The sequence below is a fragment of the Nocardia sp. NPDC058176 genome (assembly GCF_042883805.1).
Lineage (GTDB): Bacteria > Actinomycetota > Actinomycetes > Mycobacteriales > Mycobacteriaceae > Nocardia.
On the sequence record NZ_JBHVVA010000006.1, the window covers coordinates 281,525 to 339,195 of the forward strand.

General features: G+C 70.2%; 50 protein-coding genes (2 of these 50 running past the window's edge). 35 read left to right on the forward strand and 15 right to left on the reverse strand.

Features of this window, described 5'->3' with window-relative positions:
* From rsmH to ftsZ, 12 genes are all read left to right on the forward strand, one after another.
* Window positions 1-13: the 3' end of a 16S rRNA (cytosine(1402)-N(4))-methyltransferase RsmH gene (gene rsmH / locus ACFVVM_RS27855; RefSeq protein ID WP_387624152.1), read on the forward strand. The gene continues 986 nt to the left of window position 1, outside the view; 13 of the gene's 999 nt are visible here — the last part of the coding sequence; the start codon falls outside the window, past its left edge; its stop codon occupies window positions 11-13.
* Window positions 10-1,017 carry a hypothetical protein gene (locus tag ACFVVM_RS27860; RefSeq protein ID WP_387624154.1) on the forward strand — a complete coding sequence of 336 codons (1,008 nt, stop codon included), beginning with the start codon at window positions 10-12 and terminating at the stop codon, window positions 1,015-1,017. The genes rsmH and ACFVVM_RS27860 overlap by 4 nt, the downstream gene beginning before the upstream one ends.
* Window positions 1,014-2,897 (forward strand): peptidoglycan D,D-transpeptidase FtsI family protein, encoded by a 1,884-nt coding sequence (locus tag ACFVVM_RS27865; RefSeq protein WP_387624157.1) that lies wholly within the window; start codon window positions 1,014-1,016, stop codon window positions 2,895-2,897. Before ACFVVM_RS27860 ends, ACFVVM_RS27865 begins: the two co-directional genes overlap by 4 nt.
* A gap of 103 nt (window positions 2,898-3,000) precedes the next feature.
* Window positions 3,001-4,593, forward strand: a complete 1,593-nt coding sequence (locus tag ACFVVM_RS27870; RefSeq protein ID WP_387624160.1) for a UDP-N-acetylmuramoyl-L-alanyl-D-glutamate--2,6-diaminopimelate ligase — start codon at window positions 3,001-3,003, stop codon at window positions 4,591-4,593.
* Window positions 4,590-6,083 carry a UDP-N-acetylmuramoyl-tripeptide--D-alanyl-D-alanine ligase gene (murF, locus tag ACFVVM_RS27875; RefSeq protein WP_387624162.1) on the forward strand — a complete coding sequence of 498 codons (1,494 nt, stop codon included), beginning with the start codon at window positions 4,590-4,592 and terminating at the stop codon, window positions 6,081-6,083. Before ACFVVM_RS27870 ends, murF begins: the two co-directional genes overlap by 4 nt.
* Window positions 6,080-7,156, forward strand: coding sequence for a phospho-N-acetylmuramoyl-pentapeptide-transferase (mraY, locus tag ACFVVM_RS27880; protein WP_387624165.1), 1,077 nt, complete (start codon window positions 6,080-6,082; stop codon window positions 7,154-7,156). The genes murF and mraY overlap by 4 nt, the downstream gene beginning before the upstream one ends.
* Window positions 7,157-7,206: 50 nt before the next feature.
* Entirely contained in the window at window positions 7,207-8,643 is a 1,437-nt protein-coding gene (murD, locus tag ACFVVM_RS27885) for a UDP-N-acetylmuramoyl-L-alanine--D-glutamate ligase (protein ID WP_387624354.1), read from the forward strand.
* The gene (gene ftsW / locus ACFVVM_RS27890) at window positions 8,640-10,058 is read left to right on the forward strand and encodes a putative lipid II flippase FtsW (RefSeq protein ID WP_387624168.1); all 1,419 of its coding nucleotides are present in this window, start codon (window positions 8,640-8,642) and stop codon (window positions 10,056-10,058) included. Before murD ends, ftsW begins: the two co-directional genes overlap by 4 nt.
* The gene (gene murG, locus ACFVVM_RS27895; protein ID WP_387624171.1) at window positions 10,055-11,170 is read left to right on the forward strand and encodes an undecaprenyldiphospho-muramoylpentapeptide beta-N-acetylglucosaminyltransferase; all 1,116 of its coding nucleotides are present in this window, start codon (window positions 10,055-10,057) and stop codon (window positions 11,168-11,170) included. The genes ftsW and murG overlap by 4 nt, the downstream gene beginning before the upstream one ends.
* Window positions 11,167-12,690 (forward strand): UDP-N-acetylmuramate--L-alanine ligase, encoded by a 1,524-nt coding sequence (gene murC / locus ACFVVM_RS27900; RefSeq protein ID WP_387624174.1) that lies wholly within the window; start codon window positions 11,167-11,169, stop codon window positions 12,688-12,690. Before murG ends, murC begins: the two co-directional genes overlap by 4 nt.
* Before the next feature lie 8 nt (window positions 12,691-12,698).
* Window positions 12,699-13,376, forward strand: coding sequence for a cell division protein FtsQ/DivIB (locus tag ACFVVM_RS27905; RefSeq protein WP_387624357.1), 678 nt, complete (start codon window positions 12,699-12,701; stop codon window positions 13,374-13,376).
* Between the two features lie 131 nt (window positions 13,377-13,507).
* Window positions 13,508-14,761, forward strand: coding sequence for a cell division protein FtsZ (gene ftsZ / locus ACFVVM_RS27910; protein ID WP_302874997.1), 1,254 nt, complete (start codon window positions 13,508-13,510; stop codon window positions 14,759-14,761).
* Between the two features lie 60 nt (window positions 14,762-14,821).
* On the opposite strand, the gene ACFVVM_RS27915 is transcribed toward ftsZ, so the two are convergent.
* Window positions 14,822-15,367: a hypothetical protein gene (locus ACFVVM_RS27915; RefSeq protein WP_387624176.1), complete on the reverse strand. Its 546-nt coding sequence runs from the start codon at window positions 15,365-15,367 to the stop codon at window positions 14,822-14,824.
* A gap of 171 nt (window positions 15,368-15,538) precedes the next feature.
* Here ACFVVM_RS27915 and ACFVVM_RS27920 point away from each other — a divergent pair, with 171 nt between their 5' ends.
* The 9 genes from ACFVVM_RS27920 (at window position 15,539) to ACFVVM_RS27960 (ending at window position 26,767) form a co-directional block, all read left to right on the forward strand.
* Window positions 15,539-18,586 carry an AAA family ATPase gene (locus tag ACFVVM_RS27920; RefSeq protein WP_387624178.1) on the forward strand — a complete coding sequence of 1,016 codons (3,048 nt, stop codon included), beginning with the start codon at window positions 15,539-15,541 and terminating at the stop codon, window positions 18,584-18,586.
* A gap of 58 nt (window positions 18,587-18,644) precedes the next feature.
* Entirely contained in the window at window positions 18,645-19,376 is a 732-nt protein-coding gene (pgeF, locus tag ACFVVM_RS27925) for a peptidoglycan editing factor PgeF (RefSeq protein ID WP_387624180.1), read from the forward strand.
* A gap of 37 nt (window positions 19,377-19,413) precedes the next feature.
* Window positions 19,414-20,154 (forward strand): YggS family pyridoxal phosphate-dependent enzyme, encoded by a 741-nt coding sequence (locus tag ACFVVM_RS27930; RefSeq protein ID WP_387624182.1) that lies wholly within the window; start codon window positions 19,414-19,416, stop codon window positions 20,152-20,154.
* Window positions 20,155-20,341: 187 nt separating this feature from the next.
* A complete protein-coding gene (locus ACFVVM_RS27935) occupies window positions 20,342-21,094 on the forward strand; it encodes a cell division protein SepF (protein ID WP_387624184.1) in 753 nt (250 codons plus the stop codon).
* 89 nt (window positions 21,095-21,183) lie between these two features.
* A complete protein-coding gene (locus ACFVVM_RS27940; protein WP_302875002.1) occupies window positions 21,184-21,486 on the forward strand; it encodes a YggT family protein in 303 nt (100 codons plus the stop codon).
* A 60-nt stretch (window positions 21,487-21,546) separates the two neighbouring features.
* Window positions 21,547-22,410 carry a DivIVA domain-containing protein gene (locus ACFVVM_RS27945; protein WP_387624187.1) on the forward strand — a complete coding sequence of 288 codons (864 nt, stop codon included), beginning with the start codon at window positions 21,547-21,549 and terminating at the stop codon, window positions 22,408-22,410.
* A gap of 91 nt (window positions 22,411-22,501) precedes the next feature.
* Window positions 22,502-22,705, forward strand: a complete 204-nt coding sequence (locus tag ACFVVM_RS27950) for a hypothetical protein (RefSeq protein WP_387624189.1) — start codon at window positions 22,502-22,504, stop codon at window positions 22,703-22,705.
* Window positions 22,706-22,991: 286 nt separating this feature from the next.
* The gene (ileS, locus tag ACFVVM_RS27955) at window positions 22,992-26,126 is read left to right on the forward strand and encodes an isoleucine--tRNA ligase (RefSeq protein ID WP_387624192.1); all 3,135 of its coding nucleotides are present in this window, start codon (window positions 22,992-22,994) and stop codon (window positions 26,124-26,126) included.
* Between the two features lie 275 nt (window positions 26,127-26,401).
* On the forward strand, window positions 26,402-26,767 hold the full coding sequence (locus tag ACFVVM_RS27960; RefSeq protein ID WP_387624194.1) for a hypothetical protein: 366 nt from the start codon (window positions 26,402-26,404) through the stop codon (window positions 26,765-26,767).
* Between the two features lie 57 nt (window positions 26,768-26,824).
* Here ACFVVM_RS27960 and ACFVVM_RS27965 read toward each other — a convergent pair whose 3' ends face one another.
* Window positions 26,825-27,388 (reverse strand): helix-turn-helix domain-containing protein, encoded by a 564-nt coding sequence (locus tag ACFVVM_RS27965; protein WP_387624197.1) that lies wholly within the window; start codon window positions 27,386-27,388, stop codon window positions 26,825-26,827.
* Between the two features lie 163 nt (window positions 27,389-27,551).
* On the opposite strand from ACFVVM_RS27965, the gene ACFVVM_RS27970 reads away from it, so the two are divergent.
* The 4 genes from ACFVVM_RS27970 to ACFVVM_RS27985 all read left to right on the forward strand — a co-directional run bounded on the left by ACFVVM_RS27970 (window position 27,552) and on the right by ACFVVM_RS27985 (window position 30,342).
* Window positions 27,552-28,616 carry an isopenicillin N synthase family dioxygenase gene (locus tag ACFVVM_RS27970; RefSeq protein WP_387624200.1) on the forward strand — a complete coding sequence of 355 codons (1,065 nt, stop codon included), beginning with the start codon at window positions 27,552-27,554 and terminating at the stop codon, window positions 28,614-28,616.
* On the forward strand, window positions 28,613-29,371 hold the full coding sequence (locus ACFVVM_RS27975) for an alpha/beta fold hydrolase (protein ID WP_387624202.1): 759 nt from the start codon (window positions 28,613-28,615) through the stop codon (window positions 29,369-29,371). Before ACFVVM_RS27970 ends, ACFVVM_RS27975 begins: the two co-directional genes overlap by 4 nt.
* A 2-nt stretch (window positions 29,372-29,373) precedes the next feature.
* On the forward strand, window positions 29,374-29,511 hold the full coding sequence (locus tag ACFVVM_RS27980) for a hypothetical protein (protein WP_387624204.1): 138 nt from the start codon (window positions 29,374-29,376) through the stop codon (window positions 29,509-29,511).
* Window positions 29,512-29,811: 300 nt separating this feature from the next.
* Entirely contained in the window at window positions 29,812-30,342 is a 531-nt protein-coding gene (locus ACFVVM_RS27985; protein WP_387624207.1) for an NlpC/P60 family protein, read from the forward strand.
* A gap of 4 nt (window positions 30,343-30,346) precedes the next feature.
* Here the strand turns inward: ACFVVM_RS27985 and ACFVVM_RS27990 are convergent, their stop codons facing one another.
* Entirely contained in the window at window positions 30,347-31,222 is an 876-nt protein-coding gene (locus ACFVVM_RS27990; protein WP_387624210.1) for a UTP--glucose-1-phosphate uridylyltransferase, read from the reverse strand.
* 169 nt (window positions 31,223-31,391) lie between these two features.
* On the opposite strand from ACFVVM_RS27990, the gene ACFVVM_RS27995 reads away from it, so the two are divergent.
* From ACFVVM_RS27995 to ACFVVM_RS28005, 3 genes are all read left to right on the forward strand, one after another.
* Window positions 31,392-32,705 carry a DNA polymerase IV gene (locus tag ACFVVM_RS27995; RefSeq protein WP_387624359.1) on the forward strand — a complete coding sequence of 438 codons (1,314 nt, stop codon included), beginning with the start codon at window positions 31,392-31,394 and terminating at the stop codon, window positions 32,703-32,705.
* A 59-nt stretch (window positions 32,706-32,764) separates the two neighbouring features.
* Entirely contained in the window at window positions 32,765-33,265 is a 501-nt protein-coding gene (locus tag ACFVVM_RS28000) for a hypothetical protein (RefSeq protein ID WP_387624213.1), read from the forward strand.
* 120 nt (window positions 33,266-33,385) lie between these two features.
* Window positions 33,386-36,631, forward strand: a complete 3,246-nt coding sequence (locus ACFVVM_RS28005; RefSeq protein ID WP_387624216.1) for an arabinosyltransferase domain-containing protein — start codon at window positions 33,386-33,388, stop codon at window positions 36,629-36,631.
* A 347-nt stretch (window positions 36,632-36,978) separates the two neighbouring features.
* Here the strand turns inward: ACFVVM_RS28005 and ACFVVM_RS28010 are convergent, their stop codons facing one another.
* Entirely contained in the window at window positions 36,979-37,899 is a 921-nt protein-coding gene (locus ACFVVM_RS28010) for an ADP-ribosylglycohydrolase family protein (RefSeq protein ID WP_387624219.1), read from the reverse strand.
* A gap of 263 nt (window positions 37,900-38,162) precedes the next feature.
* A complete protein-coding gene (gene rarD, locus ACFVVM_RS28015) occupies window positions 38,163-39,071 on the reverse strand; it encodes an EamA family transporter RarD (protein WP_387624222.1) in 909 nt (302 codons plus the stop codon).
* Between the two features lie 35 nt (window positions 39,072-39,106).
* Between rarD and ACFVVM_RS28020 the strand changes: the two genes are divergently transcribed.
* Window positions 39,107-41,530 carry a cation-translocating P-type ATPase gene (locus ACFVVM_RS28020; RefSeq protein ID WP_387624224.1) on the forward strand — a complete coding sequence of 808 codons (2,424 nt, stop codon included), beginning with the start codon at window positions 39,107-39,109 and terminating at the stop codon, window positions 41,528-41,530.
* An 80-nt stretch (window positions 41,531-41,610) separates the two neighbouring features.
* Complete coding sequence (locus ACFVVM_RS28025) at window positions 41,611-42,429, forward strand: PhzF family phenazine biosynthesis protein (RefSeq protein WP_387624226.1); 819 nt, start codon at window positions 41,611-41,613, stop codon at window positions 42,427-42,429.
* On the opposite strand, the gene ACFVVM_RS28030 is transcribed toward ACFVVM_RS28025, so the two are convergent.
* Entirely contained in the window at window positions 42,396-44,483 is a 2,088-nt protein-coding gene (locus ACFVVM_RS28030) for an MMPL family transporter (protein WP_387624229.1), read from the reverse strand. The genes ACFVVM_RS28025 and ACFVVM_RS28030 overlap by 34 nt on opposite strands.
* A gap of 112 nt (window positions 44,484-44,595) precedes the next feature.
* Between ACFVVM_RS28030 and ACFVVM_RS28035 the strand changes: the two genes are divergently transcribed.
* Both ACFVVM_RS28035 and ACFVVM_RS28040 read left to right on the forward strand, forming a co-directional pair.
* Window positions 44,596-45,783: a sensor histidine kinase gene (locus tag ACFVVM_RS28035; protein ID WP_387624232.1), complete on the forward strand. Its 1,188-nt coding sequence runs from the start codon at window positions 44,596-44,598 to the stop codon at window positions 45,781-45,783.
* Window positions 45,780-46,460 carry a response regulator gene (locus ACFVVM_RS28040; protein ID WP_387624235.1) on the forward strand — a complete coding sequence of 227 codons (681 nt, stop codon included), beginning with the start codon at window positions 45,780-45,782 and terminating at the stop codon, window positions 46,458-46,460. The genes ACFVVM_RS28035 and ACFVVM_RS28040 overlap by 4 nt, the downstream gene beginning before the upstream one ends.
* Before the next feature lie 101 nt (window positions 46,461-46,561).
* Here ACFVVM_RS28040 and ACFVVM_RS28045 read toward each other — a convergent pair whose 3' ends face one another.
* From ACFVVM_RS28045 to lspA, 3 genes are read right to left on the reverse strand one after another with little or no spacing between them, the layout of a single operon-like run.
* Window positions 46,562-47,371, reverse strand: a complete 810-nt coding sequence (locus tag ACFVVM_RS28045) for a hypothetical protein (RefSeq protein ID WP_387624238.1) — start codon at window positions 47,369-47,371, stop codon at window positions 46,562-46,564.
* Window positions 47,364-48,290, reverse strand: coding sequence for an RluA family pseudouridine synthase (locus ACFVVM_RS28050; RefSeq protein WP_387624241.1), 927 nt, complete (start codon window positions 48,288-48,290; stop codon window positions 47,364-47,366). The genes ACFVVM_RS28045 and ACFVVM_RS28050 overlap by 8 nt, the downstream gene beginning before the upstream one ends.
* Entirely contained in the window at window positions 48,287-48,829 is a 543-nt protein-coding gene (gene lspA, locus ACFVVM_RS28055; RefSeq protein WP_387624361.1) for a signal peptidase II, read from the reverse strand. The genes ACFVVM_RS28050 and lspA overlap by 4 nt, the downstream gene beginning before the upstream one ends.
* A 163-nt stretch (window positions 48,830-48,992) precedes the next feature.
* Between lspA and ACFVVM_RS28060 the strand changes: the two genes are divergently transcribed.
* Together ACFVVM_RS28060 and ACFVVM_RS28065 are read left to right on the forward strand one after the other, a co-directional pair.
* Window positions 48,993-49,946, forward strand: a complete 954-nt coding sequence (locus tag ACFVVM_RS28060) for a hypothetical protein (protein WP_387624244.1) — start codon at window positions 48,993-48,995, stop codon at window positions 49,944-49,946.
* Window positions 49,946-50,644, forward strand: a complete 699-nt coding sequence (locus tag ACFVVM_RS28065; protein ID WP_387624246.1) for a hypothetical protein — start codon at window positions 49,946-49,948, stop codon at window positions 50,642-50,644. The genes ACFVVM_RS28060 and ACFVVM_RS28065 overlap by 1 nt, the downstream gene beginning before the upstream one ends.
* A gap of 108 nt (window positions 50,645-50,752) precedes the next feature.
* Here ACFVVM_RS28065 and ACFVVM_RS28070 read toward each other — a convergent pair whose 3' ends face one another.
* A complete protein-coding gene (locus ACFVVM_RS28070) occupies window positions 50,753-51,613 on the reverse strand; it encodes a TIGR03619 family F420-dependent LLM class oxidoreductase (protein WP_387624249.1) in 861 nt (286 codons plus the stop codon).
* A 141-nt stretch (window positions 51,614-51,754) separates the two neighbouring features.
* Between ACFVVM_RS28070 and ACFVVM_RS28075 the strand changes: the two genes are divergently transcribed.
* Window positions 51,755-52,219, forward strand: coding sequence for a VOC family protein (locus tag ACFVVM_RS28075; protein ID WP_387624251.1), 465 nt, complete (start codon window positions 51,755-51,757; stop codon window positions 52,217-52,219).
* 5 nt (window positions 52,220-52,224) lie between these two features.
* Here ACFVVM_RS28075 and ACFVVM_RS28080 read toward each other — a convergent pair whose 3' ends face one another.
* From ACFVVM_RS28080 to ACFVVM_RS28100, 5 genes are all read right to left on the reverse strand, one after another.
* Window positions 52,225-52,857: an LON peptidase substrate-binding domain-containing protein gene (locus ACFVVM_RS28080; RefSeq protein WP_387624254.1), complete on the reverse strand. Its 633-nt coding sequence runs from the start codon at window positions 52,855-52,857 to the stop codon at window positions 52,225-52,227.
* A 23-nt stretch (window positions 52,858-52,880) separates the two neighbouring features.
* Entirely contained in the window at window positions 52,881-54,824 is a 1,944-nt protein-coding gene (gene acs, locus ACFVVM_RS28085; protein ID WP_387624257.1) for an acetate--CoA ligase, read from the reverse strand.
* A 74-nt stretch (window positions 54,825-54,898) separates the two neighbouring features.
* Window positions 54,899-56,524 carry a cation acetate symporter gene (locus ACFVVM_RS28090; RefSeq protein WP_387624260.1) on the reverse strand — a complete coding sequence of 542 codons (1,626 nt, stop codon included), beginning with the start codon at window positions 56,522-56,524 and terminating at the stop codon, window positions 54,899-54,901.
* The gene (locus tag ACFVVM_RS28095) at window positions 56,521-56,877 is read right to left on the reverse strand and encodes a DUF485 domain-containing protein (protein WP_387624263.1); all 357 of its coding nucleotides are present in this window, start codon (window positions 56,875-56,877) and stop codon (window positions 56,521-56,523) included. The genes ACFVVM_RS28090 and ACFVVM_RS28095 overlap by 4 nt, the downstream gene beginning before the upstream one ends.
* Before the next feature lie 151 nt (window positions 56,878-57,028).
* Window positions 57,029-57,671, reverse strand: partial view of a cation acetate symporter gene (locus ACFVVM_RS28100; RefSeq protein ID WP_387624266.1) — the 3' portion only. Its footprint extends 1,112 nt past the window's final position; only the last 643 of its 1,755 coding nucleotides appear in the window; the start codon falls outside the window, past its right edge — the gene reads right to left on this strand; the stop codon is at window positions 57,029-57,031.

Consider the following 57,671-nt stretch of genomic DNA (forward strand, 5'->3'; position numbering starts at 1 on the left):
GGGGACACGATGAGCGTGCGGACGAGCACTGTCGCCGTGCCGGGGCGTACGGCCCGTCGCGTGGAGGCAGCCGAACGGGTGAAGTCCGGTGCCGCCCAGCGGGCCTACGCGCGCAAGCGCACCAGGCAGCAGCTGCTCGACGGCATCGAGCTGCCCGAGCGGGCCTCGACGATGGCCGGGCGGATCCCGTTCGTCACCGCCATCATCGGTCTGCTCGGTTGCGGCCTCGCCCTGACCCTGCTGCTCACCACCCGCGCCGCCGAGGACAGCTACCTGCTCGGTGACGCCAGGGCGGTCAACCGCAAGCTCGCCGACGAGCGGGCCGCGCTGCAGCGCGAGGTCGCCGCCGCCGACTCGGCACCCGAATTGGCCGCGCGCGCCCGCGAACTCGGCATGATCCCGGCCACCGACCCGGCCCGGCTGGTCATCGGCCCCAACGGCGAGGTCACCGTCATCGGCACCCCGACGCCCGCCCAGGGCGCGCCGGTGCCGCCGCTCAACGGCCCGCCGACCACCACGCCCAGCGGTCCGGCGCCCGCCCACCAGCAGGCCCAGGGCGAACGGGTGGTGCCGGTGCAGCCGGGCGCCCCGATCGCGAGCCCGGCCGCCCCGAGCCCCACCCCGCCGAACGTGCTCGCCGCACCGGTCGTCCCCGGCGGTGGCGCGAATCAGGCACCGGCGCCCGTCGTTTCGCCGCAGCCCGAGCCGGGCGAGGCATCGGCGCCGAACGGTGCGCAGACACCGGGCGAGGAACCCACACCCGTCGAAGGCGAGACACCGCAGGCACCGCTCGCTCCGGCGACAGTGCCCGATCGGGTCGAGGTCGGCGCTCCGACGGACGGCGACACCTTCGCGCCCGCCTCGGCCGAAGGCCCCGCCCTCGCCCCGGTGACGGCGCCCGCACCGGCCGACACGCCGCCACACGCACCGGGTGTCGTGCCGGGACGGCCGACTCCCGCCGCCGCGCCGCCGAGCGAGCAACCGCACATCGTCGATCCGGAGGGCGAACTCCGATGAGGAAGAGCGGGCCCGCGTCGCAGCAGCGACGCGGGCCGGTGTCGTCGAGGGCCCGTCGATCGCGGTCGCTCTCGCCGGACCGGCCGATCCGGTTGCGCCTCGGCGTCGGCCGGGTCACCATGCTGGCCGCCCTCGCCGTGGTGGCCCTGCAGCTGCTCTACATCCAGAGCCTGGCCGCGCCGACGCTCTCGGCGCAGGCCGCCTCCCAGCGCATGTACAAGGAGACCGAGGCCGCCGTGCGCGGTCCGATCACCGACCGGCACGGTAACCGGCTGGCCTTCACCATCACCGCGAAAGCCTTGACGTTCCAACCGGTTCGGGTGCGCCAGCAGCTGGCCGACGCCAAGGAGACCAAGCCGAGCGCGCCCGATCCCGAGCAGCGGCTCAAGGACATCGCGAAGTTCGTGCACGAGAAGCTCGGCCCGGAGGCGCCCAAGGAAGCGGAGCTGCTCGACAAGCTGCGCAGCGACAAGACCTTCACCTACCTCGCCCGCAATGTCGATCCGCGGGTCGCCTCGGAGATCGTCACCAAGTATCCGGAGGTCGGCGCCGAACGCCAGGACCTGCGCGAATACCCCGGTGGCGCACTGGCGGCCAATGTGGTCGGCGCGACCGGCTGGGACGGGCACGGCCAGATCGGCCTGGAATCGGCGCTGGACTCGGTGCTGGCCGGTACCGACGGCTCGCGCACCTACGACCGCGGCTCCGACGGCGCGGTGATCCCCGGCAGCCACCGCGACCAGCAGCCCGCGGTGAACGGCTACGGCGTGGAACTGACCCTCGACGAGGACCTGCAGTACTACGTCCAGCAGCAGGTGCAGCAGGCCAAGCAGCTCTCCGGCGCGTCCTCGGCCTCGGCGGTCGTACTCGACGCCAAGACCGGTCAGGTGCTGGCCATGGCCAACGACAACACCTTCAATCCCGCACTGGGACCCCAGCACTGGGCCTCGGCGAACATGAGCAACCCCGCGGTCTCCGAGCCCTTCGAACCCGGCTCGGTGAACAAGATCGTCACCGCGGCCGCCGCCATCGAATACGGGCTCACCCACCCCGACGAGGTGCTGCAGGTGCCCGGCTCGATCCGGATGTCGGGGGTCACCGTCAACGACGCGTGGGCCCACGACGTCGCGCCGTACACGACCACCGGCATCTTCGGAAAGTCCTCCAACGTCGGCACGCTCATGCTCGCCCAGCGGGTGGGCGAGGACCGCTTCGCCGACATGGTCGACCGGTTCGGCCTCGGCAAGCGCACCGGCATCGGCCTGCCCGGCGAGAGCCCGGGCCAGGTGCCCGCCCGCGACCAGTGGTCCGGCGGCACCTTCGCCAACCTGCCCATCGGCCAGGGCCTTTCGATGACGACGCTGCAGATGACCGGCATGTACCAGGCCATCGCCAACGACGGCCTGCGCATCCCGCCGCGCATCGTCAAGGCCAGGATCGCCCCCGACGGCACCCGCACCGAGGAACTGCAACCCGACGGCGTACGGGTGGTGAGCCCGCAGACCGCCGAGACCCTGCGCACCGTGTTCCAGGCGACCGTGCAGCGCGATCCCATGGGGGTCCAGATGGGCACCGGCGCGCCCGCCGCGATCGAGGGCTACCAGGTGGCGGGCAAGACCGGCACCGCGCAGAAGGTCGACCCCGCGTGCCGGTGCTATTCGACCTCGTCGTTCTACATCACCTTCGCCGGATTGGCGCCCGCCGACAACCCCCGCTACGTGATCGGCATGATGCTCGACGCGCCGGTCCGCAGCTCCGACGGCACCGGTGGCGGCTCGGTCGCGCCGCTGTTCCACAGCATCGCCTCCTGGGCCCTGCAGCGCGACCGTGTGCCGCCCTCGCCGGAGCCGCGACCGCTCGTGCTGGAGGCCGGGCTCTGACACTGCGCCTTGGCGCAACCCGCGTTGCCCATCCGACACCGCGCGTCGGTAACCTGACTGCTCGTCTCGCCCACGCGCTCGATCACTCTCAGAGAGGAGCCCTGTGCCCGCGCAGTCCAGCCCGCACGCGCTCCGGCCGACCACGCCGCCGTCGATGCCGCTGCAGGCCCTGCTGGACCTCACCGGCGCCACCGTCGTGACCGCCGGATCCACCCAGGTGGTCGTCACCGGGATCGAGCAGCGCTCGAACGCGGTGCTGCCCGGTGACCTGTTCGCCGCGCTGCCCGGCGCGGCCGCCCACGGTGCCCGCTACGCCGCCGACGCGATCGCCGCGGGCGCGGTGGCGGTGTTCACCGATGCCGCGGGCGCCGAGCTGATCGGCGAGGTCGCGGTGCCCGTGCTGGTGCGCGAGCGACCGCGCGCCGTGCTCGGTGAGCTCTCGGCCGAGATCTACGGCCACCCCAGCGACCGGTTGCGGATCATCGGCATCACCGGCACCGCGGGCAAGACCACCACCTCCTACCTGGTGGAGGCGGGTCTGGTCGCGGCCGGGCTGTCCACCGGGCTGATCGGCACCATCGAGACCCGCATCGGCGGGCAGCGGGTGCCCAGCGCGCTCACCACGCCCGAGGCGCCGCAGTTGCACGCGATGTTCGCCGCGATGGTCGAGCAGGGCGTGCAGGCGGTCGTGATGGAGGTCTCCAGTCACGCGCTCGCCCTCGGCCGGGTCGACGGCGTGCGCTTCGCGGTGGGCGCGTTCACCAACCTCTCGCAGGACCACCTGGACTTCCACGCCGACTTCGAGGACTACTTCGGCGCCAAACGGAAACTGTTCGACGCCGATTCGCCGGTCGCGGCGCGCACCGCGGTCGTCTGCGTCGACGACGAGTGGGGCACCCGCCTGGCCGGTGACCTGGCCGCGCCGATCACCGTCTCCACCGTCGGCGCCGCCACCTGGCAGGTCGCCGGCGCGGTGCACACCGCGGGCGCCGAGCAGGAGTTCACCGCTGCCGGGCCCGACGGCGAGCTGCCCGTGCGGCTGCGGCTGCCCGGCCGCTACAACGTGGCCAACGCGCTGCTCGCGGTGGCGACCTGCGCGGCGGCCGGGGTCGACCCCGCGGTCGTCGCGCCCGCGCTGGCCACCGTCGACGTGCCGGGCCGGATGGAGCGGGTCGAATGCGGCCAGGACTTCCTGGTGCTGGTCGACTATGCGCACAAGCCCGCCGCGATCGAATCGGTCGTGGCCACCCTGCGCGGGCACCTCGCCGAGGCCGGACACGGCAGGCTCGCCGTGGTCCTCGGTGCGGGTGGTGACCGTGACTCGGGCAAGCGACCACTGATGGGCGCGGCGGCGGTCCGGGGCGCTGACCTGGTGATCGTCACCGACGACAACCCGCGCACCGAGGAACCGGCGGCCATCAGGGCTGCCGTGCTCGCCGGTGCGCGCGAAGTCCCGGCCACCGACCGCGGCGAGATCCGCGAGGTCGGCGACCGGGCCTTCGCCATCGCCGACGCGCTCGCCTGGGCGCGGACGGGTGACGTGGTGCTCATCGCGGGCAAGGGCCACGAGGTGGGCCAGGAGATCCAGGGCGTCAAGTACCCCTTCGACGACCGCGCGGCGGTCGCCGCGGCACTGGAGGCCCTGCGGGCCGGACCCACCGCGCAGACGGACTCGGAGGATTTGACGGTTTCATGATCGAGATGACACTGCGGGAGATCGCGGACGTTGTCGGCGGTGAGCTGCACGACGCACCCGACCCCCAGGCACTGGTGACCGGCTCGGTGGAATTCGATTCGCGCCGAATCGGTCCCGGCGATCTGTTCCTCGCGCTGCCCGGCGCCAACTCCGACGGACACGACTACGCGGCGACCGCGGTCGCCGCCGGGGCGGTCGCGGTGCTCGCGGCCCGCCCGGTCGGCGTGCCCGCCATCGTCGTCGCCCCCGAACGCGGTTCGGTACCGGCGAGTTCGGTGGCGCTGACCAGCGACGCCGATGGTTCCGGCGCGGCCGTGCTGGCCGCACTGGCCGAGCTGGCGCGGGTGAGCACCGAACGGCTGGCGCAGCGGACCGGCCTGACCGTCGTCGGGGTCACCGGGTCCTCCGGCAAGACCTCGACCAAGGACCTGCTCGCGGCGGTGCTCGCCCCGCTGGGCCCGGTCGTCGCGCCGCCCGGCTCGTTCAACAACGAACTCGGTCACCCGTGGACCGCCCTGCGCGCGGGCCTGGACACCAAGTTCCTCGCCCTCGAACTGTCCGCCCGCGGCCCCGGCCACATCGCCGCGCTGGCCCGGATCGCGCCGCCGCGCATCGGTGTCGTGCTCAATGTCGGCACCGCCCATCTCGGTGAGTTCGGCAGCCGCGAGGCCATCGCCGCCACCAAGGGCGAGCTGGTCGAAGCGCTGCCCGTCGAGGGTCTGGCCGTGCTCAACGCCGACGATCCGAATGTCGCGGCCATGGCCTCGCGGACGAAGGCCCGCGTCGTGCTGGTCGGCCGCTCCGGTGACGCCGATGTGCGCGCCACCGACGTCCAGACCGACGACCAGGCCCGCGCCCGGTTCACCCTGCACGCGGGCGGGGAGTCGGTGCCGGTGCAGCTGGCCGTGCACGGCGAGCACCAGGTCGGCAACGCGCTGTCCGCGGCCGCCGTCGCGCTCGAGTGCGGCGCCGACCTCGCGACCATCGCCCAGGCGCTCGCGGGTGCCACCGCGGCCTCGGTCCGCCGCATGGACGTGCGCACCACCGCCGACGGTGTCACCGTCATCAACGACTCCTACAACGCCAATCCCGATTCGGTGCGGGCGGCGCTCAAAGCGCTGGTCACCCTGGCCAAGGCGGGCGAAGAACCCCGCCGCAGCTGGGCCGTGCTCGGCGAGATGGGCGAACTCGGCGCAGAATCGGTGATCGAACACGACGCGATCGGACGGCTGGCGGTACGCCTCGATGTCGACCGGTTGATCGTGGTCGGCACCGGACGCCCGTCCCGGGGCATGCACCAGGGCGCGGTGATGGAAGGCTCATGGGGCGAGGAATCGATCCTCGTTCCCGATATCGACGCGGCGATCGCGCTGCTCGACGACGAGATCGCCGCGGGCGATGTGGTACTGGTCAAGGCGTCGAAGGCGGTGGGCCTGTGGGCCGTCGCCGAGCACCTGACCAGGGCAGGGGAAGGTAGCACAGCTCGATGAGGCAGATCTTGTTCGCCGCGGGGATCGCGTTGGCGGTGTCGATCCTGTTGACGCCGTTCCTGATCCGCGTGTTCGCCAAGCAGGGCTTCGGCCAGGAGATCCGGGTCGACGGCCCGGCCAGTCACCAGGCCAAGCGTGGCACGCCGACCATGGGTGGCGTCGCCATCCTGATCGGTATGTGGGCCGGTTATCTCGGCTCGCACCTGATCGGCATCGGCTACGACGCCGAGGGCCCGACGGCCTCGGGTCTGCTGGTGCTCGGATTGACCACCGCGCTCGGTGTGGTCGGGTTCCTCGACGACTTCATCAAATTGCGCAAGCAGCGCAATCTCGGTCTGTCGGCGGCGGGCAAGTACATCGGTCAGATCAGCGCCGCGGTGATCTTCGCGGTGCTCGTGCTGCAGTTCCGCGCCGAGAACGGGTTGACCCCCGGCAGCAAGCACATCTCGTACGTGCGCGACTGGTCGACGGTCTCGATGGGCGCGCTGGTGTTCGTCATCATGGTGTGCCTGCTCGTGGTGGCCTGGTCCAACGCGGTCAACCTGACCGACGGACTCGACGGCCTGGCCGCGGGATCGATGAGCCTGGTGCTCGGCGCCTACGTGATCATCACGTTCTGGCAGTACGACAAGGCGTGCTCCACCGACCCCGGTCCCGGCTGCTACAACGTGCGCGACCCGCTCGACCTCGCCCTCGTGTGCGCGGCGGCGGCCGCGGCGTGCATCGGCTTCCTGTGGTGGAACGCGGCCCCGGCCAAGATCTTCATGGGTGACACCGGTTCGCTGGCGCTGGGCGGCCTGCTGGCCGGGCTGTCCATCACCACCCGCACCGAGCTGCTGATGGTCGTCATCGGCGCGCTGTTCGTCGCCGAGGCGGCCTCGGTGGTGCTGCAGGTCGTGGTCTTCCGCACCACCCGCAACCGGTTGTTCAAGATGGCGCCGTTCCATCACCACTTCGAGTTGAGCAAGTGGGCCGAGACGACGGTGATCATCAGGTTCTGGATCCTGGCCGGCATCGCCGCCGCCGTGGGTCTCGGCCTGTTCTACAGCGAATATCTTTCCCAGGTCGGGTGAGGACGGACATGGTCGAACACTCACCCCGCGCACTGCGCTCCCCGGGCCCGATGCTCGAATTCCTGCGTGGCCGTGACGTTCTCGTCGCCGGCTGGGGCGTCTCCGGGCGCTCGCTGATCGAGCCGCTGCGCGATATCGGCGCCCACCCCGTCGTCACCGACGGCGGCGCCAAGGCGCTGGCCGAGGCCGCCGAACTGGGCCTCGAGGTCGCCACCAGCATCGAACTCGAACACACCGACCTGAGCCGGTTCGCCCTGGTCATCACCAGCCCCGGCTGGCGGCCGGACTCGCCGGTGCTGGTCTCGGCGGTCACCGAGGGCATCCCGGTCTGGGGCGATGTCGAATTCGCCTGGTGGGTCGACCAGGCCAGGATCTACGGTCCGGTCCGCAAGTGGCTGGTGATCACCGGCACCAACGGCAAGACCACCACCACCAACATGACCCACTCGATCCTGCGCGCCGCCGGTATCTCCAGCGTGGCCTGCGGCAACATCGGCCTGCCCATCCTGGACGCGCTGCGCCGCAACCCCGGTCCGCAGGTGCTCGCCGTCGAGCTGTCCTCGTTCCAGTTGCACTGGGCGCCCTCGGTGCGTCCGGAGGCGGGCGTGGTGCTCAATGTCGCCGAGGACCACCTGGACTGGCACGGCGGCCTCGACGCCTACGCCGCCGCCAAGGCGCGCGCGCTGACCGGTCGCGTCGGCGTCGTCGGCCTCGACGATCCGGTCGCCGGATCGCTGGCCCGCAAGGCCAAGGCGCGCCGCACCGTCGGCTTCCGGATCGGCGTGCCCGCCGACGGCGAACTCGGCGTGGTCGACGGCAAACTCCTGGACCGCGCGTTCACCAAGGCCGCGATCCTCGCCGAGACCGGCGACATCAGCCCGCCGGGCCCGGCCGGGATCGCCGACGCGCTGGCCGCTTCGGCACTGACCAGGGCGATCGACGTGGCGCCGCAGTTCGTCAAGGAGGGTCTGGCCGAGCACAAGGTCGGTCCGCATCGCACCGCGTTCGTGCGCGAACTGGGCGGGGTCGAGTTCATCGACGACTCCAAGGCCACCAACCCGCACGCCGCGCGCGCCGCGATCATGGCGCATCCGCAGGTGGTGTGGCTGGCCGGCGGACTGCTCAAGGGCGCCAGCATCGACGACCTGATCGAAGAGATCGGTGACCGGCTGGTCGGCGCGGTCCTGTTCGGGGCCGACGCGCCGGTGATCGCCGCCGCATTGGCGCGACACGCACCCGAAGTCCCGGTCATCGAGCTGGATGCGGGAGACGATGCAGACATGCAGTCGTCGAGATCCCAGCGAGCCGAAGCGGTCATGGGCCGCGCGGTGCGCGCGGCGGCGGGGCTGGCGCGCGCGGGCGACACCGTCCTGCTCGCCCCGGCGGCCGCCTCCCTGGACATGTACGACGACTACACCCACCGCGGACGCTGCTTCGTGGACGCGGTGACGGCACTGGAAGATGGTGACATCGGGCGGGAACTATGACCGAGACGCGGCGAACAGGGTGGGCGGGGGAGCGCTTCGGCGCCTGGTTGGCTCGTCCGCTCGCGTCCTTTCACCTGATCGTCACCATCGCCACGCTGCTCACCGTGCTCGGTCTGGTGATGGTGCTCTCGGCCTCCAGCGTCGAGGCGTATGCCGGGGGCGGGTCGGCGTACTCGCTGTTCATCCAGCAGGCGATGTTCGCCGCGCTGGGCGCGGTGGGTTTCTATGTGGCGCTGCGGTTGCCGCTGCGCCTGTTGCGGCAGTGGTCGTTCCCGATCTTCACCCTCTCGGTGCTGGCGCTGGTGCTGGTGCTGATCCCCGGCATCGGCTCGGAGGTCGGCGGCGCGCGGCGCTGGTTCGACGTGGGCCCGATCTCGATCCAGCCGTCCGAAGTGGTGAAGGTGACCCTGGTGGTCTGGGGCGCGCATCTGCTCGCCTCGCGCCGCGGTGGCCAGCTCAAGGACATCTTGGTGCCGCTGGTGCCCGCCGGGCTGCTGGTGTGCCTGCTGGTGGTGCTCGAACCCAACCTGTCGACCACGATCGCGCTCGGCATCGTGCTGATGGCGCTGCTGTGGTTCGGCGGGCTGCCGGTGCGGTTGTTCGTCAGCATCATGGTGACCGGCCTGGTCGCCGCCGCGATCCTCGCGGTGTCGGCGGGGTATCGCTCCGACCGGGTGCGCGCGTTCTTCAACCCCGGTGACGACCCGCAGGGTGCCAACTATCAGGCGCGCCAGGCCAAGTACTCCCTCGCCGACGGTGGTCTGCTCGGGCGCGGCCTGGGCCAGAGCCGGGCCAAGTGGAGCTATCTGCCCAACTCGCACAACGACTTCATCTTCGCCATCATCGGCGAGGAGCTCGGCTTCCTCGGCTGCATGATGGTGCTGGCGCTGTTCGCGCTGTTCGTCTACGCGGGGATCCGGATCGCGCTGCGGTCGGTCGACCCGTTCCTGCGGCTGCTCGTCGCCACCGCCACCACCTGGATCACCGCGCAGGCGCTGATCAACATCGGCTATGTCGTGGGGCTGCTGCCGGTGACCGGCCTGCAGCTGCCGCTGGTCTCGGCCGGTGGCTCCTCGCTGGCCATCACGCTGTTCATGTTCGGCATCATCGCCAGCGCCGCCCGGCACGAACCCGAGGCGGTCTCGGCGTTGCAAGCCGGTCAGGACGGCCGGTTCAGCCGACTGCTCCGCCTCCCGGTGCCCGAGGTCTACAGCCCGGCCAGGGCCGACGCGCCACGCAAGGCCGCGCCCCGCGCCAGGGCCGAACGGCCACGTCAGGCACCCCGCCGCCAGCCGCCGCCCGAGCGCCGTCGACGCGCGTCGGAGAGCCGCGGCACGAGTTCGCTACGGTCGACCCGAGCATGGGAACCGACCTATCCGATGCCACACGCTAAAGAACGAGGTAGATCCAAGTGAGTAACCCGCGATCCGGGTTGTCGGTGATCGTCGCAGGCGGGGGCACCGCAGGCCACATCGAACCCGCGCTGGCGGTCGCCGACGCGCTGCGCAGACTCGACGACTCGATCCGGGTGACCGCCTTGGGCACCGAACGCGGGCTCGAGACGAAGCTGGTGCCGGAGCGGGGCTATCCGCTCGAACTGATCCCGCCGGTGCCGTTGCCGCGCAAGCCCTCCGCCGATCTGCTGCGCCTGCCCGGCCGGGTGCGCGCCTCGGTGAAGGCGACCAGGGCCGTGATCGACGAGGTGAACGCCGATGTGATCATCGGTTTCGGTGGCTACGTCGCGCTGCCCGCCTATCTCGCCGCCCGCGGTGGGCTGTTCGGGCGCAAGCGCCGGGTGCCGGTCATCGTGCACGAGGCCAATGCGAAGGCGGGCATCGCCAACAAGGTCGGGGCCAAGCTCGCGGCCAAGGTGCTTGCCGCCGTGCCCGACTCGGGCCTGGCCGGCGCCGAGGTCGTCGGGATACCGGTGCGCGCCTCGATCACCGAACTCGACCGTCCCGCCTTGCGCGCGCAGGCCCGCAGCCACTTCGGGCTGCCCGCCGAGGGCCCGGTCCTGTTGGTGTTCGGCGGATCCCAGGGGGCGCGCAGCCTCAACGAAGCCGTCTCCGGCGCCGCGCCCCAACTGGCCGCCGCCGGGATCTCGGTGCTGCACGCGCACGGTCCGAAGAACAGTGTCGAGGTGAGCACCGCGGGCGCGGCCGCGCCGTATGTCGCGGTGCCGTATCTGTCGCGGATGGATCTGGCCTACGCCGCCGCCGACGCGGTGGTGTGCCGATCGGGCGCGATGACGGTGGCCGAGGTGTCGGCGGTCGGCCTGCCCGCGTTCTACGTGCCGCTGCCGCACGGCAACGGCGAGCAGGAATTCAATGCCAGGCCGGTGGTGTCGCAGGGAGGTGGCAGAATTGTCGCCGACGCCGATCTGACCCCGAAATATGTGATCGAAGAGGTGATTCCGCTGCTGCTCGACCCCGCTCGACTCGCCGAGATGAGCCGCGCCGCGGCCGGCGCTGGCCATCGCGACGCCGCCGACACGGTGGCCAGGATCGTCGCCGAGGTCGCCCGATGAGCGGTCAGCCGCCGGAGACGAACGCGATCGGCGCCGATGTCGGCGCGGGCCTGCCGCCCGAGCTCGAACGCGTGCACATGGTCGGCATCGGCGGGGCCGGGATGTCGGGCATCGCCCGGATCCTGCTCGCCCGCGGCGGCGCGGTCTCGGGCTCCGATGCCCGCGAGAGCCGCGGCGTGCTGTCGCTGCGCGCCCGCGGTGCCCAGGTGCGGATCGGTCACGCCGCCGAGGCGCTCGATCTGCTGCCCGGCGGCCCGACGGTCGTCGTCACCACCTATGCGGCCATTCCGAAGACCAATCCCGAACTGGTCGAGGCGAATCGCCGCGACATCCCGGTGCTGCTGCGTCCGACCGTGCTCGCGGCGCTGATGCGCGGCCACAAGACCCTGCTGGTCTCGGGCACCCACGGCAAGACCTCGACCACCTCGATGCTGATCGTCTCGCTGCAGCACTGCGGCGCCGATCCCTCCTTCGCGGTCGGCGGCGAGCTCAACGAGGCGGGCACCAACGCCCACCACGGCAGCGGTGACATCTTCGTCGCCGAGGCCGACGAGTCCGACGGCTCACTGCTGCAATACGACCCGGACGTCGCCGTGGTCACCAACATCGAATCCGATCACCTGGACTTCTTCGGTACCGACGAGGCCTACGTGCAGGTCTTCGACGACTTCGCCGATCGCCTCGCCCCCGGCGGCCTGCTGGTCGTGTGCCTGGACGATCCCGGCTCCCTGGCGCTGGCCCACCGGGTCGCCCCGCGCCTGCGCGAGCGTGGCGTCGAGGTACTCGGATACGGCTCCGGTGAGCTGCGCGAATCCCCGGTGCCGGTCGGTGCCCGGCTGCTCGGCTGGGAGCCCCGCGATGTGGGCGGCATCATCGAATTCCAGCTCGGCGGGGAGACCACCCCGCGCACGGTGCGCCTGTCGGTCCCGGGCAGGCACATGGCGCTCAACGCGCTGGCCGCGCTGCTGGCCGCCCGCGCGACCGGTGCCGACATCGACGAGATCGTGCAGGGCCTGGAGGGATTCGGCGGCGTGCACCGCCGGTTCCAGTTCACCGGCCGGGAGAACGGCGTGCGCGTCTTCGACGACTACGCCCACCATCCCACCGAGGTGCGCGCCGTGCTCGAGGCGGCCGCCCAGCTGGTCGCCCAGGAGGCCCGCGACGGCGCGCGCACCCGGCGCGGGCAGGTGATCGTGGTGTTCCAGCCGCATCTCTACAGCCGCACCGCCACCTTCGCCGCCGAGTTCGGCACCGCGCTGAGCCTGGCCGACGAGGTCGTCGTGCTGGATGTGTACGGCGCCCGCGAGGACCCGCTGCCCGGCGTCAACGGCGCGCTGGTGGCCCAGTCGGTGACCAAACCCGTGCATTACCAACCGGATATGTCCAAGGTCGGCAGGCAGGTCGCCGCCCTGGCCCAGCCCGGTGACGTGGTGATCACCATGGGCGCAGGCGATGTCACCATGCTCGGCACCCAGATCCTCGACGGCCTGCGCGCCCGGCCCCAGCAGAGCGGCCGGTGAGATTGCCGATGCCCGCCGCGCGCGGGTGGCACGGCTACCGGCTCTGGACGGTGGTCGGGGTACTCGTGCTGACCGTGGTCGCGGTGCTCGCCTGGTTCACCCCGGCGCTGTCGGTACGGACCGTGCACATCGAGGGCGTGTCCTCGGTGCCGGAGCAGGACGTCCGGGTCCTGCTCGAAATCCCGGACGGCCGTTCGATGTTGCGTATCGACACCACCGAGATCGCCCAGCGTGTCGCCGCGATCCCGAAGGTGCGTTCGGTGCGGGTGCAGCGCAAGTTCCCCTCCACCGTCGCGGTGACGGTGGTGGAGCGAACCCCGGTGGTGTACTTCGAATCACCGGACGGCGCGCACCTGATCGACGCCGACAGCGTCGAATTCGCGATCGAGCCCGCGGCGCCGATCGGGGTGCCGGAACTGGTCACCGATGAGCACTTCACCGGCCCCGAAGCGGCCAGGGCGGCGGTGGATGTGCTGGTCACGTTGCCGCCCGCGCTGTCGGTGCAGGTGGGCGAGGTTGTCGCGCGGTCGAATTCGGACGTCTCGCTGAACCTTCGCGACGGTAGGAAGGTAGTGTGGGGCGGCACGGGCGACGGCGAGCGCAAAGCCGCCGTCGTAATGCCGCTGCTCACCAGGGAAGGCACCGTGTTCGACGTTTCGAGTCCGAATCTGGTCACGGTAAAGTGAGCGAAACGTCGGCGCGCCTGCGCCGGGATCGCGGTGACTGCGAATAGCGTTCCGCAGCAGTCGGATACTTGACATAACGCCAACCCTATGGTTGAGGTTGAGGGTTTTGGATCGAAGGAAGGCGAGAGCCCATGACGCCCCCGCACAACTACCTTGCAGTGATCAAGGTCGTCGGTATCGGCGGCGGCGGCGTGAACGCCGTCAACCGGATGATCGAACAGGGACTCAAGGGAGTCGAGTTCATCGCGGTCAATACCGACGCGCAGGCCCTGCTCATGAGCGATGCCGACGTCAAGCTCGATGTCGGCCGTGAACTCACCCGAGGTCTGGGTGCCGGAGCCGATCCGGAGGTCGGTCGCAAAGCGGCCGAAGACCACAAGGACGAGATCGAAGAGGTGCTCAAGGGCGCCGACATGGTCTTCGTCACCGCGGGCGAGGGCGGTGGTACCGGAACCGGTGGCGCCCCTGTCGTCGCCAGCATCGCCCGCAAGCTGGGCGCGCTGACCATAGGTGTCGTGACCCGGCCGTTCTCCTTCGAGGGCAAGCGGCGTGGGAACCAGGCCGAAGTGGGGATCAACCTGCTTCGCGAGTCGTGCGACACCCTGATCGTCATCCCCAACGACCGGCTGCTGCAGCTCGGCGACGCGGCCGTGAGCCTCATGGACGCGTTCCGTTCCGCCGACGAGGTGCTGCTCAACGGTGTCCAGGGCATCACCGACCTGATCACCACCCCGGGTCTGATCAACGTCGACTTCGCCGACGTCAAGAGCGTGATGTCCGGTGCCGGTTCGGCATTGATGGGCATCGGCTCGGCACGCGGTGAGGGTCGTTCGGTGAAGGCGGCCGAGACGGCGATCAACTCGCCGCTGCTGGAAGCCTCCATGGACGGCGCGCACGGCGTGCTGCTCTCGATCGCGGGCGGTTCCGATCTCGGTCTGTTCGAGATCAACGAGGCGGCCTCGCTGGTGCAGGAGGCGGCTCACATCGAGGCCAACATCATCTTCGGTACGGTCATCGACGATTCGCTCGGCGATGAAGTCCGGGTCACCGTGATCGCCGCCGGTTTCGACGGTGGCGGTCCGGCGCGGCGGACGTTCGAACCGAATGTCAGCGCGCGCAGCGGATCCAACCCGATCGGCTCCGGCCGGGCGGGCGAGGTCGGCCAGGCGCGCACCGAGGCACCTGCCAGGCCCACCGAACCCGCCACCAGTGGCGTGTCGAGTGGTCGTGCGGCGGCGCCGAACTACCGCGACACCGAGCGGTACCGGGAGTCCGAGCGTCAGCGGGTCACCGAGGCGGCGATGAACCGGGTCAACAACCCCGATCAGCGCGACGACGGTGACGATGACGACGACATCGAGGTCCCGATCTTCATGCGTCGATAGCCCCCGAACACCAGAAGCGCCCGAACTCCACGGAGTTCGGGCGCTTCTCGTCTGTCCGCCTCAGGTCGTGGCGCTGCCGAGGCAGAACGTGGTCGCGGGCTCGGCGAGCAGCAGCACCTGGTCGGCGTCCTCGCCGCACAGCTGCTCGTCGACCTGGCCGTCGACGCGCGAGACGACCTTGAAGCTGGCGTTGTCGGCGGTGCACGGCACGTGCTTGTAGCCGGTCATCATGCCCTCGTTGTAACAGCTGTCCTGCTTGAAGTTCGGTGCCAGGCACAGGAAGGCGACGGTGCCGCCGCTGCCCCAGGTCTCCTCGTAGGAGGTGTAGTCCTCGTGGCACTCGGTCTTGGTGTCGAAGACCTGCACGACCTTGTAGACGGCGGTCTCGCTCGCGCAGTCGGCGGGCTCGGTCTCGGAGTTGATCATCGACGCGGAGATCACGTTGATGCAGTCACCGACCTTCGCGCGGGCGGTCTCGGATTTGCCCGCGTCCTTGGCCACCTCGGTGACCTTGTCGACGGCGGAGCAGCCGGCGGCACCGAGCGCGGCGACCGCCAGCAGTGCGATCGCGAACCGCGAAACCATTCCCTTGCCGGTGAACGTCATGCGAACCTCTTTCTGAAGAACCTCACCCCGGATATCGGCGGCGATCGGCCCCGATCACCCAACCGCACCGCCGCCCGGCGAGCATCCGGGAAACCACGGCATTCCCGGTCGCGCGCTACGCTCACACCGGCCGTCCGCGGCCGATGTGCCGCAGTGAGGTGTGGAGGGCCGGTGATCGAACGCGCATTCGTGGGCCGCGCCGCCGAACTGGCCGCGCTGACCACGGCCTTCGCCGACGCCGACGCCCCCTGGTTGTTCCTGGTCGAAGGCCCGGCCGGAATCGGCAAGTCCCGCTTGATCGCCCACTTCGCCCGGGCCGTACGGTGCCGGGTCGTGCTGGTCACCGGCACCGAAGACGCCCAGGCGCACCCCCGCTACCTCGTCGACGACATCGTCGAGCAGCTCACGGACGACTCCAGCCCAGCGGATCCTGACATCGATGTGCGCCCGGCCGCATCGTCCGATGATGTCGCGCTGACGGCGGGTGTTGCGTCGTCGGATGTCGAGGCGGTCTCCGCCGGGGCGATGTCCGCCATGGACCACGCGGCGTCGATGGCGGACTCGGCGGGTTCCACTGTCGTCGCGCCCGGTGGCGCGGTGGCAGGCCGTGGTAGCGAAGGGCGCAGCGCTCTGGGCACCGACGCCGACCTCGCGCGGTGGGCGCGCCGCGCGCTCGGCCGGGTGGAGACTTTGCTCGTCGTCGACGATGTGCAGTGGGCCGATCCCGAATCGGTTCGGGTGCTGACCTTTCTGATCCGGAACCGTCCGCCGGGCGGATTCCGGCTGCTGCTGGCGTTCCGGGACGGCGGCTGTCCGGCCGCGATCACCCGGCTGTTGCGGGCGCCGCAGGTCGCGGCGGTGCGGGTGCGGGTGCCGCCGTTCACCGAATCCGATGTCGCCGAGTTGCTGCCGGGGGAGCGGCCGCGGCGGCGGGCGCGGTTGCTCAGCGCGTCGCAGGGGAATCCGCTGTATCTCTCGCTACTGGCGGAGCTGCCCGAAGTGGAGCTGGATCGTGCGCTGTGCGGGGAGAACCCGGACCCGGCGTGCGAGGACTACGCGGGGCTGGACCGGACGATCCGGGCCGAGCTCGCCCAGCTGCCCGAGTCCGAGCGGCTGGTCGCGCAGGCCGCCGCCGTCTGCGGTGTGCCACCCGACCTCGAGCTGCTGTGCGCGACAGCGGATCTGCCCGTGCAGACGGTGGCCGAGGCAGTGGATGGCCTGGTCCGGCGGGGGATTGCCGGGGTTGGCCTGCCTGCGGCGACCGTGCCCGGGGCGGTGGATGGCTTGGCCGGGCGAGGGAGTGCCGGGGTGGGCGATGGTGCGGTGAGTTTCGCGCATCCGCTGGTTCGCACCGCGGCCTACCGGTTGGCCGGGCACGGGTGGCGGGCCATGGCTCACCGGCGCGCGGCGCTGGCCTTGCGCGCCCGCGACGCGCCGATGCCGGTGCGCGCGAGGCATCTCGAGCACGCCTTGCTCGGCCCGGACGAGACAGGGGGCACGGAGTTGCGGCGGGCCGCCGAGCAGGTGCTCGCCGACGCGCCCGCGGTGAGCGCGCGCTGGCTCACGATCGCCCAGCGCATCGCGCCCGCCGTCGCCGATCCACTCGCCGACGCCCTGGCGCTGGGCCGGGCCCTGCTGCTGTCCGGTGCGGCCGAGCAGGCAGGGGTGGTGCTCGCCCCGGTCACCGCGGCCGGCCCGCATCAACTGGAGGCGCTGCTGCTCGCCGCACGTTGTGCCCGCATGCTCGCCCGCGTCGACCAGGCCAGGGCGCTGCTGGCCACCGCCGCGACCCTGCCCCGCCGACCCGGCGACGGTCCGGTGCAGCTCGAACTCGCCATTCTCGAGCTGCAGGACCACCAGGACGCCGAGGGCCAGGCCCGGCTGCGCGCCCTGTTCGACTCCGACGCGGTCGACGACCCCGCCGTGCGCGCCGCGGCCACCACCCTGCGCTGTCTCGGCCTGGTCGCCGACGGCCAACTCGCGGCCGCCACCGACCTCTACCGCGACTGCGCCCGGGCCTTCGACCTGCTCACCGACACCGACCTGCGCGAAGTCGTGCACGCCGTCCCCGCCCTCGGCTGGTGCGCCTATTTCCTCGACCACGACGCCGAGGGCCTGGCACACCTCGACCGCGGGATCGAGGTGAGCCGCCGCTTCGGGCGCAGCTATGCCATGGCCGAACTGCACACCGTGCGCGCCTACTCCCTCGCCAAACTCGGCCGCCTCACCGACGCGATCACCGCCGCCGACGACGCCACCGACGCCGCGACCACCTTCCACTACCCCGACCTGCTCTCCTTCGCGGCCGCCGTCAAACTCCGCACCCTGCAGTTCACCGCCGACGACACCGCGATCACCGCCCAGTGGCACACCGTCGCCGCCCTCCCGCGCCCCGCCATGCGCTGGTGGCGCCAGGTCGTCGAAACCACCCTGACCGAAACCGCCCGCCCCCTCGGCCTCCCCGCCCCACCTCCCCACCTCCCACCCACCACCCGCCCCGGCCCCCTCCACCCCACCCACCTCGCCCGAGCCGCCCACGCCGCCATCACCACCGGCGACCTCCCCACCGCCGCCACCCTCATCACCCGAGCCGAAGCCGCCTGCCACCTCCCCTTCCCGGCCGCCTCCGCGTCCACCGGTGCCGCGTCGGCCGCTGACCGCGCCGGCTCGGCCTCCGGCGAGAGTTCGAGCATCGAGCGTGGTCAGGGCCTCGGCAGCCAGGTCGGGGTGGCGGCGCTGGCGCGGGCCGAGTACTCGGTGGCCATCGGTGACCTCGCGGTGGCGGCCACCGCCGCCGATGCCGCGATCGCGGCGTTCGCCCGCGCCGGAATGGTGGTCAGCGGTGCGCAGGCGGAACTGCTGGCGGGTGTGATCGCGGGACGGCGCGGCGATTTCGGCCTGGCGACCAGCCGATTCGCCTCGGCGCGCGCGGTGTTCGCCGCGGCAGGCGCGCATCGGCTGCTCGCCGAGACGACCACGGCGCAGCGCAGGCTCGCGGGTGGCCAGCGGGTCGGGGCACCGGCCGCGCTGACCCGGCGCGAACGGGAGGTCGCCGACCTCGCCGCGCAGGGTCACTCGAACCGGGACATCGCCGCCCACCTGTATCTGAGCCCGCGCACGGTCGAGGACCACCTGAGCCGGGTCCTGCGCAAGCTCGGGCTGACCGGTCGCGCGGGCATCGCCCGCAAGCTCGACGAACTGGACCGCGTCCCGGGTTGACCGACGTCACCGTGTGCTGGGGAGTCCGTAGGACCGTGACCGCACTACCCTCGGACCCATGACTGCCGCAGCTCAGACCGTGACCGTCCGCCGGGTGACCACGACCCGTGCCGGTGGCTTCTCCGCTCCGCCCTACGACTCGTTCAACCTGGGCGATCACGTCGGTGACGATCCGGAAGCCGTGCGCCGCAACAGGATCCGCCTGGCCGAGGGCATCGGCCTGACTCCCGACCGCCTGGTGTGGATGGAACAGGTACACGGCCGCGCCGTGGAGATCGTCGACGGGCCCCGCTCCGAGCCGGTCCCGGTGACCGATGCCCTGGTCACGACCGTGCCCGGCCTGGCACTGGTGGTGCTCTCGGCCGACTGTGTGCCGATCCTGCTCTCCGATGACGAGGCGGGCGTCATCGCGGCCGTGCACGCCGGTCGCGTCGGCGCGCGGATCGGCATCGTGCCCCGGGTGCTCGACGCGATGGTCTCGGCGGGCGCGCGGATCGACCGGATCGGCGCCTTCCTCGGCCCGGCCGCCTCCGGCCGCCAGTACGAGGTCCCCGCCGCCATGCGCGCCGACGTCGAAGCCCACCTGCCCGGCAGCGCCACCACCACCGTCCGCAAGACCCCCGGCCTCGACCTGCGCGCCGGGATCAGCAGGCAGCTCACCGAGGCTGGCATCGGCGGGATCGCCCTCGATCCGCGCTGCACCATCGAGGACAAGACCCTGTTCAGTCACCGCCGCGGCGCCCCGACCGGCCGCATCGCCGGAGTCATCTGGATGGACCCGACCGCATGACCGCACACGACCTGCGCGCCGGCCGAAGGATCGCCGCGTGAATCCGACCGCCGACCAGCAGACCGGCACCCGCACCGCGGAGCTGTCCGCCCGTCTCGACGGCCTGCTCACCCGCATCGACGCCGCCGTCACCGCCGCGGGCCGCCCGCCCGGCTCGGTCCGCCTGCTCCCGGTGACCAAGTTCTTCCCCGCCACCGACGTCGCGATCCTGCACGGCCTCGGCAGGCGCGAGTTCGGCGAGTCCCGTGAGCAGGAGGCCTCGGCCAAGGTGGCCGAGCTCGGCTACGACGACGTCGAATGGCACATGATCGGTCGTCTGCAACGCAACAAGGCCCGCGCCGTGGCGCGGTGGGCGCACACCGTGCACTCGGTCGACAGCGAACGCCTGGCAATCGCGCTGGACCGGGCCGCGCAGGACGCACTGGCAGCCGGCGAGCGTACCGCGCCGCTGCGGGTCCTGCTGCAGGTCAGCCTGGATACCGATCCCGGACGCGGGGGTGTCGCACCGGCCGATCTGCTCGCCCTCGCCGACCTGGTGGCGAAGGCGCCGGGCCTGCATCTGGCCGGTCTGATGGCGATTCCGCCCCTTGACACCGACACTGATGCGTCCTTTGCGAATCTTGCGACTTTGCACACTTCGCTGCTCGACCAACACGCCGATGCGACCGAACTTTCTGCAGGTATGTCGGGTGATTTGGAGAATGCGGTCGAACACGGTTCGACCTGTGTGCGTGTCGGAACCGCCTTGATGGGCGCGCGACCGATAACCTCGGCGTAGCAAAGAAACCTCATCAGTCACATTCGACACATACGATTGGCCGACGAGGCGCTGAGCAAGAACTTCAACACCCGGCCGCCACCGGGGCCCGAAGGAAGGTCGACCATATGAGCGAGCGGAGCGAGCGAGACATCGGCTCAGCCACCTGCGTGGTCATACCGGAGCAGAGCGACAGCGAGGTGGAAGCATGAGTACGTTGCACAAGTTCAAGGCGTACTTCGGCATGGTTCCGCTCGACGAGTACGAAGACGATTACGTCGACGATCACGCCCCCCGTGGCGCCGAGGAGCGTGTGGGCCGCGCTCGTCCGCGCAGCTACGACCGCTACGCCGAGGATCGCTACGGCGCCGAGCGTTTCGAGGACGAGGCCGACGACTACCCCCAGCCCGCCTACAAGTCGGCCTACCAGGCGCGTCGCGACGATTACGTCGGCGATGCCTACGCCGACGATCGCTACGAGGCGCCCCGGCGCCCGACCAGGATCGAGACGGCCCCTTCGTCGGGCCGGTTCAGGGCGGGCGGTGTCGCACCCGGAATGCGCGGCTCCACCCGCGGTGCGCTCGCGGTCGATCCCGACGCCGAGGAACGCCGGATCGAGGAGCGCTTGCGCCCCGAGCCGGCGCCCGCGCGGCGGCCAGGGATCTTCGAGGACGGAGGTCCCTTGTCCAAGATCACCACGCTGCGTCCGCGCGACTACGGCGAGGCCAGGATCATCGGTGAGCGTTTCCGGGAGGGCAACCCGGTGATCATGGACCTGGTCGACCTGAGCAATGCCGACGCCAAGCGGCTGGTCGATTTCGCGGCCGGGCTGGCGTTCGCGCTGCGCGGTTCGTTCGACAAGGTGGCGACGAAGGTGTTCCTGCTCTCACCCGCCGATGTCGACGTATCGGCGGAAGAGCGTCGCCGGATCGCCGAAAACGGCTTCTACAACCAGAAATAGTGTCGAGTACCGCAATGCCATGATGGCCGCCCGCGCACCGCGCGGCGCGGCCATTTTGCACACTGCCGATTTTGCGGCAGAGTGAAGACGTGGCCCTGTTCGCGGTTCTGTACCTCGTGCTTTTCGTCTTCTGGCTGTTGTTGATCAGTCGGGTGATCGTCGAGTTCATTCGCAGTTTCGCGCGTGACTGGCGTCCGACCGGTGTGGTGGTGATCCTGCTGGAAGTCATCTTCACGGTGACCGACCCGCCGGTGAAACTCCTGAGGCGGTTGATACCTCCTGTGAATCTCGGGGGTATCCGGCTCGATCTGTCGATTATGGTCCTGCTCTTCGTCGTCTTCATCCTGATGTCGATCGTGGGTAGGCTCGGGCAGCCCGTGACCTCCGTGTGACATACTGAATCGAGAAGACCGCTTGCTAGTTCTCCAAAAGACGCGTGAAGGGATCCTTCGATGCCGCTGACTCCCGCCGATGTGCATAACGTCGCGTTCAGCAAACCGCCGATCGGTAAGCGCGGCTACAACGAGGACGAGGTCGATGCCTTCCTGGATCTCGTCGAGCAGGAGCTCTCGCGCCTGATCGAGGAGAACGCCGACCTGCGTCAGCGGGTCGCCGAGCTCGACACCGAGCTGGCCGACGCCAAGAAAAATCGTGGATCCGCCCCGGTCAACGCCGTGAAGGCGCCTGTGCAACAGGCACCTCCGCCCGCGCCTGAACCGATAGCGCCGCCGGTTCCGGTGGCGCCGCCCGCGCCGATGCCCGCCGCCGCGCCGGTCCGGGACAACTCCGGCCCGGACGCGAACATGCAGGCCGCGAAGGTGCTCACCCTGGCGCAGGAGATGGCCGACCGGCTCACCACCGACGCCAAGACCGAGGCCGAGGGCCTGCTGTCGAACGCGCGGGCAAACTCCGAGCGACTGGTCGGTGACGCCCGTACCCGCTCGGAGGCGATGATCTCCGACGCGCGCCAGAAGTCCGACGCGATGCTCGCCGACGCGCAGAACCGCTCCGACACCCAGATCCGGCAGGCCAAGGACAAGGCCGAGGCGCTCACCGCCGACGCCGAGCGTCAGCACGCCGAGATCATGGCCACCATCACCCAGCAGCGCACGGTGCTCGAGAGCCGCATCGAGCAGCTCAAGACCTTCGAGCGCGAGTACCGGGTGCGGCTGAAGTCCTACCTGGAATCGCAGCTGGAAGAGCTGGAGAACCGCGGCTCCGCGGTCCCGGTCGACGGCGGCGAGTTCGCCGGTGAGACCAATGGCTCGGCCAACAGCCTGGCTCCCGCTTCGTCGTTCGCCAAGGGCGGCAAGTAGGCCGTTCCGGGCGCGTGGCCTTCGATGCCACGCGACCCGGGCCTCGGACCAGGTAATATAGTCGGGCCGTTCGGTTGGCTTGGGAGTCACCATGCTCGTCTTGACGCTCGTCCTCGCTGCGGTCGGATTCGGACTACTGGTCGCCGCACTCGCCACCGGGTCGGTGCTGTGGGCCTGGGGATGCATCCTGGTGTGCATCATCGGGGCGGTTCTGCTGCTCGTCAGCGCACTGGCCATCCGCAATCCCGACAGCGACGATGCTCGGCCACCGGGCCGACACGCCCGGCGGGACTGAGCGCGGGCGCGGGAATATCCGGTGGACGGCCCCGGCTAGAATCGAAGAACACACGGCACTGATCCGGCCATCACCGGGGAGCCTTCGGAAGAACGGCGTGTTCGCGCGCTCAGTAGAACCGAACGGGTGAGCCCGTCACAGCTCACACAACGAGAGGCTCGTGCCCTCCTCATGGGGAGTGGTTCGGGCAAACGGGGTGGTACCGCGGTACGGCGCACCGGCGCCGCCATCGTCCCCGTGCCCAGGATTCGCGCGAACAGCGCGGCGGCACGAGGAGCACTCCGCGATGGCGGACGAGACAACCACCGGCGGCGCCTACCCCCGAGTCGATTTCGGTGCGGGATCGGGCGCCACCTTCCCCCAGCTCGAGCAGCGGGTACTGGACTACTGGGCCACCGACGACACCTTCCGCGCCAGCCTGGCCAACCGCGCAGGCGCCGAGGAGTTCGTCTTCTACGACGGTCCCCCCTTCGCCAACGGCCTGCCGCACTACGGCCATCTGCTCACCGGCTACGTCAAGGACCTGATCCCGCGCTTCCAGACCATGCGCGGCAAGCTGGTCGACCGCCGCTTCGGCTGGGACACCCACGGCCTGCCCGCCGAGATCGAGGCCGAGAAGCAGCTCGGGATCACCGACAAGTCGCAGATCGACGAGATGGGGCTGGCCGAGTTCAACGCCGCCTGTAAGTCCTCGGTGCTGCGCTACACCGGCGAGTGGCGCGATTACGTGACCCGCCAGGCCCGCTGGGTCGACTTCGACAACGACTACAAGACCCTCGACCTCGACTTCATGGAGTCGGTCATGTGGGCGTTCAAGTCGCTGCACGAGAAGGGCCTGATCTATCAGGGCTTCCGGGTGCTGCCCTACAGCTGGTACGAGCAGACGCCGCTGTCGAACCAGGAGACCCGCCTCGACGACGCGTACAAGATGCGCCAGGATCCGGCGGTCACCGTGGACATGGTGCTGAGCGTGCCCGCCGAGCATCCCTTCGCCGCCCTCGACGGCGCCAACGCGCTGATCTGGACCACCACGCCGTGGACTCTGCCGTCCAACCTGGCCGTCGCGGTGCATCCCGACGTGCGCTACGTGCACCTGCGTGCCGCCGACGGCAAGCGCTATGTGCTTGCCGCGGAACGGGTCTCGCACTACACGCGTGAGTTCGGCGAGGAGCCGGAGGTGCTCGGGGAGTACGACGGCGCGGCGCTGGCCGGACTGTCCTACGCCCCGCCGTTCGAGTTCTTCGTCGGCCACCCCAACTCGCACCGCGTGCTCACCGCCGACTACGTCACCACCGATTCCGGCACCGGAATCGTCCACCTCGCACCGGCTTTCGGTGAGGAGGACATGGACGTCGCCTCGGCCAACGGCATCGAGATCGTCCAGCCACTCGACGCGGGCGGCAAGTTCACCTCGATGGTGCCGCCGTACGAGGGTCTGATGGTCTTCGACGCCAACCCGGTGATCATCAAGGATCTCAAGGCCGCCGGAAAGCTGTTGCGGCACGAGACGATCGAGCACTCCTACCCGCACAGCTGGCGCTCCGGCCAGCCGCTGATCTACATGGCGGTGCCGTCGTGGTTCGTCGCGGTCACCAAGTTCCGCGACCGGATGGTGGAGCTGAACCAGCGGATCAGCTGGGTGCCCGAGCACATCCGCGACGGCCAGTTCGGCAAGTGGCTCGAAGGCGCGCGCGACTGGAACATCAGCCGCAACCGCTACTGGGGCAGCCCGATCCCGGTGTGGGTCTCCGACGACCCGGCCTACCCGCGCACCGACGTCTACGGATCGCTCGACGAGCTCGAGCGCGACTTCGGCGTGCGTCCCGACGACCTGCACCGCCCCTACATCGACGACCTCACCCGGCCCAATCCCGATGACCCGACCGGGAATTCGACCATGCGCCGGGTCCCCGAGGTGCTCGACTGCTGGTTCGAATCGGGCTCGATGCCCTATGCCCAGGTGCACTACCCGTTCGAGAACAAGGAGTGGTTCGACAGTCACTTCCCCGGCGACTTCATCGTCGAGTACAACGGGCAGACCCGCGGGTGGTTCTACACCCTGCACGTGCTGGCCACCGCGCTGTTCGACTCGCCCGCGTTCAAGACCGTCTCCGCGCACGGCATCGTGCTCGGCGAGGACGGCCTGAAGATGTCGAAGTCCAAGGGCAACTACCCCGATGTCAACGAGGTCTTCGACCGCGACGGTTCCGACGCGATGCGCTGGTTCCTGATGAGCTCGCCGATCCTGCGCGGCGGCAATCTCATCGTCACCGAGCGCGGTATCCGCGAGGGTGTCAGCCACGCGCTGCGCCCGCTGTGGAACGCGTGGACCTTCCTGCAGCTCTACGCCTCCAAGCCCGGTGTGTGGCGCACGGATTCGTCGAACGTGCTCGACCGCTACATCCTGGCCAAGCTCGCGGTGACCAGGGATGTGATCACCGAGGCGCTCGAGACCTACGACATCGCCGCCGCCACCGAGGAACTTCGCGGCTTCGCCGACGCGCTCACCAATTGGTATGTGCGCCGGTCGCGTTCGCGGTTCTGGTCCGAGGATCGCGACGCCGTCGACACGCTGCACACGGTGCTCGAGGTGGTCACCCGCCTCGCGGCACCGCTGCTGCCGCTGATCAGCGAGGTCATCTGGCGTGGGCTCACCGGCGAGCGTTCGGTGCACCTGGCCGACTGGCCGGCCGCGGACGAGTTGCCGCACGATCCCGAGCTGGTCTCCTCGATGGACGAGGTCCGCGTGGTCTGCTCGACGGTGCTGAGCCTGCGCAAGGCGAAGAACCTGCGGGTGCGGTTGCCGCTGGCCGAGACCACCATCGCCGCGGCCGATGCCGAGCGGCTCGCGCCGTTCGCGGATCTGATCGCCGACGAGGTCAACGTCAAGAAGGTCGACCTGACCACCGACGTCGCCGTGCACGGCCGCTTCGAACTGGTCGTGAACGCGCGCGCCGCAGGTCCGCGCCTTGGCAAGCAGGTCCAGACGGTGATCAAGGCCGTCAAGGCGGGGGAGTGGAGCGAGTCCGCCGACGGTGTCGTCACCGCCGCCGGCATCACCCTGCTGCCCGAGGAGTACACCCAGCGCCTGGTCGCCGCCGAGCCCGAGTCCACCGCCGCCCTGCCCGGCAATGCCGGCCTGGTGGTGCTGAACTCGGCGGTCACCGAGGAACTCGAGGCCGAGGGCTGGGCCCGCGACCTCATCCGCGACCTGCAGGAGACCCGCAAGTCCCAGGGCCTCGACGTCTCCGACCGGATAACCGTCACCCTCGAGGTCCCGGCCGAACACCTGACCTGGGCCCAAACCCACCGCGACCTGATCGCAGGCGAAATCCTCGCCACCACCCTCGATTTCGCCCCCACCGGCCCCACCGCCACCGACCTCACCGGCGGCGTCAAAGCCGAGGTCGCGAAGGCCTAGGAGACGCCCGCAACCAACGGCCTCGCAAGGATATGGATAACTCCATGTCCTTGCGAGGCGCGGTTGCTGCGGTGCAATTCGAACGCGCTATGGCATGGCCTCAACCGCCGTGGTGGTCGCCCAGCCGAGAGTGGTCGATTCGCACCGAATCGAGCTCCGGACCAGTCCCTTATCTGCGACATGTACAACTTTCGCACGGACTCCGACTACGAAAATAGGACACGGTCTGCGGTGAACGCGGTACACGCATGGTCGGGTTCGAGGTAGGTGGAGATATGACCGGCAAGAGCGGTGGATCGGGAAACGCGCTGATGCCCTCAGTCGTCGGTGTCGTCGCTGGTGGTGCACTTGCGGTGATCGTCTATTTTCCCGTGGTTGCCTGGCTGCAGAATGTTCTCGATGTTCCCGAACTCACACCGGTTCCCGCACAATTTCGAGGCGACACGGCGCCGATATCGATGTGGTACTGGGCAACGTGGCTGATTCCGGCACTCGTCGTGATTCCCACCGGATTGGCATTGTCTTTGTGGCGTCGGATCCGGGTTTTCGCACTGGTGTCCACGGCAACTTTCGTCCTGGGTTCTGTCGCAGTTGCTGCTGTCGTGATCTCATTCGAAACCAACGGATTCGCACCGGACTGATCGGGTCGTGCTGGAGAAGTTGGGCGGACAGGATTCCCTCCCGTCAGGGTATTCCGCTCAGAAGCTCGGGGGTGTTCCGATGAACAGGAAACGGCTCGGTTGGTCGGAGTCGTTGAACCAGCGGTGGGGAATCGTGGCCGCGTAGTAGGCGGTGTCGCCGGGCGTGAGGATGTGGTCGGTGCCGTCGATGACGAGGCGGACTTGGCCTTCGATCACGTAGACGAATTCCTCGCCGTCGTGGGTGGTCGCGGAGTCGGCGCTGCTGTGTGGTCCGGCGGTGACCTCGTTGCAGTCCATCAGCCGGGTGCCGCCGACGCAGAAGCGCACGACGGCCGACGGGCTCAGCTCGTAGGAGCGGGACTCGGCGGCGCGGACGATCCTGGTCGGTGAGCGGCTGCCCTGCTCGAGCAGGTCGTGGGCGGTGGTGCCGAGGGCTTTGGCGATGCGGTGCAGGTTGAGCACGCTGGGCGTGGTTCGCCCGTTCTCGACCTGGCTGAGGAACGGCTGGGAGAGCTCGGTCTTGTCCGCCAGGCCGGTCAGCGTGATGCCCGCGGCCTTGCGTGCCGACCGGATCGATGCGCCGAGCGAGCGCGCGAGCATGAGCTGATCTTCGTCCTCCACGCGCAAAAGCTATCAGGTGATCGAGGGTGCACCCGTGCCGTCCGAACGGCTGACCGGGGCGCTTAACACGCCGTCACACCCGGAAACGACGTCGTTACCGCATAGATCCGAGCAATAAACTATTGAGCTGGACGATATGGGCATGCCCCGAAAGGAGAAGCCCATGTCGCGCCACGATCCGCGGTCCGGGTTCGAGGTCCCGGTCGTCGACATCAGCGCCTACACCGGTTCTGGTGGCGCCGAGGAACGTGCCGAGGTCGCCCGCCGGATGGACAAGGCCTGCGAGACGGTCGGATTCGTCCAGATAGTCGGCCATCGAGTGCCCGAGGGGGTTCTCGCCGGGCTCGCCGCCGCGGTCGACTCGTTCTTCGCGCTGCCGCTGGCGGTGAAGAAGGCCTACCGCGTCGAAGGCAATCGCGGCTACAGCCCGCCCAAGAGCGAGTCGCTGAGCCTGAGCCTCGGCCTCGAGTCCGCCAGCCGCATGAACGACTTCTTCGAGGCGTTCAACGTCGGCACCGAAGCCCGCTCGTTCCCCGAACTCGCGCTGTCGGAGGAGGACTACGGGCTCAACGTGTGGCCCGAGATCGCCGGATTCCGCGGCCGTGTCGAGGCGTACTTCGAGCACGCGGCCCGTGTCGCGCGCACCCTGACCACGGTGTTCGCCGACGCGCTCGACCTGCCCGGTGACTACTTCGAGTCGCTCACCGACCACTCCATCGACGTGCTGCGCATGAACAACTACGCGCTGCCGGAGGGCACCGTCACCCTCGACGGCGAGCTGACCGGAATGGGCGAACACACCGACTTCGGGCTGGTGACCGTGCTGTGGGCCGACCAGGTCGCCGGGCTCCAGGTGCTCGGCCGCGACGGCGACTGGCACGATGTCGCGCCCATCGACAACGCACTGCTGATCAACCTCGGCGACCTGACCGCCCGGCTGACCAACGACCGCTGGATGTCGACCCTGCACCGGGTCAAGCCACCGATCGTCGAGGGCACCATCCAGCGCCGCCGTTCGGTCGCGTTCTTCCACGACGGCAACGTCGATGCCACCATCGCGACCCTGCCCAGCCACCTCGACGCGGATGGCGGCCTGGCCTACGAGCCGATCCTGGTTCGCGACCACGTCCACGCCAAGCTGGCCGGCTCGCGGCAGGGCAAGGCGAACACCGCGGCGGTGCGGGAGGCGGCGCGGGTGCTCGCCGCCGGTGCGCGGGTGACCTCGTGACCGGCGCGCACGCCGTGTTGATCCATGGCGCGTGGGCCGGACCGTGGGTGTGGGACCGGATCGCCCCGTCGCTCGAACACGCGGGGCTGCAACCGGTTCCGGTGACCCTGCCAGGCGTCGGGCCCACCGCCGCCGGTCCGCCGGTGGGGCTGGGTGAGGTCGCCGCCGCCGTCATCGCGCAGATCGCCACGCTGCGCGGGCCGCTGGTCCTCGTCGGCCACTCCGGGGGCGGCGTGGTCGCCACCGAGGTCGCCGAGCGCCTCGCCGAGCGGGTCGCGGGTGTGGTGTTCGTGGCCGGGATGATGCTCCCGTCGGGCCGGTCGTTCCCCGACCTCTGCCGCGACGTCGGGCTCGGGCCCACCGTCGGCATCGGCGCCCATCTCGAGATCAGCGACGACGGCCGGATCAGCCGGGTCCCGCCCGCCGCGGCCGCGACGATCTTCTTCCACGGCGCGGCGCCCGCCGACGCGATCACTGCCGCGAACAGGGTTGCCGCGCAACAGGAATCAGCGCGCTTCCTGGTTCCGTCATGGACCGCGCACCGTTTCGGCGCGCTGCCGCGCCTCTACATCGAGGCCACCGAAGACCGCTCTGTCCCGCTCGCCGTGCAGCGGCGGATGCAGGAACTCACCCCCGGCGCCCAGGTGCACACCCTCGACAGCGATCACGCACCGCAACTGTGCCTGCCCGACGCCACGGCGGCGGCGATCCTGTCCTTCTCCTCGACCGTCCTCGGTGTGGGAGTCGCATCGTGAACATGCCACGGACGCGCCGGATCTGGCAGCGACTCACCCTCGCCGTGCGTGCGGAGATCGCCACGGCCTTCCCGCCACAGGGCAGTACCGCCGAACAGCGGCAGCCGCACCACCGCCCACTCCCGCAGCTGTGGTGCTGAAACCGTCCGCGGCCGTTGCGCCGGCTCGACCATTTCTATGCTGAAAAGTTGCTGATGCGTGTGACATCACGGGGGTCTTCGGGCACAATCGTTATCGTTACTGCTGATGCGCATGGAACCCGCTGAGGCTGCAGTGACTGTTTGTGACGATTGTCCTGAGGAAACGGTGTCGCGCCCGGGGTGGTAACGCCCCGGTGCGGCACCGGATCAGTGGGTGGCTCACCCGTGGATCAGGCGATGCCGCCCGATAACCGACCAGCCGGTGGCGCGTGCCGTCCGGCCGTGAGGAAGGGCGCGCGCGTGAGACGAACAATCCTGCGACGATTACTCTTCGGCTTCGTCGCCACCATGGTCACCACCCTGATTCTCGCCGGTCCCGCCTGGTCACAGACCGGCAGCGCGTCCGGCTCCGGTGATTCCGGGTCCGGCGGTTCGGGATCTGGCTCGGGCAGCTCCAGCGGATCGGGCGCGATCCCGCTACCCAGCGCCACCGGCATCGGCGCGCTCACCGCCGCCACCACCCAGATCGGCAAGCCCTACGAATGGGGCGCGATGGGCCCGCACTCGTGGGACTGCTCGGCACTGGTCCAGTGGGCGTTCCGGCAGGTCGGCGTCCACCTGCCGCGCACCACCTGGGAGCAGGCCGAGGTCGGCATGCCGGTGACCTTCGGCGGCCTGGCCCCAGGCGATGTCGTCGTCCTCAACGGCGACGGGTCCCACGTCGGCATCTACGCGGGTATGGGGCACATCCTCGACGCCCGTGACTGGGGTGTCCCGGTCGGGCTGCACCCCCTGCGCGAGTACGACATCTTCACGATCCGGCGCTTCTGAATCCTCAGTCCACGAGCTGGCGCAGCAGTGGCCCGTACTCGGGATGGGCCAGCGCCGAGGCGAACTGGGCGACCAGGTAGTCGGCCGGGTTGCCGGTGTCGTACCAGCGGCCCTGGATCACCTGGCCGTACACCGCGTGATTGGCGGCGTAGTTGTTGATCGCGTCGGTCAGGTACACCTCACCGGTCTTGTGGGTGTACCAGTTCTCGGTCTGGGCCTGCAGTTCCTCGATGATGCCGGGGGTCACCACGTAGCCGCCGATGGCCGCGAACGCCGAGGGGGCGTCCTCGGGCTTGGGCTTCTCCATCAGGCCGGAGATGCGCAGCAGCCCGTCGTCGAGGTCCTCGCGCACCACCGGCACGCCGTAGCGCTGGGATTCACCCGGCTCCATCGGCAGCAGCGCGAGCACCGGGCAGCCGGTGGACTCGTAGGCGGTGATCAACTGCTGGGCGCGCGGGACCTCGGCGACGAACACGTCGTCGGGCCACAGCACCAGCATCGGCTCGTCACCGAGGTGCCGCGCCGCGTTGAGCACCGGGGTGCCGTTGCCGTAGGGGCCGTGCTGGTCGAGGTAGGTGATGTGACCGGCGCGCGAGAGCTCGCCGACCTCCTCCACCGCGTCGGCGTAGGCGGACTTGCCGTCGGCGCGGAGCTGGGCCACCAGGGCGGGATTGGGCCGGAAGTGATCCTGGATGAGGGACTTGCCGCTGCTCACGACGATGGTGATGTCGGTGATCCCGGAGGAGACCAGCTCACGCACGGTGTGCTCGATGACGGGCTTGTCCCCGACCGGCAGCATCTCCTTCGGCGTCGCCTTGGTCAGCGGAAGCAGCCGGGAGCCGATTCCCGCAGCCGGAATGACAGCCTTACGGATCTTCATCCACCGATCATCACATATCCGGCTGTGTCGCCGCTGTGGCACGGCGGACACCAGGGACCGAAGACCTGTCGGAGCCGGCGCGTAGATTGCGGGCGTGAGCACCGATGCCACCGCCCCGGCCAGGGCTGATGCGGCCGTCACCGCCCGCCGCTGGGTGCTGCACATCGATATGGACGCCTTCTTCGCCTCGGCCGAGCAGTTGACGCGGCCCACCCTGCGCGGCCGCCCCGTCCTGGTCGGCGGCGCGGGTCAGCGCGGTGTCGTCGCGGGTGCCAGCTACGAGGCGCGGGTGTACGGCGCGCGCTCGGCCATGCCCATGCATCAGGCCCGGCGGCTGATCGGTGTCTCGGCGGTGGTGGTGCCCCCGCGTGGCGCCGTGTATTCGGTACTGAGCGCGCAGGTGTTCGACACGCTGCGCGGCTGCGTTCCCGTCCTGGAGACGCTCTCCTTCGACGAGGCCTTCGCCGAACCGGCCGAACTGGCGGGGGCCAGCGTCGAGCGGGTCGAACAGTACTGCGCGATGCTGCGCGAACTGGTCCGCGCCAGAACCGGTCTCACCGCCTCGATCGGGGCAGGGACCGGCAAGCAGCTGGCCAAGATCGGCTCCGGCCTGGCCAAACCCGATGGCATGCGGGTGATCTCACCGGCCGAACAGGGGGAACTGCTGGCCGCGCTGCCGGTGCGCAAACTGTGGGGGATCGGCCCGGTGGCCGAGAGCAGGTTGCGCGGTCTCGGGATCGAGACGGTCGGCGCGTTCGCCGCGCTGCCGGAATCGGAGGCCGCCTCGATCCTCGGCGGCAGTGTCGGGGCCGCGCTGCACCGGCTCGCCCGCGGCATCGACGACCGGCCGGTCGCCGAACGCGCCGAGGCCAAACAGATCAGCGCCGAGAACACCTACGAACGCGACATCGTCACCCTGCCCGACCTGCGTGTCGCGGTGACGGCGATGGCCGCCGCCGCGCACCGCAGGCTCGAACGGGACGGGCGCGCGGCGCGCACCGTCGTGCTCAAACTCAAGAAATCCGATATGGGCATCGTGACGAGATCGTTCACCCTGCCCTACGCCACCGCCGACCTGTCCACCCTGTCGGCGGCCGCGCAGCGCTCGGCGATCGATCCGGTCGAGCTGGGACCGATCCGGCTGGTCGGCGTCGGGTACGGCGGGCTCTCGGACGTGCGCCAGGAGTCGCTGTTCCCCGAACTCGACCAGACGGTGCCCGACGATGTGGGCGTCGAATCGGCCGATCGCACCGGGGCGCCACCGGCCGAGGCCGACGAGCCGCTGAATATGCCTGCGGGGCAATGGTTTCCGGGCACGGATGTGCACCACCCCGAATTCGGGCACGGCTGGGTGCAGGGCGCTGGCTACGGCGTGGTGACCGTGCGGTTCGAGACCAGCTCGACAGGTCCGGGTCCGGCGCGTACTTTTCCTGCCGACGACAGCGGGTTGTCGCGGGCCGATCCGCTCGGCAGCCTCGCCTGAGGAGTAGCCTCGGCTACCGCGATGAAATCCCGCCCACCCCGAACGCAAAGGACGAGTGGATGAAGCTTCGTAGGACCGGACGTGTCGCGATCGCGGGCCTGGCCGTGGTCGCCGTTTTGGGCATGAGTGCGTGCAGCGACGACAAGGACGACTCGACCGCCGCCACGACCACCACCAGCGCGGCCGCCGCCCCGACGACCGCCGCCGCCGACCTCCCGGCGGTGCCGACCGTCGAGGAGCTCAACGCCCAGCTCAACACCGCGCTGGATCCCTCGATCCCGAACGAGGAGAAGCTGGACTTCGTGCAGGGCGGCGAGGCCGATCCGGAGCTGCCGAACCGGCTCGCCCAGGCCGCGCAGGATGCCGGTGTGGTCGTCGTGGTGACCGAGGTGACCTCCTTCGGTGAAAGCGTGAACGCCACGGCCGACTTCACGATCAACGAGCAGACCAACGTCGTCGACGTGCCGTTCGTGGCCGAGGACGGCAAGTGGAAGGTCCAGAAGACCTGGGCCTGCACCATGCTCACCAACCTGGGCCAGCAGTCGGTCGCCTGCGCCTGATCCGCCACGTTCGCCGAGCCCCGGCCGGAGTGATCATCCGGTCGGGGCTTTCGCGTGTCCGATCCGGAATCCGGTTGCCGTCGAATCGCGGTGTCACCGGCACGGCTACTATCGGGCCCCGTGGTAGAGACGATCGTGCGGCAAGGGCATCCGCCCAAGGATGCTTCGGGACCGGCGCGACGGGGTGATCGCCCCGGCTGGGCACGCACGGTCGCGATCGTCGCCGGATTGATCGCCGTGCTCACCGCCGTCGCGATTCCCTTCCTGCCCGTGCGGGTCGACGCCGCGACCATCTCCTGGCCGCAGCAGGGCTCGCCCGCCGCCGTCGAATCACCGCTGGTCGCCTACGCGCCCGCCGAGATGTCGGCGACCATTCCGTGTGCGGCGTTCGGTTCGCTGGCCGAATCCGGGGGCGTCGTCGCCTCCACCGTGCCGCGCCAGTCCGCCGACATGGAGCGCTACGGCTTCGTCGTCAAGGTCGTCGCCGACACCGAGGAGCGGCCCGGCCGCGTCGACGTGGTGTCGCGGTCGACGCTGATCTGGACCGCCGCGCTCGCGGACGTGCGCGACCGCGCGTGCGGCCTGGCCATCGCGATCACGCCACAGCAGGCCACGGTCACCCCGACCGGTGTCGACCTGCCCGGCGCGACCCTCGACCGTGACCTTCGCCCCCAGGTCGTCGGCGTGTTCAGCGAGCTCACCGGCGCCGCACCGGCCGATCTCGCCGTCACCATCGATGTGGATTCGCGCTACATCTCCTCGCCCACCTGGCTCAAGCTGAGCGCGATCGCGCTGTGCCTGCTGGCCACCGCGCTGGCCCTGTTCGCCCTGCACAAGCTCGACGCCCGCGACGGCCGGTCCCCGCGCCGGTTCCTGCCGCAGCGCTGGTGGCGGCTGCGCCCGGTCGACTGGCTGGTGTTCTCGGTGCTGGGCGTGTGGCACTTCATCGGCGCCAACACCTCCGACGACGGCTACATCCTCGGCATGGCGCGCGGCGCGCAGAGTTCGGGCAACATGTCGAACTACTACCGCTGGTTCAGCGTCGACGAGGGACCGTTCTACACCCCCTACACCGACATCATCGGCTGGATCTCCCAGCTGTCCGCGGTCAGCCCGCTGGTCCGCCTGCCCGCCCTTGGCGCGGGCATCCTCACCTGGTGGCTGATCAGCCGCGAAGTGCTGCCCCGTCTCGGCGTCGCCTTGCGCCGCAGTCCGGCCGTCACGTGGACCGCCGCGCTGGTGTTCCTGGCGTTCTGGCTGCCCTACAACAACGGCCTGCGCGCGGAATTCGTGGTGGCGCTGGGTGTGCTGGTCACCTGGGTCTCGGTCGAACGAGCCATCGCGACGCGACGATTGTTGCCCTTCGCGGTGGCGGTGATCGTGGCCGCGTTGACGCTCACCGGTGCGCCGTCGGGGTTGATCTGCCTGGGTGCGCTGGTCGCGGGTGCGCGCACGATGACCGCGGTACTTCTACAGCGGGCGAAGTCGGTGGGCTATGTCGCGTTGATCTTGCCGATCCTGGCCGCGGGCACGGCGGTGTTCACCGTTGTGTTCGCGGACCGGACACTGGCGGGGGTGCGGGAGATGTCCGCGGTCCACGGCCAGATCGGCCCCGGCGAGGGGCAGGCGTGGTTCATGGAGTTCCTGCGCTACCAGTTCCTGCTGCAGTTCAACGCCGACGGCTGGCTGACCCGCCGCTTCGGCGTGTTCGTGATGGTGCTCGGCCTGATCGTCTGCATCGCCATGATGCTGCGCCGAGGCGGTCATATCCCCGGTACGGCGGTCGGTCCGACGCGACGTCTGCTCGGCATCACCCTGGCCGCGATGGCGCTGATGATGTTCTCGCCCACCAAGTGGACCCATCAGTTCGGCGTGTTCGCCGGGCTGGCCACCTGCGTTGCCGCGCTGACCGCCGTGGCAGTGAGCTCGACCGTGCTGCGGACGTTGCGCAACCGCGCGCTGTTCGCGGCTGCGGTCTTCTTCGCTCTCGCGATGACCTTCGTGGCTCCCAACGGATACTGGTATGTCTCCGCGTGGAGTATCCCGTGGTGGGACAAGCCGCCGACGTTCGCAGGCTTTGGAATCGCTACCCTGTTCGCGGGGCTGACGGTCCTGGCCCTCGCGATCGCCGCCTGGTTCCACATCCACCCGAATCCGTCGACAAAGCAGAGTCGGGTGACGGGCCTGCCGGTCCTGGCCATCGCTGCCGCGATGATGGTGCTGTTCGAGCTGGCCTCGTTCGCGAAGGCGAGCATCGCCCAGTATCCGGCCTACTCGCTGGCCAGCTCCAATTTCTCCGCGGCCTTCGCCGGTGGCTGTGGCATGGCCGACGAAGTGCTGGTGGAGACCGATCCGAACGCATCGATCCTGGCCCCGCTGACCGGCGACCTCACGACCACCATGGCGGGCACGGAATCGGCGGGCTTCGCCCCTGACGGCGTGGCGCCTGTGCTCACCTCCGACGAAGTGGAATCGACCACCGGGCAGGCGAATTCGGTCTCCGATGATCCCGATACTCTGCGCGACGCCTCGACCTCGGCGGGTTCGGAGTCACGGCAGGGTTCGCTGCGGCTCCCGTTCGGGCTCGACTCCGAGACGACCCCGGTGCTCGGCAGCTACCGATCCGGCGCACAGGAACCGGCCGCGCTGACGACCGGATGGTTCCGCCTGCCCGACGGCCCGCGCGGACCGCTGCTCGCCATCGCGGCGGCGGGGCGTATCCACTCGGTCAATCGCGACGGAGTGGTCCGTCCCGGTCAAGAACTCGCCGTCGAGTACGGCACCGCGGGCGTCGACGGCGCGGTCACCGTGACCGGTCGGGCCACCCCGCTCGACATCGGCCCCGCGCCCAGCTGGCGTAACCTGCGCGTACCGATGGATCAGGTCGCTCCCGATGCCGACGTGGTCCGCTTGGTCGCCACTGATCGCGACCTCGGCCCAGACCAGTGGCTCGCGGTCACCCCGCCGCGTATGCCGCAGACCACGACGTTGAACTCGCTGGTCGGTTCGCGCACCCCCGTCCTGTTGGACTGGGCTGTCGGCCTGCACTTCCCGTGCCAGAACCACATGCCCACCTACAACGGCATCGCGGAGCTGCCGGGCTACCGCATCCTCCCTGACCGCAACGGCGCCACCATCACCAACCTGTGGCAGGGCCACGACGGCGGCGGCCCCCTCGGCTGGACCCAACTCCTCTTCACCGCCCGCACCCTGCCCACCTATCTGAACAACGATTGGGAACGAGACTGGGGCTCGATCGAGCAATACCTCCCCCTTGACCCCACTGCTACCCAGGCCGAAGTGACCCTCGAATCCACCAACCGCTGGGGCACCTGGACCCCCGGCCCCATCATCACCGCCTGGTAAGTCCACAACTTCAAGATCATCACGCTCTGGTGGCGTTCGCTTCTCGACCGATGCCGCCACCAGAGCGTGGTGATCGGCTGTCCGGATGGATTGCCGGCGATAGTCGACCTGGTCGGCGCCTTCGGACGGGTATCCACTGTCCGTCGATGCGCATCGTCGCGGAGACGGTGATGATCGGTGCGGGTCGTGGGATCACGACTGCATCGTGCCGACGAGCCGGGGCAGGTCGCCAGATGGTGGGTTGCCGGCGAGCCGGGGCCGTCGGCGCTCGGTGGGTCGGCGGGGATTGTGGTGATGCGCGAGGCCAGGGACCGTGGGGTTGGGCCCGTTTGTCGACGGCCGGTGGGTCAGCGGGAGTTGGTGGCTATGCGCAGGGCGAGGTCGGGGAGATCGGCGCCGGTGAGGCCGGGGTAGCCGTGGAGCATGGCGCGCCAGCGGGCGGGGACGGCGGAGGCACCCCAGCGGGCGCCGAGCAGGCCGCCCGCGATAGCGGCGGTGGTGTCGGTGTCGTTGCCCGCGCGGACGCAGGCCGACAAAGCGAGCGGGAGGTGCTCGGGCCCGGACTGGTCGGTGGTGGTGATGGCCCACCACGCGGTCTGCAGGGCGTGCACGACCCAGCCGTTGTTCGGGAAGTCGGCGGGGGTGCCCTGTTCGGCCTCGTCGAGGCGGGCGGTCCAGTACGCGGAATGTGGTGAGCCGCTGACGTATTCGCGCACGCCGGCGAAATCGGCGTTGAGCACGGCGTGGCGGACCGCGTAGGTCCACAGCTTGCAGGCGTCCACGGCGTGCTCGTCGTAGTGGGTGAGCATTCCGATCCGGCCCGCCGCCGCGACGCATTCGGCGGGGTCGTCGAGGTAGGCGAGGGCGACCGGGGCGGTGCGCATCAGCGACCCGTTGCCGCCGGTGCGCCCGGTGAGCGACTGGGCCTGGGCCAGCATGGCCAGCGCCGACCCTGGTCGTTCCGACAGCACGAGGCCGGTCTGGGTGCCGATGTCGGGTGGGTTCGAGTCGTACCAGCGCACGAATCCCGCGGCCACGGAATCGAGATCGATCCCCGGCCCCCGCACCGCGGCCAGCACGATCGCCAGGGCCATCGAGGTGTCGTCGGTCCACTCGCCGGGCGCCCAGTCGAACGCGCCGCCGCCGATCATGTCGATCACCGTTTCCGGTGCGGGCCTGGTGAATTCGTACCCGGCGCCCAGCGCGTCGCCCGCGGCGCCGCCCACCAGCACCCCGGCCACCCGATCGGAGAACCCCGCCTCGTGCACCGTCTCCGCCTCTCTCGGGTGACCGCTCTGCGATTGTCCGATTGTCGAGCCTACCGGTCGGCATGTGCCCGGCACCAAGAATTCTGACGCGCCGCGCCGACTCGACCGCAGCGTGTGGTCGGCGTGTCGCGCGGGTGGCCGGTAGCGGCGAGTTGTCCGGTTGTGGCGCAACGGGTCCGGCATGTCGACGAGCACCGGCGTCGACAGTCACGATCAGGCTGCGAGACGGTGTGTCCTGCCGTGTCGCGGACAAGAGCGGTGGGTCAGGCGGTCGCCGCTGCGGCCGACCGGGCCCGCCGGGTGCGCCGGGAGCGGCGCAGCGCGTCGGTGGTGAAGATGATCAGTCCCGCCCAGATCAGGGCGAAGCCGATCCAGCGGGAGGCGGGCATGGGCTCGTGCATGACCGCGACGCCCCAGACCATCTGCAAGCCCGGGGTCAGATACTGCAGGATGCCCATCGTCGACAGCGGCACTCGCTGCGCGGCCACGGCGAACAGCAGCAGCGGCACGAGGGTGACCGGCCCGGTGGCCATCATCAGCCCGAAATGGGCCGGGCTGGAGGTGAACTCGCTGCTGCCCATGGCCACCAGCACGATCACGAAGGCCAGCGCGAACGGCGCGGCGACGATGCCCTCGGCGGCGATCCCGGGCAGCGCGTCCAGGCGGATCACCTTCTTCACCAGGCCGTAGGTGGCGAACGAGCAGGCGAGCACGAGCGCGATCCAGGGCGGACGGCCGTAGTCGACGGTGAGCACCACCACCGCGACCGCGCCGAATCCCAGCGCCACCCACTGCGCCCTGGTGAGCCGTTCGCGGAACAGCACCACGCCGAACGCCACCGTGACCAGCGGATTGATGAAGTACCCCAGCGCGCACTCCACGACGTGCCCGGTGATCACCCCGAACACGTAGGTGCCCCAGTTGATCGAGATCGCCGCCGAGGCCGCCGCCGCCAACCGCCAGGTCCGCGCATCGATGCCGCGCAGCTGACGCAGCCGCCCGGTGACCGCGAGCACGATCAGCACCACGACCAGCGTCCACAGGATGCGCTGGGCCACCACCTCGGCGGGCGAGGCGAATGCCAGCAGTCCGAAGAACGCGGGGAACAAGCCCCAGATCAGATAGGCGCCCGCACCGAACGCGACACCGGGCGGCGAGGGGCTGCGCTGCATTCGTCCCATGTTACGACTGACGTAGCCTGACGTGCATGTCCATATCCGTGCAGGAGCCCGCGGCCGCCGGGCTCACCGCAGCACAGGTCGAACAGCGTCGCCGTGACGGGCACACCAACGACGTCCCGGCCAGAGCGAGCCGTTCGGTCGGTGAGATCGTCCGCGCGAACGTCTTCACCCGCATCAACGCCATCCTCGGTGTGCTGCTGGTGCTGGTGCTGTCCACCGGCTCGATCATCGACGGCATGTTCGGGTTGCTCATCGTCGCCAACAGCGCGGTCGGCATCATCCAGGAGGTCAGGGCCAAGCGGACCCTCGATCAGCTGGCGATCGTCAGCCAGGCCAAGCCGACGGTGCGCCGCGACGGCGTCGCCGCGCAGGTCTCGCCGGGCGAGGTGGTGCTCGACGACCTGATCGAGCTCGGCCCCGGCGACCAGATCGTGGTCGACGGCGAGGTCGAGGAGTCCGCCTCGCTCGAGATCGACGAATCGCTGCTCACCGGTGAGGCCGACCCGATCGACAAGGGCGTCGGCGCGCCGGTGATGTCGGGCAGCTTCGTCGTGTCCGGCTCGGGCGCCTACCGCGCGACCAAGGTCGGCAAGGACGCCTACGCGGCGAAACTGGCCGAGGAGGCCAGCAAGTTCACCCTGGTGCACTCGGAACTGCGCTCCGGCATCGACAAGATCCTGAAGTTCATCACCTACCTGCTCATCCCCGCCGGTCTGCTCAGCATCTACAACCAGCTGTTCTCCAGCGGCGAGCAGTGGCGGCCCGCGGTCACCGGCATGGTCGCCGCCCTGGTGCCGATGGTGCCGGAGGGCCTGGTGCTGATGACCTCCATCGCCTTCGCCGTCGGCGTGGTCCGGCTGGGCAAGCGCAACTGCCTGGTGCAGGAACTGCCCGCCATCGAGGGCCTGGCCCGCGTCGACGTGGTGTGTGCCGACAAGACCGGCACGCTCACCGAGAACGGCATGCGCCTGTCCCAGATCGAGCCGCTCGGCTCCTTCGACGAGGCCCAGGTCCGCGCGGTACTCGCCGCCCTGGCCGGTGACGATCCGCGCCCGAATGCCAGCGTGCAGGCCATCGCCGAGGCGCTGCCCGACACGCCCGACTGGAACCAGACCGCGATCGCGCCGTTCTCCTCGGCCAAGAAGTGGAGCGGCATCTCCTACGGCGAGCACGGCGACTGGCTGCTCGGCGCCCCCGACGTGCTGCTCGATGCCGGCTCCGCCGAGGCGGCCCACGCCGAACAGCTCGGTTCCTCGGGCCTGCGCGTGCTGCTGTTGGCGCGCGGCGACCGCCCCGTCGACGCCGACGACGCGCCCGGCCAGGTCTCGCCCGCCGCGCTGGTGGTGCTCGAGCAGAAGGTGCGTCCCGACGCCAAGGAGACGCTGGAGTACTTCGCCGAGCAGCAGGTCTCGATCAAGGTGATCTCCGGCGACAACGCCGTCTCGGTCGGTGCGGTCGCCTCCTCGCTCGATCTGCCCGGCGGCGATCACGCCGTCGACGCGCGCAAGCTGCCCGAGGACCGCGAGGAACTCGCCGACGTGCTCGACCACGAGACCACCTTCGGCCGGGTCCGGCCCGACCAGAAGCGCGCCATGGTCGGCGCCCTGCAGTCGCGCGGGCACACCGTCGCCATGACCGGGGACGGCGTCAACGACGTGCTGGCCCTCAAGGACGCCGACATCGGCGTCGCGATGGGCGCGGGCAGCCCGGCCACCCGCGCGGTGGCCCAGATCGTGTTGCTGGACAACAAGTTCGCGACCCTGCCGTTCGTGGTGGGGGAGGGCCGCCGGGTGATCGGCAACATCGAGCGGGTGTCGAACCTGTTCCTCACCAAGACCGTGTACTCGGTGCTGCTGGCCTTCCTCGTCGGCATCGCGGGGGTGGGTTCGCAGATCTTCGGCTACGACCCGATCGGCTACCCGTTCCTGCCGCGCCACGTCACCATCGCGGCCTGGTTCACCATCGGCATCCCCGCGTTCATCCTGTCGCTGGCGCCCAACAACGAGCGCGCCCGCACCGGCTTCGTCGGCCGGGTGATGCGCCTCGCGGTGCCCTCGGGCGTGGTGATCGGTGTCGCGACGTTCATCGCCTACCTCATCGCCTACGCGGGTCCGGAGGCCTCGGAGACGCAGAAGGTGCAGGCGGGCACCACCGCGCTGATCACGCTGATCATGATCGCGGTGTGGGTGCTGGCGCTGGTGGCCCGGCCGTACGTGTGGTGGAAGGTGGTGCTGATCGCGGTGTCGGTGCTGGCCTACGTCGCGCTGTTCACGATTCCGTTCACCCGCGAGTTCTTCAAGCTCGACCCGTCCAATCCGCGCCTGACCGCCGCCGCGGTGATCTGCGGTCTGGTCGGCATCGTGCTGGTCGAACTGGCGTGGTGGGTGCAGGCGCGGCTGTCCGGCAACCGGGGAAAGTTCATCCCCGCGGTGGGTGCCCAGGGCGCGTGAGAACCGGCTGACCTGGCCGGGTTCGCTTCGAGAACCCTTGTGCAGAGCGAACATTCGGTGTTGGAGTACCTTTGCGCACTATGGAGGTATTGCTGCACCAGATCGACGCGTTCGCCGACGCACCGTTCTCGGGCAACCCGGCCGCGGTCATGCCGCTGCCCGGCTGGCTGCCGGATGCGCTGCTGCAACAACTGGCCGAGGAGAACAACCTCGCCGAGACCGCGTTCTATATCTCCGAGTTACCCCCGGACGCCGGCGGTCCGCCCGGGGAATGGCCCGCCTTCCACCTGCGCTGGTTCACCCCGGCCGTCGAGGTGGACATGTGCGGGCACGCCACCCTCGCCGCCGCCACCCAGATCATCGAGGACGTCCACCCCGAACACGACCGGGTCAGCTTCTACACCCGCTCCGGCTGGCTGCACGTCGACCGCACCGACGACGACGAGTACGTCCTGAACCTGCCCGCCCTCGCCTCGGTCGAGGTGGCACCGAATCCGGCGCTGGTCGCCGCCCTCGGTGTCACCCCCGTGTGCGCGCACACCGGTCAGGACGAGGTGATCGTCGTCGCCACCGAGGCCGAAGTACGTGATGCCACACCGGATTTCGGTGCCTTCCCGGCCCTGCGTCGCGGCGTGATCCTCACCGCCCCCGGCACCGCGACCGACATCGTCTCCCGCTTCTTCGCGCCCGGCGTCGGCGTCCCCGAGGACCCGGTCACCGGTTCCGCCCACGCCCAGCTGATCCCGCTGTGGAGCCGCGATCTCGGCCGCACCACCCTGTCGGCGCGCCAGCTCTCCCGCCGCGGCGGCAGCCTGCGCGCCGAACTCACCGACGACCGCGTCCTGCTGCTGGGCCGCTGCCGCCGCTACCTCGACGGCGTCGTCACCCTGCCGGACTGATCCGTGTCCACCCCGGTCGCCGCCGTGTCGAGAACACGCCGGTGGCCGGGCCACCAGACCCGCTCGCCCGCCAGGAAGGTCAGCGCGGGCACCAGGACCGTGCGCACGAGCAGGGTGTCGAGCAGCACGCCGAAGGCCACGGTGAAGCCCAGCTGGACCAGCGCGACCACCGGCAGCGTGGTCAGGACGGCGAAGGTCGCCGCCAGCACCACCCCCGCCGAGGTGATCACCCCGCCGGTGACGGCGAGACCACGCAGCATCCCCGCCTTCGTGCCGATGCGCGCGGCCTCCTCGCGGGCCCGGGTGACGAGGAAGATGTTGTAGTCCACGCCGAGGGCGACCAGGAACAGCAAGGCCATCAGCACCAGTTCCGAACTCAGGCCGTGGAAGCCGAAGACGTGCTGGAAGCACAGCACGCTCGCCCCGAGCGCGGCCGCGAACGACGCGACGACGGTGAGGACCAGCCCGATCGGGGCGACCAGGGCGCGCAGCAGCACGGCCAGCACCGCGGTCACCACGAGCAGGATCAGCGGGATGACGACCCGGCGATCGCGGGCGGAGGCTTCGGCGGTGTCCAGGCCCGCCGCGCTCGGCCCGCCGACGACCGTGCCGGGCGCGATCGTGGCGAGGTCGGCGCGCAGCCGTTCGATGGTGGCCGATTCGGCCGCGGACCCGGCCGGATCGCTGGGGACCGCGGTGACCTCGGCGATCGTCTCGCCGGCTCGCCCGTATTCGACGTCGCCGATGCCCGGGTCGGCGCCCACCGCCTCGTACACGGCGGTCGCGGCATCGCGGGGGCCGATGATGGTCAGCGGGGTGCCCGCGCGCTCCGGGAAGTGCTCGGCGATCGTGCCGAGCCCGGTCACCGACTCCGGCGCGGTGACGAATTGATCGGCGCGCGACAGTGTTCCGGTCTCACCCAGCAGGCCCAGGCTCAGTCCGGCGAGCACCGCGACCGCCGCCAGCGCGCTGAGCGCGGGCCGCCCGGCGATGCGGACACCGATCCTGGCCCACACGCCGCCGGTCGACGGCGTCGCGGTGTCGGGGCGCGGAATGCGCGGCCAGAAGATCCACCGCCCGCACAGCACCAGCAGCGCGGGGAACAGCGTCACCATCACCAGCAGCGTGCACACGATGCCCGCCGCGCCGACCGGGCCCATCCCGGCCGCGCTGTTCATGTCGGCGGCGAGCAGGCACAGCAGCCCCAGGCTCACGGTGGCGGCCGAGGCGGCGATCGCGGGTGCGGTGTGGCGCAGCGCGGTCAGCATCGCGTGTCCCGGTTCGGCGGTGCGGCCCAGTTCCTCCCGGTAGCGCGCGACGATCAGCAGCGCGTAGTCGGTCCCGACCCCGAACACGAGGATCGTCAGCACGGCCGCGCTCTGATCGTTGACGGTGAGCCCGAAACCACGGGCCAGCCAGTACACCGCCGCCATCGCCGCGACATTCGCCGCCGCCACCGAGAGCAGCGGAATCAGCCACAGCAGCGGACTGCGGTAGGTCAGCAGCAGGATCACCGTCACCACCAGCACCGTGACGGCGAGGAGTTGCTCGTCGACACCGTCGAAGGCGCTCTCGAAGTCGGCGTCGAGCGCGCCGGGACCGCTCACCTCGACGGTGAGCCCGGCGGGACGCTCGGTGACGGCCGCCCGCAATCGCGCGATGTAGTCCGCGGGTTCACCGTGGGTGGTCGCGACGAAGATCGGGAACATCAGCGCCTGCCCGTCGGCGGACGCGAGCGGTAGGCCGGGCCCGAGGACGCTGCCGTATTCGGCGCGCAGGCGGGCATAGTGTTCGACGGCGGTCGCCCGGTCGGTCTCGGTGAGCCCGGCCGGGCGCTGGTAGACCACCAGGAACGTGCTCTCGGTGCCGCCGGGCAGCGTGGCCGACAGTTCCTCGGCCATCGTCGACTGCGCCGAGGCGGGCAGATAGTCGGTCTCCTTGTCGGACATGACCGATTCGAGTTCGCCGGCGAACGGGAACAGCGCGGCCACCGCCACGATCCACAGGCCGAGTAGCAACCATGCGCCGGTGCGCGGCGCGGACGGAATTCTCATGTCGAGCAGCGTCGCGTGTCCCCGGCGCCGAATCATCGGCCCGCGGAACGGTTTCGCGCGTACTCCGCGCGGAGTACGCGCCGCGGCCGCGACTGCCGGACAATGAGTGGTCATGGACCGGCGAACACAAGGCGATTGCGCGCTCACCGCGGTGGTGCTCGCCGTCGAACTCGCGCTCGCGCACATGTTCGCGGGTGAGCGCCCACTCGACCTGCTCGGCACGGTCCTGCTGGTCGGTTCGGCCCTGCCGCTGCTGGCGCGCAGCCGGGCGCCGATGCTCGTGCTGGCCGCGCACCTGGTGATCGTGTTCCCGTACCACGCGCTGGAATACCAGCACGAGGCCGCTTTTCCCGCGGCCATGATCGCGCTGTACACCGTTGCCCTGCACGGTAATCGGCGCCGGACCGGGATCGTCATCGCGCTGGTCGTCGCGCTCGGGGTGATCGGCATGGTCGTCTCGCCCGAGGTAGGGGAGAATCTGCCGGTGCAGGCCTTCGGTACGACGGGCTGGATCGTGCTGTCCTGTGTCGCCGGGGAAGCGGTGCGGTTGCATCGCGCCTATCTCGCGGCGATGCTCGACCGGGCCGAACGTGCCGAACGCTCGCGCGACGAGGAGGCCGAGCGCCGGGTGGAGCGGGAGCGGCTGCGGATCGCGCGTGATCTGCACGATCTGCTCGCGCACACGATCACCGTCATCCAGGTGCAGGCCGGGGTGGCCGGGCATCTGCTCGCGGAGGGGCAGGCGGACGCGGGCGTGCTCGCCGCCGCCCTCGACACCATCGCCGATGCCTGCGCCGACGCCCGTGCCGAACTCGGCGCGACCGTCGGCGTGCTCCGGGCGCCCGGCGGGGACTCACGGGCACCGCTGCCCACCCTGGATCAGCTTCCGGCACTGGCGGATACCGTGCGCGCGGCCGGAATCGAGGTGAGCACGGTCAGTACCGGACAGGTGCGCCCGCTCGCGCCGACCGTCGAGCTGGTGGCTTACCGGATCATCGGCGAGGCGCTGACCAATGTCGTCAAACACGCCGGGGCGCGGTCGGTTCGGGTGGAACTGGACCATCGGGCCGGTGCGCTGGTCGTGGTCGTCGCCGATGACGGGCACGGATCGGTCGGTGGGACAACGGGATTCGGCATCATCGGGATGGCCGAGCGCGCCGCGGCGATCGGCGGCAGCCTCCGCACCGATTCCACGTCGACCGGATTCGTCGTCACCGCGGTGCTACCGCTGACCGCGGTGGGCGATCCCGCCCCGAGCGTGGCCGCGGCGCCCGCCGGAGCAGGAAGCGGCACACCGTGATCCGGGTCGTACTGGCCGACGACCAGGCGCTGGTGCGCGGCGCCTTCGCACTGCTGGTCGGCGCGGCCGCCGACCTCACGGTCGTGGGCGAGGCAGCCACCGGCACCGAGGCGATCGCGCTGGCGCGTTCCGAACGCGCCGATGTGGTCGTGATGGACATCCGGATGCCCGAGCTGGACGGCATCGCCGCCACCGCGCGCATCGCCGCCGACGAGGACCTCGCCGGGGTACGCGTTCTCGTACTCACCACCTACGAGTCCGACGACAACGTGCTCGCCGCGCTGCGGGCGGGCGCCAGCGGATTCCTGATCAAGGACACCAAACCCGCCGCGCTGCTCGACGCCATCCGCACCGTCGCCGCGGGGGAGTCGCTGCTCTCGCCCGGCGCCACCGCCACCGTGATCGCCCGGGTCCGCGCGGTGCCCGATCCGCGCCCGCGCCCCGGTCTCGGCACCCTCACCGACCGGGAACTCGATGTGCTGATCCTGCTCGCCCGCGGCATGTCCAACGCCGAGATCGCCGAACGGCTGGTTGTCAGCCCGCTCACCGTGAAGACCCACGTGAGCCGGATCCTCGCCAAACTCCTTGCCCGCGACCGGGTTCAGCTCGTCATCGCGGCCTACGAAGCAGGCTTGGTCATGCCGGCGAACCCGCCGGTCGACCCGATGCGGCGATGAGGTGGCGCGGCGATCACGGCGCGGGGACCGACCGAGCCGCCCGTGTCACCGAGACCGTGGCCGGACCGGGATGGAAGAGGGGCACCCGGACCAGCCGCACCCTATTCGGCCGGGACGGGTCCGTCGTCCGGGGTGGGGGTGATCGTGCCGGTCGACCCGGGAAGCAGGGGCGCGACCGCGAAGCGTCCGGCGATGGCGTCGGCGGGGAGGGCTTGGACCGCGCGGACACCCGGTCGGCCTGCCAGCTCGCGGAGTTCGGGGAGGGTGCCGCGCACCACGAGCCCGGCCGTGCAGGCGCAGCCGGCGCGCAGGCGGGCCTCGGTGATCCGGGCGATGTCGGTGGTGCGCTGATCCAGTTGGCGCTGGGCGGCGAGCAGTCCGGCCGCCGCGTCGGCGGAGTTCAGCGCGGGAATGTCCCCGGCGGGAGTGCCGACCGTGATCACCGGGGTCTGTACCCGGTCGATCGGCACGTGCTGGATCACCCCGGAGATCCGGAGGCCGTCTGCGGCCGCCGGAATCTGTTGCGGGGTCAGGTATTCGGTGAAGGAGACCAGCGCCCAGCGGGGCTCGGTGCCTGCCCCGTCGAGTGACGCGCGCGCCTCGCTCAGGTAGTCGTCGACCTGCTCGCCCGGTGCGGGGCCGAGCCGGTCGGTCGCGACGGCCATCGATGGTCGCGGATTGATGATCCCGAGGACCACCACGACCACGGCGAGCACCACCGCACCGCCGAGGAACGCCGCGGTGCGCACGGGGTGTTCGCGCCAGCCGTCCCGGGGCGCGGCGGGTGCGTCGCCCGCTTCGCGGATCAGCGCCGCCAGGACCTCCCCGTCGACGGACCCGCCTCGACTGCTCCCACGGCCGTCCGGCGCCGATGTCGGCGACGGTTCGGACGACCGCGGGTCGTCAGGCATTGCGTAGTACGTCCAAGGCGCCCGCCAGATCCGCGGGATACTCACTGGTGATCTCGAGCCAGCGGCCGTCGGCGGGATGGTTGAACCCGAGCTGGCGCGCGTGCAGCCACTGCCGTTCCAGGCCGAGGCGCTTGGCCAGGGTCGGGTCGGCGCCGTAGGTGAGGTCACCGGCGCAGGGGTGGCGCACCGCGGAGAAGTGCACCCGGATCTGATGGGTGCGGCCGGTCTCGAGGTGGACGTCGAGCAGGCTGGCGGACTGGAACGCCTCGATCGTGTCGTAGTGGGTGACGCTGGGCCTGCCGTCGCCGGTCACCGCGAACTTCCAGGCGTTGCCGCGCGCCCGCCCGATCGGCGCGTCGATGGTGCCGCTGCTCGGATCCGGGTGTCCCTGCACGAGAGCATGGTATTGCTTGTCGACCGTGCGCTGCTTGAAGGCGCGCTTGAGCGCCGTGTACGCGTGTTCGGACTGGGCGACCACCATCACCCCGGAGGTGCCCACATCGAGGCGGTGCACGATGCCCTGGCGCTCGTGCGCGCCGGAGGTGGAGATGCGGTAGCCCATCGCCGCCAGCCCGCCGACCACCGTCGGTCCGGTCCAGCCGACGCCGGGATGCGCGGCGACGCCGATCGGCTTGTCGACGGCGACGATGTCGTCGTCGGCGTAGAGGATCTTCAACCCGTCCACCGGCGTGGCCTCGACGGTCACTTCCCGCTTGGGTTCGGGGAAGATCACTTCCAGCCAGGCGCCCGCGGTGAGCCGGTCGGACTTGCCCGCGGCGGTCCCGTCGATCTGCACCGACCCTTCCTCGGCCAGCGCGGCGACCGCGGTGCGTGACAGTCCGAGCAGCCGGGCCAGGCCCGCGTCGACCCGCATCCCGTCCAGTCCGTCGGGTACGGGCATCGTTCTGGTTTCTCTCACGCGGTCTCCTCGCTGGTGTGTTTGCGACCGCTGCGGGTGCCGTCCGGTTCGAAGCCGAAGACGGTGAGCGCGACCAACAGGATCGCCCCGCACACGATGGCCGAGTCGGCCACATTGAAGACCGGCCACCAGCCGATGGCGACGAAATCGACCACATGGCCCTGCAGCGGACCCGGGGAGCGGAAGAACCGGTCGACGAGATTGCCCAGCGCGCCGCCGAGCACCATCCCGAGCCCGATCGCCCACCAGAGCGAACGCAGGGTGCGCCCGATCCGGATCACCCCGATCACCACCGCGACGGCGATCAACGTCAGCAGCCAGGTCATGCCGGTCGCCATCGAGAACGCCGCGCCCGGATTGCGCACCAGGGTGAAGCGCGCGAAATCACCGATGATCGGCACCGATTCGCCGGGCTCGATCAGGGCGACGGCGAGACACTTGGTCAGCAGGTCGAATCCGAACAGCACGGCGGCGATGATCAGCAGCAGCGGCAACCGTCGGCGACCAGCGAGTTTCGGCTCGTCGGCGGCCGCTGGCACGGCATCGGTCGCCGGTGCCGCGGTGTCGTCGCCGGTCTCGGGGACGGCAGCGTTGTCGGATGGCCGGTCTTCACTCACGCGTCCATCATTCCCTAGTGGTGATCGGGCGCGCGTCGCGGTGCCGGGGAGTCCCAGCTGTTACTCAGGAAGCGGTCGTACGCTGATGGCTGTGACGGTGTTGTCTAGTTCCCGCTTACCCCGCATCGCGCGCCCCGGGGTGTTGGTCGTGGCGCTCGTGCTCGGGTTCGCCACCTTCGGCGCCGGGTGCGCCGACCGGTCGCCGTCGCCCGCCGAGGTCGACGGCCTCGAGCCGCTCGGCATCGGCAAGCAGGTGACCGTGCCGATCTCGGCCGCGGCCACCACGCTGGTCTCGCCCGGCGACGAGCCGCGCGACCTGCTGCGCCCGCGCTACGCGGTGGGCACCACCCAGGAGGTGACGTTGCGCACCGACTACCAGATCCAGCAGCAGGTCAACGACCAGCCCGCGCGCGACCTCTCGCCCGCGGCACTGACGATTCCGATGACCGCCTCGGCGGGCACCGACGGGGTCGACCTCGTGCTCGGCGCCGTCACCACTCCCGACCCGGCGCTGAACAAGGCGTTCACCGCCGCCGACGGCTCGCAGGCCGGGCTGGGAATGAGCGATTTCGGCGCGATCACCGAACTGCGCCTCGCCCCGTCGCCGGATACCCCGAACTCCGCGCGCGCGGCCCTCGAACAAGCCTTCTATCAGGCCGTGTACCGCTCGATCGCGTTCCCCGACGAACCGGTCGGGGTCGGCGCGGTGTGGACGGTGCACCAGCAGATCAACGGCGGCGTCAGCCTCGACCAGGTCACCACGGCGACCCTGGTGGGCCGCGACGGCGACCGGCTCACCATCGATCTGCAGGTGAGCCAGAACCCCACCGACTCGGTCTGGCTGCTGCCCAACGACGCGGGCGCGCTCGACATCGAGGGCTACGTGATGGAGGGCGCGGGCACGATCACCGTCGATCTCGGTCTGCCCCTGCCGGTCTCGGGCACCATCGAGGTCGGTGGCCAGCAGACCTACCGTGATTCCTACAGCGCGAGCACCCTCGTGCAGACCCAGTCGACCCGCGTGTCCTGGGTCGAATGATGCGTTCGACTCTGCTGCGCGCGAGCGCGGCCGCTTCGGCGTGCGCCGCGCTGAGTGTGGTGGTGGCGTGCGGTTCCGATGACTCCGGCGCGCCGTTCAGCCCGGCCCCCTCCGCTGCACCGGGGTCCGGCGAGGTCGTCCGTGATCCGGCTCAGCTGTCGGCGGGACTGCTCGCGGCCGAGGACCTCCCCGGCGATTTCGCCGTCGTCCCACCGCGCACCGGCGCCGACTCCTCGCCCGTCCCGCCGATCGCCCTGACCGAACCCGCGGACTGCGCGCGCCTGCTGACTCCGATCGCGCAGCAATGGCCGGGCTCGGCCGCTGCCGCGTCGGTCCAGTTCGCCGGTCCGAGCTACGCCACCATCGACATCGACGCCGCCAGCTACCCGGACACCTCACTGGCCGCCGCGTTCGACGCGCTGCAAGCGCAACCCCGCCGCTGCACCACCTACTCCGGTGACGACGCGGGCGTGCGCATCGACTACCGCGCCGAGGACCTGCCCCAGCCGCCCGCGGGCGACGCGAGCTCGGCCTTCCTGCTGACCGCCACCAGCGACGGCCTGACCCTCACCTCGGCCACCACCCTGGTCCAGGTCGGCAACACGCTGGTCCAGGTCACGGTGACCGCGCCGGAAACCGTCGACCCCGGCGTCCTCACCGACCTCACGGCCGCCCAGGTCCGCAAACTACGCGGTTGAGACACTGTCGGTCACCGTTGCGCGATCGTCTCTGTGCCGCCCGGCCTGTGGCGGCACCATCGTGTTCGCCGGTACGTGGTCGTAGCCGGGTGCGACAGATCGGTTGTCCTACCCGTTGACGGGCACCGGCGGCGCGATCTTCCCGCCCAGATGGGCGATGTAACCGAGTACTTCCTCGGCCGAACGATCCGGCAGCCCGAACACCACTTCGGTGACCCCGGCCTCGGCCCACTTGGCCAGCTGCGCGCTGTCGTGGCGCCCGGCGAGCGCGATCACCCGCGGGGTGCCCTCACGACCGGCCTCGCGCCAGACCCGGTGCAGCAGATCGATCTTGTCCCCGAGCTCGCCCTCGGTCGGGGTGGTGATCCAGCCGTCGGCGTTCTTGGCCAGCCAGCCGAAGGACTTCTCGGTGCCACCCGCGCCGAGCAGCACCGGCACCCCGGCGCGCACCGGCTTCGGCCACGACCAGCTGGGCCCGAAATTCACGAAGTCACCGGCGAATTCGGCTTCCTCCTGCGACCACAGCGTCCGCATCGCGTCCAGGTTCTCCCGCAGCACGGTGCGCCGCTTCTTCGGGTCCACCCCGTGATGAGTGAGTTCGTCGGTGTTCCAGCCGAATCCGACGCCGAGCTCCACCCGGCCACCGGAGAGGTGATCGAGCGAGGCGATGGTCTTGGCCAGGGTGATCGGATGATGCTCGGCGGGCAGTGCCACCGCCGTCGACAGGGTGATCCGCTCGGTGACCGCGGCCGCGGTGGCCAGGGCGACCCACGGGTCGAGGGTGCGCAGGTACCGGTCGTCGGGCAGCGAGGAGTCCCCGGTCTGCGGATGGGCCGCGGCGCGCACCACCGGGATATGGGTGTGCTCGGGGACGTAGAACGCGTCGAACCCCGCGTTCTCGGCGGCCCGCGCGGCATCGGCGGGCGTGATGCCCCGGTCACTGGTGAACAAAACAACCCCGTACCGCACGTCCCGGCCCTCCGGATAGACAGCAAAAACTGAAACAAGTTCTACCAGCCTTTCCGGCTCGCCGGAAGGCCCTTTCCCCGGACCGGCGAGGGGAATAGGCTCGACAACGTCCGAGCATCAACCTCGACCCGGAGGTATCCGATGTCTGATGTTTCCCCCATCCCCGCTGGTTACCCGTCGATCTGTCCCGGCCTGTCCTGCGCGGGCGCCGCGGCCGCGATCGACTTCTACACCGCGATCTTCGATGCCACCGAACGCATGCGGATGCCCGGCCCCGACGGCACCGTCATGCACAGCGAACTCCTCGTCGGCGAGTCGGTCCTGATGGTCGGCGACCCCGTACCGGAACTGGGCTTCCTCGACCCGAAGACCGTCGGCGGCACCCCCGTCAACCTCATGGTCTACGTCCGCGACGTAGACGCCGCCTTCGCCAAGGCCCTCGCCGCGGGCGCCGCCGAGATCACCCCCCTCGCCGACCAGTTCTACGGCGACCGCACCGGCACCTTCGAAGACCCATGGGGCCACCGCTGGACCGTCGCCACCCACGTCGAAGACGTTCCACCCGAGGAAATGGAACGCCGCATGGCCGCCGTCATGGAGGGCTGACCTCCCTACTGCAGGCGGAACTCCATCATGGCGATCGCGTCGTCGACCGCGGTGACGAGGTGCTGGAGGCGGGTGGTGGGGTCGGGTGCCGCCAGGGCGGTGTGCCGGTCGGTCGGGCCGATCGGCAGGCGGGCGGTGATCTCGAACGAGCGGGCGCTCGGGTCCTCCGGCAGGTCGCGCAGGGATGCCGACGGTGGTGGTTGCCGGATTCCCGAGCGCCGGGCGAGCTGGGCGGTCAGGTCGTGCAGCCGGTCGGCGCGTTCGCGGACGGTGGCGAGGAGTTCGGTGTCGTCCGCGCCGACGCCGTCGGGCCAGTTCTCGACCTTCGCGCGCGGGTAGGGCTCGTCCGGCAGCCAATCGCGGACCCGGATGCGATCCGTGCCGGTGCACCGCAGACGGAACCGCGAGCCCGGCAACTCGACCACATCGGTGATACTGGCGCGCACGCCGACGTCGGTGCGCACATCACCGCCGCCGACCTCGTGCCCGCGTTCGATGAGGACCACGCCGAACTCCGGTTCCCGGCTGCCGTCGAGGCAGTCCTCGACCAGCGCGACATAGCGCGGCTCGAAGATCTGCAACGACAGCGGCTCACCGGGCAGCAGCACCGCACCCAGCGGGAACATAGGGATCTCCACCGTCACAGCATGCCCGGTGTCGCTCATTTCTCGGCGATCGCCTCGAACACGGTCGGGTCGACCAGGGTCGAGGTGTCGCCGAGTTCGCGGCCCTCGGCGACATCGCGCAGCAGCCTGCGCATGATCTTGCCGCTGCGGGTCTTGGGCAGTTCGGGCACGAGATGGATCTCGCGCGGACGGGCGATCGGGCTGATCTCCAGCGACACCGCGGCCTTGAGCTCGGTGACCAGGGAATCGCCGGGCGCGGCCGAGCCGGTGAGGATGACGAAGGCGACGATGCCCTGCCCGGTGGTGTCGTCGGTCGCGCCGACCACCGCCGCCTCGGCGACCGCGGGATGTCCGACGAGCGCGGATTCGACCTCGGCGGTGGAGATGCGGTGCCCGGAGACGTTCATGACGTCGTCGACGCGGCCGAGGATCCACAGGTCGCCGTCGGCGTCGAGTTTGGCGCCGTCACCGGCGAAGTACCAGCCCTCGGAAGCGAAACGCTGCCAGTAGGTTTCGCGGTACCGGTCCATGTCGTTCCAGATGCCGCGCAGCATCGACGGCCACGGCTGGTCCAGGACCAGGAGGCCGGATTCGTCGTTGCCGAGCGGGGTGCCGTCGTCGTCGACGACCTCGGCCGAGATGCCCGGCAGCGGTGCCGTCGCGGCGCCCGGTTTGGTGGCGGTGACGCCGGGCAGCGGGGAGATCATGATGGCGCCGGTCTCGGTCTGCCACCAGGTATCCACGATCGGGGTCTTGCTGGCGCCGATGACTTCGCGGTACCAGCGCCATGCTTCGGGGTTGATCGGTTCGCCGACCGAGCCGAGCAGGCGCAGGGAAGTGAGGTCGTGGGCGTCGGGGATCTCGCGTCCCCACTTCATGAACGTGCGGATCAGGGTAGGGGCCGTGTAATAGATGGTGACGCCGTACTTTTCGATGATCTCGAAGTGCCGGTGTTCGTTGGGGGAGTTCGGGGTGCCCTCGTAGACGACCTGCGTCGCGCGGTTGGCGAGCGGTCCGTAGACGATGTAGCTGTGTCCGGTGACCCAGCCGATGTCGGCGGTGCACCAATAGATGTCGTCGCCCGCTTTGTGGTCGAAGACGTTGTGATGGGTGTAGGCGGCCTGGGTGAGGTAGCCGCCGGTGGTGTGCAGAATCCCCTTGGGTTTTCCGGTGGTGCCGGAGGTGTAGAGGATGAAGAGGGGATGCTCGGCGGGGAACGGCTGTGCTTCGTGGGAAGGCGAAGCGAGCGAGACGGTTTCGTCCCACCACAGATCGCGGACCTCGGTCCACGGCACGTCGAGACCCACCCGGCGCACCACCAGCACGTGCTCCACCGAGGTCGGGTCCGAGCCCAGTGCCTCGTCGACCGCGTACTTCAACGGCGCCGCCGATCCCCGGCGCCACTGACCGTCGGTGGTCACGATCAGGCGGGCCCGCGCGTCGTCGACCCGCTGGCGCAGTGCCGTCGGCGAGAACCCGGCGAACACCACCGAATGCGTGAGACCCAAACGGGCACAGGCCAACATGGTCACGATCGCCTCGGGCACCATCGGCATGTAGACGGCCACCCGGTCACCGGCCACGAGTCCCAGCGCGGTGAACGCATTGGCCGCGCGCGAAACCTCGTCGAGCAGTTCGCGATAGGTGATCGCGCGCGAATCGCCCGGCTCGCCCTCCCAGTGGATGGCGACCTGATCGCCGTGCCCGTCGATGACGTGGCGGTCCACGCAGTTGTAGGCGACATTGAGCTCGCCGTCACCGAACCAGCGCGCCACGGGGGCATCGGACCAGTCCAGCACCTCGGTGAAAGGCTTGTGCCAGTGCAGCCGGTTGGCCTGCTCGGCCCAGAAACCGTCGCGATCGGTCGTCGCCCGCTCATACAGCGCGGCATCGGCATTGGCCCGCGCGACGAACTCCGCGGCAGGCGGGTAGGCGCTCGCGTGGTCGGGCCGGGTGGGGTCGGTCACTGCACCGGTCACAAGAAATCTCCTTCGAAACAAACGAGGCTTGGCCCGTGCCGGTGGGGACACCACCGGCACGGGCAGGGGTAGCGCTAGTGCGAGATCGCCTTCTCCGCACCGACGCCGGTCAGGGCCCGCACTTCCATCTCCGCGGCCTTGACCTGCTCGTCCCGGCCACCGACGAAGGTGCCGATGATGCCGAGCGCGAAGGCGAGCGGAATGGAGACGATGCCGGGGTTGGACAGCGGGAACCAGTGGAAATCGGTTCCGGTGATCATCGAGGTCGGGGTGCCCGACACCGCCGGGGAGAACACGATGAGCACGATGGTCGAGATCAGGCCGCCGTACATCGACCACAGCGCGCCGGTGGTGTTGAACCGCCGCCAGAACAGCGAGTACAGGATCGTCGGCAGGTTCGCCGCCGCCGCCACCGCGAAGGCCAGCGCCACCAGGAACGCGATGTTCTGGCCGTTGGCGAGAATGCCGAGCCCGATCGCGAGCACGCCGATCACCACCGCGGTGATCCGCGAGACCCGCACCTGCTTGAGTTCGTCGACCTTGCCCTTCTTGAGCACGCTGGCATAGATGTCGTGCGCGAAGGAGGCCGAGGCGGTGATCGTCAGCCCGGCGACGACCGCGAGGATCGTCGCGAAGGCGACCGCCGAGATCACGCCGAGCAGGATCACGCCGCCGAGTTCGAACGCCAGCAGCGGAGCCGCCGAGTTCTGTCCGCCCGCCGCGGCGAGGATCCGGTCCGGGCCGACGATGGCCGCCGCGCCGTAACCGAGCACCAGGGTGAACAGGTAGAAGGCGCCGATCAGCGCGATCGCCCAGACCACCGAGCGGCGCGCCTCTTTCGCGGTCGGGACCGTGTAGAAGCGCATCAGCACGTGCGGCAGACCCGCGGTGCCCAGCACCAGCGCCAGGCCCAGCGACAGGAAGTTCAGCTTCGACATCTCGCTGCCGCCGTACTGCGCACCGGGGGCGAGCACATCGCGTGCGGCGACCGCCTCGCTGGCCGATCCGCCGACCGCCTGCTGCGCGGCGCCGAGCACCTCGGAGAAGTTGAACCCGAACTTGGCCAGCACCAGCACCGTCATCAGCCCGGCGCCCGCGATCAGCAGCACCGCCTTGATGATCTGCACCCAGGTGGTGCCCTTCATCCCGCCGACCAGCACGTACACGATCATCAGCACGCCGACGACCGCGATCACCAGCGATTGTCCCGCGCGACTGGAGATGTCGAGCAGCAGCGCGACCAGGCCGCCCGCGCCTGCCATCTGCGCGAGCAGATAGAACAGCGAGACCGTCAGCGTGGTCAGGGCGGCCGCGGTGCGCACCGGGCCTTCCTTGAGCCGGAAGCTGAGCACGTCGGCCATGGTGAATTTGCCGGTGTTGCGCAGCATTTCGGCCACCAGCAGCAGCGCCACCAGCCAGGCGACGAGGAACCCGATCGAATACAGGAACCCGTCGTAGCCGTAGACCGCGATCGCGCCCGCGATGCCGAGGAAGCTGGCCGCCGACAGGTAGTCACCGGCGATGGCGACGCCGTTCTGCGGGCCGGAGAAGCCGCGGCCGCCGGTGAAATAGTCGGCGGCGGTGGAGTTGTTGCGGCTGGCCCGGATCACCACGACCATGGTGACCACGACGAACAAGCCGAAGATGGCGATATTGGCGAGCGGATTGCCCACCGTCGATCCCGCGGCGAGGGTGCTCATGCGCGATCCTCCTCGAGGTACTCGCGGATGGCCGCGGCGCGCGGGTCCAGCTCACGATTGGCGAATCGGACGTAGAGCCCGGTGATGAGGAAGGTGGAGACGAACTGCCCGAGGCCGAGCAGCAGGCCGACGTTGACATTGCCGAAGACCTCGGTGGCCATGAAGTCGTGCGCGTACGCGCCGAGCAACACATAGCTCAGGTACCACAGCAGGAACAGCGCGGTCATCGGGAAGACGAAGCGGCGCAGCCGGTTTCGCAGATCCTGGAACTGCGGGCTCGCCTGCACGGCGAGGAATTCTTCGGCACTCGGCGTGCGCCCGGGTGGGGCGGCTTCGGTGTCGGTTTCGGTCATGCTCGGTGGTCCTGACGTGAGGGGGGTCGTGCGTGGAGATGACGGTAGGTCGCCGGATCGGCCCGCGGATGATGTGGCGTGGGTCACTCGGTGAAGGTGGCCGCTCGTGCGGTGAACGGTCGATCCGGTGCGACGAACGGTCGGCGAAAGATCAGCGGTCGACGGGGGTTTCCGGGTCGCGATCGGCACTCATGCCGAGCCGTTCGGGCGCGTGCATCCGGAGGAACACCCCGGCGACGGTGCGCTGATCCTGACCGGTGGTCAGCAGGCTGACCACGATCGTCACCGCGAACGCAAGGGGCACGCTGACCGCGCCCGGATAGTCGATGATCGCCGCGGGCCAACCATCGGCCCACTCGGTGGAGACCCCGCCGAGCACGGCCAGCACGGTGGCCCCGCCCGCGGTGATGCCGCCGGTGAGCATGCCCGCCGCCGCCCCCGTCGCGGTGAGCCCGCGCCACCAGATGCCGAGCACGAGCAGCGGACACAGGGTCGACGCCGCGACCGAGAAGGCGAGCGCGACGGTGCGGGACAGATCGAGTGACGCGACGGCCAGCGCCAGGGTGAGCGGCACCAATCCGGCGACGAGCGCGGCCGCGCGGAAGTCCCGGATCCGCCCGCGCAGGACATCGGTGCTGAGCACGCCCGCCAGGCTGACCAGCAGTCCCGAGGAGGTCGACAGGAAGGCCGCGATCGCCCCGGCGGCGGCGAGCGCGGCCAGCAGTTGCCCGGCCAGTCCGCCGAGCACCGCGCCGGGCAGCAGGACCACCGCGGCGTCGGAGGCGCCGGTGATC

Excerpts from the sequence above, each read along its gene's own strand:
- ACFVVM_RS27860 (WP_387624154.1), top strand. The coding sequence starts at position 10 with ATGAGCGTGCGGACGAGCACTGTCGCCGTGCCGGGGCGTACGGCCCGT.
- ACFVVM_RS27865 (WP_387624157.1), top strand. The coding sequence starts at position 1,014 with ATGAGGAAGAGCGGGCCCGCGTCGCAGCAGCGACGCGGGCCGGTGTCG.
- murF (WP_387624162.1), top strand. The coding sequence starts at position 4,590 with ATGATCGAGATGACACTGCGGGAGATCGCGGACGTTGTCGGCGGTGAG.
- mraY (WP_387624165.1), top strand. The coding sequence starts at position 6,080 with ATGAGGCAGATCTTGTTCGCCGCGGGGATCGCGTTGGCGGTGTCGATC.
- murD (WP_387624354.1), top strand. The coding sequence starts at position 7,207 with ATGCTCGAATTCCTGCGTGGCCGTGACGTTCTCGTCGCCGGCTGGGGC.
- ftsW (WP_387624168.1), top strand. The coding sequence starts at position 8,640 with ATGACCGAGACGCGGCGAACAGGGTGGGCGGGGGAGCGCTTCGGCGCC.
- murC (WP_387624174.1), top strand. The coding sequence starts at position 11,167 with ATGAGCGGTCAGCCGCCGGAGACGAACGCGATCGGCGCCGATGTCGGC.
- ACFVVM_RS27905 (WP_387624357.1), top strand. The coding sequence starts at position 12,699 with ATGCCCGCCGCGCGCGGGTGGCACGGCTACCGGCTCTGGACGGTGGTC.
- ftsZ (WP_302874997.1), top strand. The coding sequence starts at position 13,508 with ATGACGCCCCCGCACAACTACCTTGCAGTGATCAAGGTCGTCGGTATC.
- ACFVVM_RS27915 (WP_387624176.1), bottom strand. The coding sequence starts at position 15,367 with ATGACGTTCACCGGCAAGGGAATGGTTTCGCGGTTCGCGATCGCACTG.
- pgeF (WP_387624180.1), top strand. The coding sequence starts at position 18,645 with ATGACTGCCGCAGCTCAGACCGTGACCGTCCGCCGGGTGACCACGACC.
- ACFVVM_RS27935 (WP_387624184.1), top strand. The coding sequence starts at position 20,342 with ATGAGTACGTTGCACAAGTTCAAGGCGTACTTCGGCATGGTTCCGCTC.
- ACFVVM_RS27945 (WP_387624187.1), top strand. The coding sequence starts at position 21,547 with ATGCCGCTGACTCCCGCCGATGTGCATAACGTCGCGTTCAGCAAACCG.
- ACFVVM_RS27950 (WP_387624189.1), top strand. The coding sequence starts at position 22,502 with ATGCTCGTCTTGACGCTCGTCCTCGCTGCGGTCGGATTCGGACTACTG.
- ileS (WP_387624192.1), top strand. The coding sequence starts at position 22,992 with ATGGCGGACGAGACAACCACCGGCGGCGCCTACCCCCGAGTCGATTTC.
- ACFVVM_RS27960 (WP_387624194.1), top strand. The coding sequence starts at position 26,402 with ATGACCGGCAAGAGCGGTGGATCGGGAAACGCGCTGATGCCCTCAGTC.
- ACFVVM_RS27970 (WP_387624200.1), top strand. The coding sequence starts at position 27,552 with ATGTCGCGCCACGATCCGCGGTCCGGGTTCGAGGTCCCGGTCGTCGAC.
- ACFVVM_RS27980 (WP_387624204.1), top strand. The coding sequence starts at position 29,374 with ATGCCACGGACGCGCCGGATCTGGCAGCGACTCACCCTCGCCGTGCGT.
- ACFVVM_RS27990 (WP_387624210.1), bottom strand. The coding sequence starts at position 31,222 with ATGAAGATCCGTAAGGCTGTCATTCCGGCTGCGGGAATCGGCTCCCGG.
- ACFVVM_RS27995 (WP_387624359.1), top strand. The coding sequence starts at position 31,392 with ATGGACGCCTTCTTCGCCTCGGCCGAGCAGTTGACGCGGCCCACCCTG.
- ACFVVM_RS28000 (WP_387624213.1), top strand. The coding sequence starts at position 32,765 with ATGAAGCTTCGTAGGACCGGACGTGTCGCGATCGCGGGCCTGGCCGTG.
- rarD (WP_387624222.1), bottom strand. The coding sequence starts at position 39,071 with ATGCAGCGCAGCCCCTCGCCGCCCGGTGTCGCGTTCGGTGCGGGCGCC.
- ACFVVM_RS28020 (WP_387624224.1), top strand. The coding sequence starts at position 39,107 with ATGTCCATATCCGTGCAGGAGCCCGCGGCCGCCGGGCTCACCGCAGCA.
- ACFVVM_RS28025 (WP_387624226.1), top strand. The coding sequence starts at position 41,611 with ATGGAGGTATTGCTGCACCAGATCGACGCGTTCGCCGACGCACCGTTC.
- ACFVVM_RS28030 (WP_387624229.1), bottom strand. The coding sequence starts at position 44,483 with ATGAGAATTCCGTCCGCGCCGCGCACCGGCGCATGGTTGCTACTCGGC.
- ACFVVM_RS28035 (WP_387624232.1), top strand. The coding sequence starts at position 44,596 with ATGGACCGGCGAACACAAGGCGATTGCGCGCTCACCGCGGTGGTGCTC.
- ACFVVM_RS28045 (WP_387624238.1), bottom strand. The coding sequence starts at position 47,371 with ATGCCTGACGACCCGCGGTCGTCCGAACCGTCGCCGACATCGGCGCCG.
- ACFVVM_RS28060 (WP_387624244.1), top strand. The coding sequence starts at position 48,993 with ATGGCTGTGACGGTGTTGTCTAGTTCCCGCTTACCCCGCATCGCGCGC.
- ACFVVM_RS28065 (WP_387624246.1), top strand. The coding sequence starts at position 49,946 with ATGCGTTCGACTCTGCTGCGCGCGAGCGCGGCCGCTTCGGCGTGCGCC.
- ACFVVM_RS28075 (WP_387624251.1), top strand. The coding sequence starts at position 51,755 with ATGTCTGATGTTTCCCCCATCCCCGCTGGTTACCCGTCGATCTGTCCC.
- ACFVVM_RS28090 (WP_387624260.1), bottom strand. The coding sequence starts at position 56,524 with ATGAGCACCCTCGCCGCGGGATCGACGGTGGGCAATCCGCTCGCCAAT.
- ACFVVM_RS28095 (WP_387624263.1), bottom strand. The coding sequence starts at position 56,877 with ATGACCGAAACCGACACCGAAGCCGCCCCACCCGGGCGCACGCCGAGT.